Origin of the sequence: Desulfovibrio sp. SGI.133, assembly GCF_050313955.1 — a bacterium.
Classification (GTDB): Bacteria; Desulfobacterota; Desulfovibrionia; order Desulfovibrionales; family Desulfovibrionaceae; genus Desulfovibrio.
Genome location: NZ_JBNPMK010000002.1, coordinates 396,834 through 454,504 on the forward strand (window position 1 = coordinate 396,834; position 57,671 = coordinate 454,504).

General features: G+C 63.5%; 46 protein-coding genes (2 of these 46 cut by a window edge). 32 read left to right on the top strand and 14 right to left on the bottom strand.

From position 1 onward, the window contains the following. Both ACQRBR_RS04515 and ACQRBR_RS04520 read left to right on the top strand, forming a co-directional pair. Window positions 1-10,942 carry the 3' portion of a VCBS domain-containing protein gene (locus tag ACQRBR_RS04515; RefSeq protein ID WP_427812401.1) on the top strand. It extends 737 nt beyond the left edge of the window, so 10,942 of the gene's 11,679 nt are visible here — the last part of the coding sequence; its start codon lies off the left edge, out of view; its stop codon occupies window positions 10,940-10,942. A 68-nt stretch (window positions 10,943-11,010) separates the two neighbouring features. Then, window positions 11,011-12,147 (top strand): hypothetical protein, encoded by a 1,137-nt coding sequence (locus ACQRBR_RS04520; protein WP_427812402.1) that lies wholly within the window; start codon window positions 11,011-11,013, stop codon window positions 12,145-12,147. A 355-nt stretch (window positions 12,148-12,502) separates the two neighbouring features. On the opposite strand, the gene ACQRBR_RS04525 is transcribed toward ACQRBR_RS04520, so the two are convergent. The 3 genes from ACQRBR_RS04525 to ACQRBR_RS04535 all read right to left on the bottom strand — a co-directional run bounded on the left by ACQRBR_RS04525 (window position 12,503) and on the right by ACQRBR_RS04535 (window position 16,496). Beyond that, the gene (locus tag ACQRBR_RS04525; protein ID WP_303880839.1) at window positions 12,503-13,957 is read right to left on the bottom strand and encodes a sodium:solute symporter family protein; all 1,455 of its coding nucleotides are present in this window, start codon (window positions 13,955-13,957) and stop codon (window positions 12,503-12,505) included. A 340-nt stretch (window positions 13,958-14,297) separates the two neighbouring features. After that, on the bottom strand, window positions 14,298-15,353 hold the full coding sequence (locus ACQRBR_RS04530; protein ID WP_303740445.1) for an alcohol dehydrogenase: 1,056 nt from the start codon (window positions 15,351-15,353) through the stop codon (window positions 14,298-14,300). Between the two features lie 126 nt (window positions 15,354-15,479). Further along, window positions 15,480-16,496, bottom strand: coding sequence for an ADP-ribosylglycohydrolase family protein (locus ACQRBR_RS04535; RefSeq protein WP_427812403.1), 1,017 nt, complete (start codon window positions 16,494-16,496; stop codon window positions 15,480-15,482). Window positions 16,497-16,831: 335 nt separating this feature from the next. On the opposite strand from ACQRBR_RS04535, the gene ACQRBR_RS04540 reads away from it, so the two are divergent. Next, window positions 16,832-18,196: an ATP-binding protein gene (locus ACQRBR_RS04540; RefSeq protein WP_427812404.1), complete on the top strand. Its 1,365-nt coding sequence runs from the start codon at window positions 16,832-16,834 to the stop codon at window positions 18,194-18,196. A gap of 110 nt (window positions 18,197-18,306) precedes the next feature. Here ACQRBR_RS04540 and ACQRBR_RS04545 read toward each other — a convergent pair whose 3' ends face one another. Further along, a complete protein-coding gene (locus tag ACQRBR_RS04545) occupies window positions 18,307-20,325 on the bottom strand; it encodes an alkyl/aryl-sulfatase (protein ID WP_427812405.1) in 2,019 nt (672 codons plus the stop codon). Window positions 20,326-20,570: 245 nt separating this feature from the next. Further along, the gene (locus ACQRBR_RS04550; RefSeq protein WP_278900376.1) at window positions 20,571-21,563 is read right to left on the bottom strand and encodes an asparaginase; all 993 of its coding nucleotides are present in this window, start codon (window positions 21,561-21,563) and stop codon (window positions 20,571-20,573) included. Between the two features lie 253 nt (window positions 21,564-21,816). On the opposite strand from ACQRBR_RS04550, the gene ACQRBR_RS04555 reads away from it, so the two are divergent. Next, entirely contained in the window at window positions 21,817-23,913 is a 2,097-nt protein-coding gene (locus tag ACQRBR_RS04555) for a sensor domain-containing phosphodiesterase (RefSeq protein ID WP_427812406.1), read from the top strand. A gap of 177 nt (window positions 23,914-24,090) precedes the next feature. Here ACQRBR_RS04555 and ACQRBR_RS04560 read toward each other — a convergent pair whose 3' ends face one another. From ACQRBR_RS04560 to ACQRBR_RS04595, 8 genes are all read right to left on the bottom strand, one after another. Beyond that, on the bottom strand, window positions 24,091-26,712 hold the full coding sequence (locus ACQRBR_RS04560) for a cobyric acid synthase (protein WP_427812407.1): 2,622 nt from the start codon (window positions 26,710-26,712) through the stop codon (window positions 24,091-24,093). Continuing rightward, window positions 26,702-28,675, bottom strand: coding sequence for a cobyrinate a,c-diamide synthase (locus ACQRBR_RS04565; RefSeq protein ID WP_427812408.1), 1,974 nt, complete (start codon window positions 28,673-28,675; stop codon window positions 26,702-26,704). Before ACQRBR_RS04565 ends, ACQRBR_RS04560 begins: the two co-directional genes overlap by 11 nt. Beyond that, the gene (gene cobM, locus ACQRBR_RS04570) at window positions 28,675-30,705 is read right to left on the bottom strand and encodes a precorrin-4 C(11)-methyltransferase (RefSeq protein WP_427812409.1); all 2,031 of its coding nucleotides are present in this window, start codon (window positions 30,703-30,705) and stop codon (window positions 28,675-28,677) included. The genes ACQRBR_RS04565 and cobM overlap by 1 nt, the downstream gene beginning before the upstream one ends. 45 nt (window positions 30,706-30,750) lie before the next feature. After that, window positions 30,751-31,995, bottom strand: coding sequence for a cobalt-precorrin-5B (C(1))-methyltransferase CbiD (cbiD, locus tag ACQRBR_RS04575; protein ID WP_427812410.1), 1,245 nt, complete (start codon window positions 31,993-31,995; stop codon window positions 30,751-30,753). A 6-nt stretch (window positions 31,996-32,001) separates the two neighbouring features. Then, the gene (locus ACQRBR_RS04580; protein WP_427812411.1) at window positions 32,002-32,646 is read right to left on the bottom strand and encodes a precorrin-8X methylmutase; all 645 of its coding nucleotides are present in this window, start codon (window positions 32,644-32,646) and stop codon (window positions 32,002-32,004) included. Window positions 32,647-33,042: 396 nt separating this feature from the next. Next, the gene (locus ACQRBR_RS04585; protein WP_427812412.1) at window positions 33,043-33,597 is read right to left on the bottom strand and encodes a flavodoxin family protein; all 555 of its coding nucleotides are present in this window, start codon (window positions 33,595-33,597) and stop codon (window positions 33,043-33,045) included. A gap of 344 nt (window positions 33,598-33,941) precedes the next feature. Then, entirely contained in the window at window positions 33,942-34,574 is a 633-nt protein-coding gene (locus ACQRBR_RS04590; protein ID WP_427812413.1) for a TetR/AcrR family transcriptional regulator, read from the bottom strand. Window positions 34,575-34,753: 179 nt separating this feature from the next. Beyond that, entirely contained in the window at window positions 34,754-35,737 is a 984-nt protein-coding gene (locus tag ACQRBR_RS04595) for a DUF1848 domain-containing protein (RefSeq protein ID WP_427812414.1), read from the bottom strand. 580 nt (window positions 35,738-36,317) lie between these two features. On the opposite strand from ACQRBR_RS04595, the gene ACQRBR_RS04600 reads away from it, so the two are divergent. From ACQRBR_RS04600 to ACQRBR_RS04680, 17 genes are all read left to right on the top strand, one after another. Beyond that, entirely contained in the window at window positions 36,318-37,940 is a 1,623-nt protein-coding gene (locus ACQRBR_RS04600; protein ID WP_427812415.1) for a DNA primase family protein, read from the top strand. 231 nt (window positions 37,941-38,171) lie between these two features. Continuing rightward, on the top strand, window positions 38,172-39,827 hold the full coding sequence (locus tag ACQRBR_RS04605) for a primase-helicase zinc-binding domain-containing protein (RefSeq protein WP_427812416.1): 1,656 nt from the start codon (window positions 38,172-38,174) through the stop codon (window positions 39,825-39,827). Continuing rightward, window positions 39,805-40,587 (top strand): ParB N-terminal domain-containing protein, encoded by a 783-nt coding sequence (locus ACQRBR_RS04610; protein WP_427812417.1) that lies wholly within the window; start codon window positions 39,805-39,807, stop codon window positions 40,585-40,587. The genes ACQRBR_RS04605 and ACQRBR_RS04610 overlap by 23 nt, the downstream gene beginning before the upstream one ends. Continuing rightward, window positions 40,580-40,810, top strand: a complete 231-nt coding sequence (locus ACQRBR_RS04615) for a hypothetical protein (protein ID WP_006004839.1) — start codon at window positions 40,580-40,582, stop codon at window positions 40,808-40,810. The genes ACQRBR_RS04610 and ACQRBR_RS04615 overlap by 8 nt, the downstream gene beginning before the upstream one ends. Then, on the top strand, window positions 40,810-42,168 hold the full coding sequence (locus ACQRBR_RS04620; protein WP_427812418.1) for a hypothetical protein: 1,359 nt from the start codon (window positions 40,810-40,812) through the stop codon (window positions 42,166-42,168). The genes ACQRBR_RS04615 and ACQRBR_RS04620 overlap by 1 nt, the downstream gene beginning before the upstream one ends. Window positions 42,169-42,259: 91 nt before the next feature. Beyond that, complete coding sequence (locus tag ACQRBR_RS04625) at window positions 42,260-42,514, top strand: alanyl-tRNA synthetase (RefSeq protein WP_427812419.1); 255 nt, start codon at window positions 42,260-42,262, stop codon at window positions 42,512-42,514. A gap of 112 nt (window positions 42,515-42,626) precedes the next feature. Next, entirely contained in the window at window positions 42,627-43,046 is a 420-nt protein-coding gene (locus ACQRBR_RS04630) for an iron receptor (RefSeq protein WP_427812420.1), read from the top strand. Between the two features lie 9 nt (window positions 43,047-43,055). After that, a complete protein-coding gene (locus ACQRBR_RS04635) occupies window positions 43,056-43,418 on the top strand; it encodes a DUF488 family protein (RefSeq protein WP_304008870.1) in 363 nt (120 codons plus the stop codon). A gap of 182 nt (window positions 43,419-43,600) precedes the next feature. Continuing rightward, entirely contained in the window at window positions 43,601-44,332 is a 732-nt protein-coding gene (locus tag ACQRBR_RS04640) for a hypothetical protein (RefSeq protein WP_427812421.1), read from the top strand. 246 nt (window positions 44,333-44,578) lie between these two features. Further along, window positions 44,579-45,157 carry a hypothetical protein gene (locus ACQRBR_RS04645; RefSeq protein WP_427812422.1) on the top strand — a complete coding sequence of 193 codons (579 nt, stop codon included), beginning with the start codon at window positions 44,579-44,581 and terminating at the stop codon, window positions 45,155-45,157. Between the two features lie 10 nt (window positions 45,158-45,167). Then, the gene (locus ACQRBR_RS04650; RefSeq protein WP_427812423.1) at window positions 45,168-47,216 is read left to right on the top strand and encodes a terminase gpA endonuclease subunit; all 2,049 of its coding nucleotides are present in this window, start codon (window positions 45,168-45,170) and stop codon (window positions 47,214-47,216) included. Window positions 47,217-47,218: 2 nt separating this feature from the next. Further along, a complete protein-coding gene (locus tag ACQRBR_RS04655; RefSeq protein ID WP_427812424.1) occupies window positions 47,219-47,437 on the top strand; it encodes an excisionase family DNA-binding protein in 219 nt (72 codons plus the stop codon). Window positions 47,438-47,518: 81 nt separating this feature from the next. Next, window positions 47,519-47,830, top strand: coding sequence for a hypothetical protein (locus ACQRBR_RS04660; protein ID WP_427812425.1), 312 nt, complete (start codon window positions 47,519-47,521; stop codon window positions 47,828-47,830). Window positions 47,831-48,156: 326 nt separating this feature from the next. Beyond that, window positions 48,157-48,378, top strand: a complete 222-nt coding sequence (locus ACQRBR_RS04665) for a hypothetical protein (RefSeq protein WP_427812426.1) — start codon at window positions 48,157-48,159, stop codon at window positions 48,376-48,378. 10 nt (window positions 48,379-48,388) lie between these two features. Next, window positions 48,389-49,144, top strand: a complete 756-nt coding sequence (locus ACQRBR_RS04670; protein WP_427812427.1) for a BRO family protein — start codon at window positions 48,389-48,391, stop codon at window positions 49,142-49,144. Between the two features lie 183 nt (window positions 49,145-49,327). Further along, window positions 49,328-49,516: a type II toxin-antitoxin system HicA family toxin gene (locus ACQRBR_RS04675; protein ID WP_418503748.1), complete on the top strand. Its 189-nt coding sequence runs from the start codon at window positions 49,328-49,330 to the stop codon at window positions 49,514-49,516. A gap of 78 nt (window positions 49,517-49,594) precedes the next feature. Continuing rightward, window positions 49,595-49,972, top strand: coding sequence for a type II toxin-antitoxin system HicB family antitoxin (locus ACQRBR_RS04680; RefSeq protein ID WP_427812428.1), 378 nt, complete (start codon window positions 49,595-49,597; stop codon window positions 49,970-49,972). 147 nt (window positions 49,973-50,119) lie between these two features. Here the strand turns inward: ACQRBR_RS04680 and ACQRBR_RS04685 are convergent, their stop codons facing one another. After that, complete coding sequence (locus tag ACQRBR_RS04685) at window positions 50,120-50,329, bottom strand: type II toxin-antitoxin system MqsA family antitoxin (RefSeq protein ID WP_427812429.1); 210 nt, start codon at window positions 50,327-50,329, stop codon at window positions 50,120-50,122. Between the two features lie 278 nt (window positions 50,330-50,607). Between ACQRBR_RS04685 and ACQRBR_RS04690 the strand changes: the two genes are divergently transcribed. From ACQRBR_RS04690 to ACQRBR_RS04740, 11 genes are all read left to right on the top strand, one after another. Further along, window positions 50,608-50,829, top strand: coding sequence for a DUF6148 family protein (locus ACQRBR_RS04690; protein ID WP_204626082.1), 222 nt, complete (start codon window positions 50,608-50,610; stop codon window positions 50,827-50,829). 2 nt (window positions 50,830-50,831) lie between these two features. Next, the gene (locus ACQRBR_RS04695; RefSeq protein ID WP_427812430.1) at window positions 50,832-52,427 is read left to right on the top strand and encodes a phage portal protein; all 1,596 of its coding nucleotides are present in this window, start codon (window positions 50,832-50,834) and stop codon (window positions 52,425-52,427) included. Then, window positions 52,414-53,625 carry a S49 family peptidase gene (locus ACQRBR_RS04700; protein ID WP_427812431.1) on the top strand — a complete coding sequence of 404 codons (1,212 nt, stop codon included), beginning with the start codon at window positions 52,414-52,416 and terminating at the stop codon, window positions 53,623-53,625. The genes ACQRBR_RS04695 and ACQRBR_RS04700 overlap by 14 nt, the downstream gene beginning before the upstream one ends. Before the next feature lie 9 nt (window positions 53,626-53,634). Further along, window positions 53,635-54,033, top strand: coding sequence for a head decoration protein (locus ACQRBR_RS04705; RefSeq protein WP_006004864.1), 399 nt, complete (start codon window positions 53,635-53,637; stop codon window positions 54,031-54,033). Continuing rightward, a complete protein-coding gene (locus ACQRBR_RS04710) occupies window positions 54,026-55,033 on the top strand; it encodes a major capsid protein (protein WP_427812432.1) in 1,008 nt (335 codons plus the stop codon). Before ACQRBR_RS04705 ends, ACQRBR_RS04710 begins: the two co-directional genes overlap by 8 nt. A gap of 1 nt (window position 55,034) precedes the next feature. After that, window positions 55,035-55,643 (top strand): glycoside hydrolase family 108 protein, encoded by a 609-nt coding sequence (locus ACQRBR_RS04715; RefSeq protein WP_427812433.1) that lies wholly within the window; start codon window positions 55,035-55,037, stop codon window positions 55,641-55,643. Between the two features lie 10 nt (window positions 55,644-55,653). Next, window positions 55,654-55,968, top strand: coding sequence for a hypothetical protein (locus ACQRBR_RS04720; RefSeq protein WP_427812434.1), 315 nt, complete (start codon window positions 55,654-55,656; stop codon window positions 55,966-55,968). 122 nt (window positions 55,969-56,090) lie between these two features. Further along, a complete protein-coding gene (locus ACQRBR_RS04725; protein WP_418735289.1) occupies window positions 56,091-56,402 on the top strand; it encodes a hypothetical protein in 312 nt (103 codons plus the stop codon). After that, on the top strand, window positions 56,399-56,698 hold the full coding sequence (locus ACQRBR_RS04730; protein WP_239465056.1) for a hypothetical protein: 300 nt from the start codon (window positions 56,399-56,401) through the stop codon (window positions 56,696-56,698). The genes ACQRBR_RS04725 and ACQRBR_RS04730 overlap by 4 nt, the downstream gene beginning before the upstream one ends. A gap of 3 nt (window positions 56,699-56,701) precedes the next feature. Beyond that, on the top strand, window positions 56,702-57,019 hold the full coding sequence (locus ACQRBR_RS04735; RefSeq protein ID WP_279136522.1) for a nitrate reductase: 318 nt from the start codon (window positions 56,702-56,704) through the stop codon (window positions 57,017-57,019). After that, window positions 57,016-57,671 carry the 5' portion of a hypothetical protein gene (locus tag ACQRBR_RS04740; protein ID WP_304040072.1) on the top strand. 40 nt of this gene lie beyond the right edge of the window, so only the first 656 of its 696 coding nucleotides appear in the window; its start codon is at window positions 57,016-57,018; its stop codon lies beyond the right edge, outside the window. Before ACQRBR_RS04735 ends, ACQRBR_RS04740 begins: the two co-directional genes overlap by 4 nt.

A 57,671-nucleotide genomic window follows, 5' to 3' on the forward strand; every position in this document is an offset into this window, starting at 1 on the left:
GGCCCTGGGCGAGACCGTGCGGCAGGATTTCACCGTGCGTGTGGAGGACGGGCAGGGCGGCAAGGCCGAGGCGTCCTTCACCGTGACTATCAAGGGCACCAACGACCAGCCGGAGGTCACGCTGGATGCGGATTCCGAGCTGGGGCTCATCGAGAGCGGCGTGGGGCGTACCGATGACGGTCAGGTGGTGACTGATCCGGGCACGGAGGAAGAAAATCAGGCCTACGACGGTTCGCACGCTGATGACAAGGGCACGCAGCAGCTGGAAGGCAAGGTGACCGGCGCGGACGTGGATGCCGGGCACAAGCTGTGGTTCGGTGCCGTGGCCGGTGACAAGAGCCAGAACGGCAGCTGGGAAGGGGCGCAGAGCCCTGACGCCGACATTTTTCTGGGCAAGGACGCCACGGATGGCGACGTGGAGAGCAGCGAGCCCGTGGAAGGGAACTTCGGCTCCCTGCAGCTGAACAGCGACGGCACCTGGGTCTATACCCTGAAGGGAGAGGGAGAACTCGTGCAGGGGACGGCCAGCCTTGATGGCGAGACCTTCGATATTTCCTCCATCGATGCCCTGCCGGAAGGGGCCACCATCACGGATACCTTCACTATCTATGTGAAGGACGAGCACGGCGCCTGGAACCTGGAGACCGTGACCATCACCATTACGGGCAGCAATGACGCTCCGTCGCTGACCGTGGGCGCCCCGGATGGCCTGCTGTATGAGTCCGGTGTGGGCCGGGATACGACGACGTCCGATCACAGGCCCGTCGATAAGCCCGGACAGCCCGAAGAGAACACCCCCTACGACAATGATGCCGCAGGGACCGCTTCGGTCACGGGCAGCATCAATGCTGCTGACGTGGATCATGGCGACATCCTGCATTTTGCCGTGGCGGGCGGTACCGGCGTGACGACGCCTGAAGATCTGGGGCTGACCACGGGCAGCCAGACCAGCGTCACGGCCCAGGGGCATTACGGCCAGCTGGTCGTGACGGAAACGGCCAACGGCACTGCCTCCTATACCTACACGCTGCACGAGAACAGCGACGATGTCCCGCTGACCTTCCCGGTCACGGTGAACGGGACGACCTACGCCAGCCCGGAAGAACTCAAGCAGGGGCTGGACTGGGACTTCGACGGTCAGCCGACGCTGGACAACCTGCCGGAAGGGGCCACGGTCTCGGAAAGCTTCACCATCTTCGTGCAGGACGACAAGGGCGCCTGGCAGGAGCAGGAGGTCTCGTTCACCATCACCGGTACCAACGACCAGCCGGAGGTCACGCTGGATGCGGATTCCGAGCTGGGGCTCATCGAGAGCGGCGTGGGGCGTACCGATGACGGTCAGGTGGTGACTGATCCGGGCACGGAGGAAGAAAATCAGGCCTACGACGGTTCGCACGCTGATGACAAGGGCACGCAGCAGCTGGAAGGCAAGGTGACTGGCGCGGACGTGGATGCCGGGCACAAGCTGTGGTTCGGTGCCGTGGCCGGTGACAAGAGCCAGAACGGCAGCTGGGAAGGGGCGCAGAGCCCTGACGCCGACATTTTTCTGGGCAAGGACGCCACGGATGGCGACGTGGAGAGCAGCGAGCCCGTGGAAGGGAACTTCGGCTCCCTGCAGCTGAACAGCGACGGCACCTGGGTCTATACCCTGAAGGGAGAGGGAGAACTCGTGCAGGGGACGGCCAGCCTTGACGGCGAGACCTTCGATATTTCCTCCATCGATGCCCTGCCGGAAGGGGCCACCATCACGGATACCTTCACTATCTATGTGAAGGACGAGCACGGCGCCTGGAACCTGGAGACCGTGACCATCACCATTACGGGCAGCAATGACGCTCCGTCGCTGACCGTGGGCGCCCCGGACGGTCTGCTGTATGAGTCCGGTGTGGGCCGGGATACGACGACGTCCGATCACAGGCCCGTCGATAAGCCCGGACAGCCCGAAGAGAACACCCCCTACGACAATGATGCCGCAGGGACCGCTTCGGTCACGGGCAGCATCAATGCTGCTGACGTGGATCATGGCGACATCCTGCATTTTGCCGTGGCGGGCGGTACCGGCGTGACGACGCCTGAAGATCTGGGGCTGACCACGGGCAGCCAGACCAGCGTCACGGCCCAGGGGCATTACGGCCAGCTGGTCGTGACGGAAACGGCCAACGGCACGGCCTCCTATACCTACACGCTGCACGAGAACAGCGACGATGTCCCGCTGACCTTCCCGGTCACGGTGAACGGGACGACCTACGCCAGCCCGGAAGAACTCAAGCAGGGTCTGGACTGGGACTTCGACGGTCAGCCGACGCTGGACAACCTGCCGGAAGGGGCCACGGTCTCGGAAAGCTTCACCATCTTCGTGCAGGATGACAAGGGCGCCTGGCAGGAGCAGGAGGTCTCGTTCACCATCACCGGTACCAACGACCAGCCCGTGCTGTCTCTTGACGATCCCGTGCTGGAACTCACGGAGTCCTCACAGCATTATGGGGAGGAGCCTGATCCGCAGACGGCTACTGCCACCGGGCATGCCTCGGCTACGGATGCCGATGCCGGGCATGAGCTGCGCTACAGCTTTGGGCTTGCGTCGGATGGCAGCCCGCTGTTGGCCATGTATCTGGACGCGGCCAGCGGAGAATGGCAGGCCATGCCTTCGGATCACCTGCCCGGGGACTGGTTCGCCACCATGACCATCGATCCTGAGACGGGCGAGTATACCTTCACCATCAATCAGGCGCACGACGACGTGCAGGCATTGCGGCCTGACGCTCCTTGGCAGGGAGAGGTCACGGTACGCGTTACTGATGACAAGGGCGCCTATGATGAAGAGCAGGTCACGGTCACGATCAAGGGCAGCAATGACCTGCCGACCTTCAGCAATACGGAGATTCATCTTAAGGAAGAAGGTCATTACGCGGGCAACCAGTCTACGACGCCTGGTACGGTGGGCCCGGACGGGCATCTCGGCCAGATGGCCCACGCGACGACCGTAGAGGGCCGGCTGCAGGCCGCTGACATCGAGGATGGAACGGACCTTTCCTACAGCTGCGGTCTGCAGCAGGGACAGAGCCTGCACATGACGCGTGCGGACGGGACGGATGGCAGCCGCGATATACAGGTGACGAGTGTCACCCCCGGTGAGCCCATGACCATCATCACAGAGGTAGGCACCTTCACGATCTACGCTGACGGACGGTATACGTTCATTCTTGCGGGGCAGGAAAACAGTGACGGGTTCCTCAACAGCCTTGCCGATGGCGAACGCTGGGAACTGCAGATCCCCGTTTCCGTTGAGGACAAGAACGGTGGTAAGGATGACGGCACGCTGACCATCTGTATCGAAGGTTCCAATGACAAGCCTTTCCTCACCGGCCATGAAAGCTATGACTATGCCCAGGGCGATCGTACTCCGGTGACGGACAATGATTGGGACATCTCGGCCGCGGAACAGGGCGTTGTGGATGGCGGCAACAAGGCAAGCGAGTATTCCGACATCATCAATGGCCGTTTCCAGGCTGATGACTATGATAACGGTGCCAGCCTGACGTTTTCCGCGACGCTCAACGGGGCCGAAATGAGCCCCGGCCTTGCGGGAGCGGTTGTTGTAGAGGACGACGGCAGCCTTGACGGATATGCGGGGACCGTGCAGGTGATCGAGCCTGTTGATGCCGACTTCGCGGATGCCGTTACCGGGAATGAGTTCCAGATTCCGGCGGGCGAGTATCAGGTCTTCGATCTCAATGTAGGCGAATTCTATCTTGCTGCTGACGGCCGCTATTATTTCGATGTGGATGATGCGAATGCGCTCGTCCAGGGCATGAACCAGGGCGAAGAGATTACGCTCAATTTCACCCTGACCGTGAAAGACGAGCATGGCGCATACGCCGAGCAGGAGTTCAGCATCACCATCAAGGGCACTAATGACAAGCCCGAACTGACCCTGCCCGGTCACACAGCCGATGCCGATGGCAACTTCGTTATTTCCATTACGGACATCCCTGCGTTCAACGGGGTCCCCGGAGTAGTGAAGGGCACTTTTGGGAAGGAAGACGCCGATAGCAAGGACAGCCATACGTTCCATGTGGTGCGAAGCGATACGCCTGTTTCCGGCGGCGATCCTGACCAGTTCGACAGCTATGATCCCGTGGCGATGCAGGGAAACCAGACCGTGGTGGAGGGAAAGTACGGCAAACTGATCCTGAACGCTGACGGGACGTACAGCTACAAGCTGTATGGTCCCAGCGACACGGAACATAAGGATGCCTATGAGGCCATCAAGCGTCTGGATGACGGCAAGTCGCTCCCCGATCCTGACAGTTTCCATGTGGCAGTACAGGACAAGAACGGTGCCTTCGATATCGAGACCATCACCTTCCCCGTCACGGGCGAGGACAACACCCCCCTTGTCAGCAAGGATACGGTCTATGTGAAGGAAGAGGGCGTTTATGCTGCCGATGACCCGGCTACGACGGACAGGAATCCTGATTCGTTCAATAATGTGACCAGTGAGACCGTCGGCCGCGACGAGATCACTGATTCCTCGCAGCATCGCCACGAAGTCTCCGGCAAGCTGACGATTAAGGACTGGGAAGACGACGCCGACCGTTCTGACGGGGAAGAGACGTACTTCAATCTTGGCGGGCTCACATTCTCCGTATCCGGAACAGGTGAAGACGGTGGCACGCCTGCTGCGGTCAGCCAATCGTCCCGTGCCGGGGAGCCGGATTCTGAGCACGGAACCTGCCAGGTTTATGAAACCAACTACGGCACGCTGACCATGTATGCCGACGGCCATTACACCTTTGAGCTGAATGCCGATGCCGTGGACTATCTGGCCAAGGGGCAGGAACTTAAGCTCAGCATCAAGGTGCCCGGCCTGGATTCTGCCGGCCATGTGGCACATGGCACGATCACCGTTGTCGTCCAGGGCAGTAACGACGTGCCGGAGCTGCGTCTGGAAAACGCGCTGTATGCGGGCGACCGTTTTGGTAGCGGCGTGCTGGTGACGGACGGCGATACTTCGGACGGCATCTCCTTCACCGTAGTGGAAAAGGGGAGTGACGGCGAAGGCAGTGATGTCTATACGGGCAAGGTCAGCGGTGCGGATGCCGATAACAACGCCCACCTTTTCTATGGGGTCGCGTTCGGCAAGCACGGTACGGATGAGTCTGCCCCGGATGACCTTGAGGCCCGGCACGAGGCCTTCATGGACAATGTGGCCGAAGGGGAATACGGCAAGCTCATCATCAATGCTGACGGCACCTACCGTTACGAACTCAACGAGAAGGCCAACGATCTTGCCGAAGGCGAGCAGAAGAGCGATACCTTCACCATCTATGTAAAGGACGAGCATGGTGCCTGGACGGCACAGGAAGTGACCTTTACCGTCCAGGGCAGCAATGACCTTGCCCTGGTGGATGCCGGCTCGCATACCATCAGCGTCAATGCCGGTGACCTGGTCTACAATACTGATACAGATCTCACAGATGATGCCCGGGATCCCGTCTATGACAACAATGCCGCGGCAGAATCCGGCAGCATGACCGTGCAGTGGCAGGAAAACTCGCCGGAGACGCAGCATTTCGGTTTTGCTGTGGAGGGCAAGATCCTTGAGCCGGACACCGAAGGCGGCAATACCTATACCTTGAAGGGGCCTGATGGGACCGTCTACGGTACGCTGACCCTGACGGTCTCCGAAGACGGCACGAGCGCCTCCTATACGTTCGAGTTGAACGATGACTGGGGCGACGGACTGGATCCCAACGAGAAGGTCAACGTCAGCGATCTGCTGAAGGGGCTGGAAGTCATCGCCTATGATGATCGGCATCGTGGCCCGGATGGAGAGCTCCAGTACACGGGTCAAAAGCTCAACATCTATGTCACGGGCAACAACAACCGTCCCGATCTGGAGCTGGGGGATGAGGCTGACCGGCATATCGACCTGGGCGAAACGGGCGCGGGGACCCTGCGTCCGTCCGTCAGCGGCCGGCTGGAAGGCTCGGACCAGGATCCTGCCCATCAGGGCGGGACCAGCCTGCGTTACGGTTTTGAGGACAGCGGCCAGGTGCAGGCTGACAGCAAAGGCTATGGCATCCTGCAACTGGATCCTGTTACTGGTAAATATACATATACCGTGACCCATCCTGACAAGCTCATCGGGCTGGCAGACGGTGAAACGAGGACGGTGACCTTCAAGGTGAAGGTCACGGATCCGCTCAAGGGCACTTCGGAATACAAGGACCTGACCTTCACGCTGGAAGGCAAGGGAGATGATGCCGTCATCGTCCAGCCTGACGCCCATGTGACGGAATTCGATGAAAAGCCCGGTGATTATGTGGATCCGGATCGCCCTGATCATATTGAAGGGGACCTGGCCCTGGATACGTCCCGTGCCGACAGTTTCTGGGGGGCGATGCAGGATGGCGGTCAGGTGAACTGGCAGCTCACCAATACGGGAGCTGTCTCCGGTACGGATGAGCAGGGCTCCTACACGGAATACATGGGGACCTACGGGACCCTGAGAGTCTATGAGGATGGCCACTATACCTATAAGCTGCATGAAGGGGCGCAAAAGCTGGCGGAAGGCCAGCAGGTCCAGGATCACTTCTCCGTCAGTGCTTCCGTGACTGATGGCAAGGGCGAGCTGCATACGGTGGATCGCAATATCTCCATGCAGGTCACCGGTACCAATGATGCGCCCACTCTTGCGCCTGATGACGGGACGTTCGAAGAGGGAAAGAACATCATCGTCACCAAAAACGATTTCGACAGCAGTGATGGCGGTATGACGGTGACGGGCCAGGCCAATGGCGATGATGTCGACACGTTGGACAAGTCGAAGCTGACCTATACGCTTGTGGACGATAACGGCAATCCCGTGACCGTACTGCAGACGAAATATGGCAGTGTGACCATCGATCCCACCACCGGCAAGTATACCTACATCCTGAACAACGAGAGCAAGGCGGTGCAGGGGCTCGAAGCAGAGGACATGGCCCAAGACCACTTCACGGTGAGGGTCACGGATCCGTATAGGAAATCTGCCGACAAGACCATTGAGGTGAAAATCAATGGTGCGGATGAGGCAGGAGGTGGTACCGCGCCTGTGCGTGATGACATGGAGATCGACGGCGGGCGTGAAGACCATATCTGGGAAGATGACACGCACAAGCCCGTTTCCGATGACATGGTCTGGGATCCCGTGACCGGTCAGGAGGTCCCGGCTTCTGACAAGGAGGCTTCCGTCAGCGGCGGTGTGGGACCCAACCCCGAAAACCCCGGCCTCAGCCAGGACAGCAACCGGGTGGAAGGTGCGCCCGGCACGGTCGAAGGATCGCAGTTCGGGGCCGCTACCTCGCCTGACGGTCCCCAGTCCCAGGTAGTGGAAGGCGAGTATGGCTATCTGACCATCGACCCTGCCACGGGGGATTATGTCTATACGCTCTATAATGATAATGAGGCCGTCCAGGCCCTTGGGGAAGGAGACTCTCTGAAGGAAGACTTTTACCTGATGTGGAACGGTCAGCTCGTCATGAACCCCGGCGGCGGTGACGACCCGTGCAACATCACGGTCACCATCAAGGGGACCAATGATGCTCCCGTCATCCAGGCGTCGGACACCAGCCTGTCTGTCCAGGAAACGGCGGGCAGCAATGGTGACTATTCGTCGGCCACCGGCGAGCTCACGCTTGTCGATGTGGACGCCGGAGACACAACGGAGCTTACGGATGCCGAAGGCAAGGCCTACCAGGATGGGGACGTCATCGAGACTCCCAAGGGGAAGGTGACGCTGCATCAAAATGATGATGGTAGCTGGTCCTACAGTTATCAGTATACCGGTGACAACCTGGCCGAAGGCGAGACCGGTTCGGATGGCTTCAGCCTGTATGTGAAGGATAACGATGACCTGATGACGAAGCAGGACTTCACTGTCACCATCACGGGCGCGAACGATGCCCCCACGGTCAACCCCGTGCCTGCTCTGGAGCCTGTGGAGGATGGCAGCTCCGTGTCCGGCGCGCTCGTCGGTACGGGGGGGCTCTTTACGGATGACGGCCCGGACGGCAAGCTGTCCTTTGCCGTCTCTGCCGAAGAGGGCGGTGACAAGGGCATGTGGGCACAGGGGCAGTACGGCCGCCTGTTCATCGACCTTTCCGGTCCCGAGCCTGTGTACCGCTACTATCTGGACAATTCCAGTGATGCCGTGCAGGAACTCGGCCCCGACGATATCGTGCAGGATACCTTCTGGATCACGGCTTCTGACGGGCAGGGGGGCGAGACCTCCACGCGGATTACGGTCAACGTTTCTGGCGCGGATGACGTTCCGCAGTTCAGTGTGGGCGATACTATCCTGATAAAGGAAGGTCAGACGAACGAGGAGGGCGGGGATATCTCCGTCACCCGACCGATCGAGACCGTTATCATCGACAGAGATGACAAGGGTACGGAAGAAGATCCCGGCTACAGCTTCGCCTTCAGCAATGATGGCTCGGATCCCCAAAAGGTGGAGACGGCCTACGGGACCTTCACTATCAATGAGGACGGCAGCTTTACCTTTACGCTGGATAACGACGCCGATGCGGTGAAGGAGCTCAAGCTGGGGCAAATCAAGGATATCGAGCAGACGATCTACCTGAAGGATGCGTCCGGCCAGTATCACGAACAGACCATCCACGTGAGCATCACAGGGACCAACTCCGCTCCTGAACTGGAGGCCATGACCGGAAGCGTGACAGAAGACGGTAGCACAAGCATCAATGTGGCTGTGCATGATCCTGACGCCGATGCCGGTGATGTGCTCCGCTACGGCTTTGCGGAATTGACCGAGGCGGAGATCGAAAAGGGCTGGAGCCTTTCGCCGGATGGCAAGACCCTGACCACGCAATACGGGACGGCCATCATCCATGCCGACGGCACCATCACCTATACGGCGAACAGGGATCAGCATCTGGGCGCCGGAGAACAGGACCAAGAAACCTTCCGGGTACAGGCCTCGGACAAGTTCGGAGCTGTTTCGGATCCCGGTAACGTGACCGTGACCATCACCGGCAGCAATGATGCGCCCTCTCTGACAGAAAGGACGGACGGCAGCCTGGTCATCTCGGATCCCGACACGAATGATACGCATACCCTGCATATGTCGGGGGGCCTGTCGCTGGAGACGGAAGACGATATCGTGCTCGAAAGCCTGCCCGCCGAAGGGAAGAGCTTTGCTGTCCTCGATGAAAACGGTAATGTCGTGGGTGAACTGCATGTGGTCTATGATGCGGCTACCGGCAGTTTTTCCTACGAGTTCACGGCAGATGCGGACTACAGCGACTCGCTGGGGCATGGCCAATCCGTCTCGCTGGATTTCAGTCTGCAGGTCAGCGACGGCACGGCCAACAGCAATGCGATCCCGGGCAGTGTCACCATCGAAAGTACCAATCTCCCTCCCGTCATCGGGGAGAAGGGTACTCCCGGCGAAGACACTAACGTCGGCACTGTTGCCATCACCGACAGCAATGCCGACAGCCTGACCGTCTTCGTGCGTGCGGGCGACGAGCTGATCCCCATCGGCGCCGATCCCGTGGATATCGGAGGCGTTCGCTACAGCTATGACGGAACGCTGCATTACGAGATCTTGCCGGACCTGACCGCCGGTATGGAGCCCGGAGCCACAGGAACGCATGAGGTGACCCTGGTGGTGGATGACGGGCACGGTACGGTGGACCAGCAGGTCTCCTTGCCCCTGACCAGCACCAATACGCCGCCGGAAGCGCAGGAACCGGAGTTCGGTCCCTTCGATCTGCTGGCGGGCACGGTTGCCGGTTCGCTGAAGGCCTCGGACAACAGCCCCGAGGGCGTCCGGCTGAATTTCAGCCTTGCTACCGGGGCAGAAGTGGCCATGGCTGCCTTTGGCATAGTGACGGTGCATGAAGATGGCACGTTCAGCTATACGCTGGATCCAGATCGCCGCGGTGAGGCCACGGAGGACAACTTCACCATCCGCGTCAGTGACGGACATGGCGGTGTGACGGACAAGGTGATCACTCTGGATCTGACCCGCTTCGACAGTACGGAAAACGCCGGGGCCGGCAATGATGTCCTTCAGGCCGACGCGGAGCAGAGCCTGTTGCATGGCCTAGCGGGGCAAGACACACTGGTCGGCCATGAGGGGGACGATTCCCTCTATGGTGATGGCGGTGATGATGTCCTGTATGGCGGCCTGGGCCAGGACCTGCTGGAAGGCGGTGAAGGGCATGATCTGCTGTTCGGTGATGGCGACCGGAACAGTCTGGGTGTCCTGGCAGGCAGTCTGGAGACAGATGCTTCGGCGGATGGCATGACAGCGGCACTGGAAGGCCTTGATGCCGATGGACTGACTGAGTTCGCCGACCATCTGGAAAAGACCCTGGAATCCCCGCAGGATGGTGACGACAGACTCGTGGGCGGCGCTGGCGACGATTTCCTCTTTGCCGGCGGCGGTGATGACTTTCTTGACGGCGGCAGCGGCCGCGACAGCCTGTTCGCGGGATCCGGTAACGACATCATCGTCTACGACCAGCAGGATTATCTGGTCAGCGGCGGCAGCGGCATCGACTTCATGGTCTCTGACGATACGAGCCTGACGCTGGACGGATTGCTGAGCAATACCGGCAGCGACAAGCCTCTCGTCAGCGGCATCGAGGTACTGCTGAAGGGCGAGAATGCCCTGAGCCTGACCAGCATCAAGGATCTGGCCGACAGGTACGGCATCACGCTGGGGGTCAACGAGGCCGGAGAAGAGACACTCCACCTGGATGACCGCTGGATGAAGCAGGATGATGGCAGCTATGATTTCAACGGCGGGGCCGAAGCCGATGGCGGCCTGACGCTGGAAACCAATCTGACACCGGTGGAGACCAGCGACCCGGCCAGCGAGGCCGTACAGCAGCAGGTCTTTACCCTGGAACACAGCAACGGTTAACCTTTATATACACGGCGGGGCGGTCTTGAAGGCCGTCCCGCCTTTTGGCAGCATCCGCGGGAGCTCCCATGCGCATCCTGTTCGTCAACCATACCTTCCCGGGGGATCTGGGCCCGTTGCTGGCAGCTTTTGCCGCGCAGCCGGGGCATGAGATCCTTTTTGCCTCCTGCCGGGGCAGACGGGATTTCAGTGTGCCCGGGGTGCGGCATGTGGTCCTTTCCCCCTCCCGCTCCCGGCGTCTTGCGGGGGACGGGGCGGGCACGTCTCTGGACAGGGCCGTGGAGATGGGACGGCAGGCTCTGCAGGCTTTCGGTCTGCTGCGGCAAAGCGGTTTTGTGCCGGATATGGTGCTGCTGTCTTCCGCACTGGAGCAGGGACTGTTCCTCAGGGATGCCTTTCGTGATGCCTTTGTGGCCTGCTTTGCGGAAAGTTTGCCGTCCGACGGGCTTGCCGGGGACGGCAAAGGGCTTGTCCGTCACTTGCTGCAATGCCGCCAGATGCAGCAGAGCGATCTGGTCATCAGGCTGACGGCAGAAGCGGAAAACCGCGATCAGGAACCGCGGGGCGTCGTAAGCTTGCCGTATCCTGTAGATACGGACTATTTTTCTCCTCTCACTCCAAACGGGGCATCCGGCCCGCAAGCCGGAACCCGGATTCTGTGCGCTGCCCGGGACGCGGCGGATGTCTGGCAGATGCTGCGCCTGGCGGAAGCCCTGCTGGCACAGTGCCCGGGCTGTCGTCTGGTGCTGCTGTGTGAAAGCGCGGCAGGGCGGGAATCGCTGGCGGAGCTTGGCCTTTCCCTGCCGACGGGGATCGAGGTGCCGGAGCGCCTCTCCCTGCAGGCCTATCGGGATCTGCTCCGCACGGCGACCGTCATCACGGCCCCGGCGGCAGCGTGCCTTTCCGCGCCGGTGCTGCTGGAAGCCATGAGCTGCGGTGTGGTGCCGGTGCTGGCGGGCGATGCCGCACGTTGGCCCCTGTTGCAGGAGGGCGGGGGAGGCCTTTGGTGCGGGGCGGCGGATCTGGTCCCCACACTGGCGGGGATACTGGCGCAACCGCACCAGCTGGCGGAGCTGTCCCTTGCCGCCCGCCGGACCGTGGAGCGGCATTTCCGACGGCAGGATGTCATCCCCGGGCAGCTGGCCTTGCTGCATCAGGCACGGGCCGCGTGGCTGCGAAAAAAACAGGGCGGTGCGACGGCCTGAGGCGGCGACGCGCATGGCGGACGACCGGCAGGAGCTTGGCACGCATTCTTGCCACTTTTGCCCGCAGGGACGGTAAGTGCAGATACGATCATCACGGATCATGACAGATATAAAAAGACCGGCGGCCCAGCTGAGGCCACCGGTCTTTTTCGCGTTTTCAGGGGCAGGCCATCATGCGGAGGGCCTGCCTTTTAGGGCGTTTTTTTAGGAGGGCTGTCCGTCTCCCATGCCTTGGGGGGCGATTCCGGAAAAGATTCTTGCTGGTGCCTGTCCGGCAGGGGCTTGCCCGCCCCGTCATATCCGTTCCGGCTCCTTTTCAGCAGTCGCCGTGGGCCCCTCCCCCGTGTTTCAAGAATTACATCCCGGGCTTCATGCCCGCGGGCCAGAATGAGGAGTTCCGGCGGCCTTCGCCGTCCAGGGCCCAGCCGATCCCCCAGCCGGCCAGCGAAAAGGCAAAACCCACGAAGAAGGGCGGCAGCGCGGCCAGCGAAGGCCAGGGCATGGGCAGGATGGCGAATTGCGGGTGCGTCATGAGGTACCAGAGCATGCAGCTCACGAAGCCCGCAACGCAGCTGCACCAGGCGGCCAGGCTGCTGCGCTTGCCGAAGCGCACCAGAGCCACATAGGCCACCAGTACCGTGGAGCCCACGATGCTCCAGCTGGTGGTGCAGAGCATGGCGATGATCTGACCCTTGATCTGGGCACAGCCGCCGCTGAGCAGCACACAGAAGACGATGCCCGCGAACCACATGCCGCGCGAGGTCTTGCGGCCCGGCAGGTCTTCGGCGATGGCCGCCACGGCGATGTGGAAGATGGCCGTGGCCGTGGACAGGGAAGCCGAGACGATGGCCAGCACGAAGAGCTGCAAACCGATGTCGGGCAGCAGCATCTTGACCAGGGCGGGCATGACGTCATCGGGCGAGGCCACTTCGGGCATGAACAGGCGGGCCAGGCTGGCCACATAGTAGGCACCGCCCACCAGCACGGTCAGCACCAGCATGGCCAGCGGCGTGATGCGGTTGACCTGCCGGGCGGAGTTGAGGGCAAAATGGCGCTGGATCATTTGGGGTTGGGCCCAGACCGCCACGGACGTGACGATGACCAGCGAGATGATGAACCATCCCTGTCCGCCGTCGGCCAGCGAGACGAAGCCCGTGTTGGCCGTGGCGGTGGGCGCCAGTTCCGCCAGCCGGGCCATGCCTTCCACCGGGCCGCCAACTTTGTCGAACACGGCCACGGTGAGCATGCAGATGCCCACCAGCATGACAAAGCCCTGCATGGCTTCGGTATAGAGCACGCCGCGCAGGCCGCCCATATAGATGGCCGCGGCCACCAGCAGGGCCACGATCCAGACCAGCAGCCAGACGGGCACAGGCATGATCTGGGCCAGCAGCAGGGCCGCCCCCTTGATGACGGCCGATGCATAGACGCCCAGGAACACGGCAAAGATCAGGGCCAGACAGCGGCCCAGCAGGGGGCTGCGGTGGCCGTTGGCCAGCAGCTGCACCGGGGTGCGGGCCTGCAGGTTGCGCTGGCACAGGCGGGTGGGCCAGGCCAGATAGCGATAGACGATCCAGGTCCCCAGCCAGACATTACCGGCGGCCACCAGCAGCATCTGCATGCCGTAGGCATAGGCCAGACCGCCAAAGCCCACCAGGGCCACGGCGGAGATATAGGTGGCCACATAGGCAAAGGCCTGGATGCCGAAACCCACGCGGCCCGAAACCATGACATCATGCCCGCTGCCCTTGCGGGACAGCCAGATGAACAGGGCGATGTAGCCGCCCCAGATGAGGACATCGGCCAGCATCTAGCGCCCCCTTCCCTGACGGATCAGGCTGAAGAGGGAAAGCACCAGCGCGGCCAGCAGCGAAAGCACCGCCAGCAGCACCGGGGCGTCCGCCAGCCCCAGAACGGAAAACAGTTCCATACGCAACTCCGGTTACGGTCTGACGGGAACGGCAGGGAGCCGCCTCCCGAATATAAACAGCGTAGACAGAAGTGCTGTCCCGAGGCAAGTCCATTTTCCGTTTTTCGGCGGAAAGAAGAGGCTGTCCGGCGTTGGACAGCAAGGCGGGCAGAAGGATCAGCCGCCGGACGCCATAAAAAAAGGGCCCCGCAGGGCCCTTGGGTACGGAAGTCGGATGCGATCAGCGCTTCCAGGGCGTGATGGCGCACTTGATGCAGTCGTCCTGCCGCTGTTCGAAGATGCGGTAGCCTTCCAGGATCTTGTTCAGGGGCAGGCTGTGGGTGATGAGCGGGTTGGTGTCGATGCGGCCGCGCTCGATAAGGCGGATCAGCTCCGCGCTGTGGGTGGCGTCCACACCGCCGGTACGGAAGGTCAGGTTCTTGCCGTACATCAGGTGCAGGGGCAGGCTCTGCGCTTCTTCATACATGGCTACTACAGCCACGGTGGCATTGGGACGGGCCACTTTCCAGGCGGTCTGGAAGGTATCGTGCCCGCCCGCGCATTCGATGACCGCATCGGCGCCCAGACCGCCGGTGGCGTCGAGGATGCGCGCTTCCACGTCATCCGCGGCGGCGTCGATGGTCAGGTCGGCATAACCGCGTTCCTGCGCCAGCTGCAGGCGGCTGGGCAGGATGTCCACGGCGATGACCTGCGCGGGGCCGAACAGGCGCGCGCACTGCATGGCGCACAAGCCCACAGGCCCGGCCCCCAGCACGGCTACGCTGTCGCCGGGGCGGATGGCGGCCAGTTCCGCACCAAAGTAGCCGCTGGCCAGCACGTCGCCCACCAGCAGCACATCCTGATAGGACAGGGAATCGGGGATGGGGTCGAGGCCGTTGTCCGCAAAGGGCACGCGCACATACTCGGTCTGGCAGCCGTCGATGCGGCAGCCCAGCTCCCAGCCGCCGTGGCGGCAGTTGTTGACGTAGCCCTGGCGACAGAACCAGCAGGTACCGCAAAAGGTTTCCACATTGGCGGCCACACGCTGGCCGGGGCGCACTTTGCGCACCTCGCTGCCCGTTGCCACCACCTCGCCCACGAATTCGTGCCCCAGCACCGTGCCGGGCAGGGCACGCGGTACCGCGCCGTTGCGGATATGCAGGTCGCTGGCGCAGATGCTGGAAAGTTCCACTTTGACGATGGCGTCGCGCGGATCCTGTATCTGCGGCAGGGGACGTTCCTCCAGCCGCAGGTCGTTGGTACCGTGATAGACCAGTGCATGCATGGTTTCAGCCATAAGCCCCTCCTTGTGCGGACATGCAGCCGTCATATCCGTCCACTATGGCGGGCTTTGGACAGTGTGTAAAGCGTTCCCGTCCGGCCTGTCCGGCCGGGGCTTCATGGAACGGGCCGTCCCGCGGCATCAGGACTTGCGGATGAGCGTGGGCAGGTCGTCTTCCGTGGAGCAGAAGCGTTCCCAGCGGAAATCGCGGCGGTCTTCCAGCAGGCGGGGGATAAGGTCCAGCACATCGGCGGGCCAGAAGCAGTCAGGACGGGGATGGTGCACGCCCGGTCGTCCGGCCTGCGGACGGCAGGCAAGGATGGCTTGTTGCCATTGCGCCGGGATAGCCTCCAGACCGTACACGGCCCCCAGCAGGGCCCCGCAGATGGCGGCGTTGGTGTCCGTATCACCGCCGCGCCGCACGGTATCCACCACACCTTCCTCCAGCGTGGGCGCATGCAGCAGCTGCCACAGGGCATTGTGCAGGGCGATGCGGACCCAGCCCATCTTGTGTACATAATCCGCAGGCGCTTCGTGCTGCGCCAGCTCCAGGATCTCGTACAGACAGGGCTCAAGCCGCTGCCGCCGGGCAAGCCTGAGCAGCCAGGCATACAGGTCCTGGGGAGAATCGCCGCTGCGGATGGCCTGCGAGATGAGGCAGGCATACAGAGCATTGGCCTGCTGACAGACCGGATGGGCATGGGTCAGGGCCGCATCCTGCTGCGCCCAGCGGGCCACGTCGTGCCAGTGGCGGGTGGCGCCGAAGATGCCCAGCGGGCTCACACGCATGAGAGCACCGTTGGCCTGGCTGTTCGGGTCGGGATGCCCGCGCAGGCCCAGGGCGATGGTCCGGCCCATGTCGAAGGGGCGGCTCTCCAGCCAGAAAAGATAACGGCGGCGGGCTTCTTCGGCATCGTATTCCACGGCTTCGGCCAGCAGACGAGCCAGCATGAGGGCCATTTCCGAGTCGTCCGTGGGTTGCCCGGCCAGGATGTTCCAGGTACCGCCGTCTTCCAGCAGACGGGGACCATCGGGATAGCGTTCGCGGATGGTGGCCGGGGAGCAGAATTCCACCAGACCGCCCAGGGAATCCCCGGCGATCTGGCCCATGAGACAACCGGCGGCACGGTCGAACAGGGGATCGGTATGGCTGGGCATGGAACCTCCTTTCTTTCAGATGACAGATGGTGGGGAAAGGCCTGCGGGAGAGCATGTCCTTCTCTACTTCGAATGGAGATACCAGACCATCGTTCCATTTTGCGGAATGGAGCATGCCGTTCGCTGCTGTGCGAGGTATTTTATCATCATCTTTCACCCAGATATTTTTTCTGAAAAGCAGATTGTACGCGCTCATGTGGCTGCGGGCACAGCCTGGAGGCGGGCGCTGTGGCAAGATAGACCAGCTCATGCTGATGCGAGCATTGAGGACGGACAGCGGGTGGGCAACAGGCAGGCCGTCTTCGTGGCAGGCGGCAAACAGGCAGGAGGGTAGGATGGACAGCAGCATGCAGATGGAGGCCGCGCCCCTGGCGTGTCTCCGGCCGGGGAGATGGAAGGGCCGCGCGGCTCTGGTGGGGGCCTCGCTGGCCTTTGTGCTGGGGGCAGCCCATTTTTTCCGCAGCGGGCAGCATGGCCTTGCTTGCGTTTGTCTGGTCTGGGCCGGGCTGCTCTGGCGGCCGGTGGCCTGGCTGCGGCGCAGTGCCGCGGTCTTTTTGCTGGGGCTGACTGCGGAGTGGGGCATGACGACGCTGGCCCTGGCCCGCTGGCGTCTGCAACTGGGGCAGGACTGGTTAAGGATGGTCTGCATACTGGGCGCGGTGGCCGCGCTGACCCTGCTGGCGGCCGCAGCCCTGCGCAGTCGCGCCTGCCGCAGGGGCGAGGTCTCCGGTCCCCGTGCCCAGGCGCTCGCCTGTCTGCTTGTCTCGGGTCTGCTGTTGCTGCTGGACGGGCTGCGGCCTGATCTTTTACTGCTGCACCGGCTCGTACCGGGCTGGGGAGCGGTACAGGCCCTGCTGGCCGGTCTGTGGGCGGGCCTCGTCTACGGCTGGCTTGCGGACAGACGGCGGGCCCCCGTATGGCGGCGGCGCATCTGGTTACTGTTTTCCTGCGTGTTTTTCGGTCAGCTGCTGGCGGGGCTTTTCCTGCACAGCCTGTTCCTTTTGCAGGGGGTGCCGCACCTGCCCGTGCCGGGACTCATCCTCTCCGGCCCGCTGTACCGGGGCGGGGGCCCGCTCTTCATGCCCGGGCTGTTCGCGGTCTCGCTGTTGCTGGCGGGCAGCGCCTGGTGCAGCCATCTGTGCTATCTGGGCGTCTGGGATGCCCGGGCGGCGGATGCCGGGCCCCGCAGCGGCCGGGGCGTGCCCGCGCTCTGGCGCAAGATGCGCTGGGGCCTGCTGGCCGTGAGCCTGCTCCTGCCCCTGGGCCTGCGCCTTGCCGGGCTGCCGTGGCCCTGGGCCCTGGTCTTCGCGTTGGCGTTGGGGCTGGCCCTGCTGCCTTGTGCCCTCTGGCTGAGCCGGAAGCTGGGCCTCCCGGTGTATTGTTGCGGCATCTGCCCGCTGGGGCTGACGGCCAACCTGCTGGCGCGCCTGTCCCCGTGGCGTCTGCGCCGGAACGAGCACTGCACGGGATGCGGGGCCTGTGCGCGGGTCTGCCGATACGGTGCCCTGCGGCTGGACGGGGACGTCAAGGTAGCTGGCCCGGACTGGCGCTGCACCCTGTGCCGGGACTGCATGTCCGTCTGCCGTCATAGGGCCCTGGAGATCCGTTGCTGCGGACAGGGCGGGGCGTGGGTGGAGCAGGCGTTGCTCTGTTCGCTGAGCGTCCTGCATACGCTCTTTCTCTTCATGGGACGTGTCTGATGCCCGAGGGGCTTGGCAGATCCCGAGACGTTCCCTGTGCCGGTCCCCGTGTAGAAAAAAGGAGGACGACCGCTGTGGCCGTCCTCCCGTGTGGCGTCAGCAGGGATGGGTTACGGCAGTACCAGCTGAAAATCGGGACGGAAGCTGTCCAGCAGGGAAAGCAGTTCCTTCACCGGTGCGGCGTTCTGGAGCAGGCCCTGCTGCACGGCCTGTTCAGGTGTCAGGCAACCTTCGAACAGGGCCATCATCTGCAGGCGGGTGCAGGTGAGCAGGGGGGCACGACGGTCACGATCCGCTCTGTGCGCCGTGAGCACGCTGTTAGCCAGATGCAGTTCCCAGCCTTCCTGCGTATCTGTCAGGCGGATGAGCAGATCCAGCGTCTTGCCCTGGGCCCGGACCCCATCCAGACGCACGCCCAGATAGTCGAAGTACAGGGCCGCGGGCATGGCCCGAGCCTGGGTGTTGACGGGGGCGGCGGCATTGGCGGGCACGGCGGGCGGCAGGCCCCGCAGGTCGCGGGCGCCGCTCAGGTAAAAGTTGCGCCAGGGGGCGCTCTCGGCCTGATAGCCCAGCTGTTCCAGGGCATCGGCGGCCAGCTCGCGGGCTGCCTTGTTGTCCGGCTCGGCAAAGATCACGTGGTCGAGCACCTGGGCTACCCAGCGGTACTGGCCGGCCTCAAAGTCCTTGCGGGCCCGCGTCAGGACGGCATCGGCACCGCCCATGTATTCCACATATTTGCGGGCGGCCTCCACCGGGGCCAGCATGTGCAGGTGCGCGGGATTGCCGTCGAACCAGCCCAGATAATAGTTGTACACGGCCTTGGCATTGTGGTTGAGGCTGCCGTAATAGCCGCGCAGGCTGAAGACCCGCTGCAGTTCGGGAGGAAGACGCAGGGTCTCCGCGATCTCCAGCATGGTCTGGCCCTTGTTGGCCAGATGCAGAGTCTGGTCATTGATGTAGCGGTACAGGTCCCGCATCAGGCCCAGCTCGGTACGCACCCGTTCCGCTCCCCAGACGGGCCAGTGATGCATGCTGTACAGAACCTCCGCCTCGCCGCCCCAGCGCTGCAGGCTCTCGTCCACGGCACGGCTCCAGCACAGGGGATCGCGCGCCTTGGCTCCGCGCAGGGTGTAGAGGTTGTGCATGGTATGGGTGCAGTTCTCGGCGGCGGTCAGGGCCTTGAGCTCGGGGATGTACCAGTGCATCTCCGCCGGGGCCTCGGTGTTGGGGGCCATCTGGAAGATGAAGGTCAGGCCGTCCAGCTGCAGGGTCTCGCCATCCTTTGCGATGAGGCGGGTGGGCTCCAGCAGGCCCGACGTGCCGCGGGAGGTGGCCAGCCCCAGCCCGGCGCCCACATGCCCGCGCGGCGAAGGGGGCAGCAGGGAGCCGTACATGTACTGGGCCCGGCGGCTCATGGCATTGCCGGCCAGCACGTTCTCGGCCACGGCCGCTTCCATGAAGCCCTTGGGTGCGATGATCTGCACCTTGCCTGCGGCCACGTCCTTTTCGTCCACCACGCCGTGCACGCCGCCGTAATGGTCCACATGGCTGTGGGAATAGATGACGGCCACCACCGGCTTGTGCGGCCGGTGGGCGTAATAGAGCTTGAGGGCCGCCGCGGCGTTTTCGGCGGAGATGAGCGGATCGACCACGATGATGCCGCTGTCGCCCTCGATGATGGTCATGTTGGAAAGGTCGGCATTGCGTATCTGGTAGAGGCGGTCCACGACCTTGTAGAGGCCGTCGCGCAGCACCAATTGGCTTTGCCGCCACAGGGAAGGATTGACCGTATCCGGCGCCTGGGTGGGCATGATGACCGACGGCGGGAAGTCGCGGCTCATGGCCGGGGCCAGAAAATCATAGGGGGCCAGGTTCCAGGTCTCGCGACCGCCGGCGTTGAGGATGCGGCCCCCGTCCGGCAGGGGAGCCAGAAAGCCGCGCTGGGCATCCTGAAAATCCTGGCGGTCGGCAAAGTCCACTTCTTTGCTCATGGCCGCGTGGGCGGCATGGGTGTGCTCCGTGGCCGGTTTGCTCATGTCCGCGGCATCGGGGGCAGGAGCCGCCCAGGCAACACCGGGGCCGCAGGACAGCAGGGCGGCGCACAGGGCCGAAGTCAGCAAGCTACGCATATGTTCCCTCCATCGGGGTATGCTCGGGAAGAGGCTGCCACGGAAAGGCGGGCCGTTGGAGAAATCCCGGCACGGGGCGGGGCGCCGGTGCCGGATTTTTTGCCAGTATCGCGCCCGGTCCGGCTGAATGCAAGCGGATTCCGGGCCTGGGCATGAGGCCGGGACATACAGGGTGGAAATGAAAAAGGCCGGAGAGGCTCCGGCCATTGGATATGTTTTTAAGGGCGGGGCTGCCCGCCGCGGGATCACATGCTGTGTTCGAAGTAACGGGCCACTTCCGCAGGATCGGGACGACCGTCGGGGCCGTACTGGCTGAGGATGAGCATGAGCTTAAGGCGGGCCTTGGCGGCGCTCAGCTCCCCGGCCATGATGACGCCCATCTTGTGCTGTTGCAGCATGCCGCCCTCATAGCCGTATTCGTCCAGCACGCGGCCGCCTGTGCGGGTGGCGTTGACCACGATGATCCCTTTTTCCAGGGCGCGCGCGATACCGGGGATCACATAGGGCGGCACGTTGCCGCGGCCGAAGCTTTCCACCACGATGCCGTCCACACCGCGTGAGACGGCAAAGTCCAGATAGGCGGCATCGGAGCCGGTGACCAGTTTGATGAGGTCGACCTTTTTGCAGAGGCTGTGGGGCAAAAAGGTCTGGCGGCCCAGCTGGGCCCTGCGGAAGATGACCCTGTCGCCGTCCACCACACCCAGGGGGCCCCACCAGGGGGACTGGAAGGTGGCCACGTTGGCGGCGTGGGTCTTGGTGACTTCGCGGGCGGCGTGGATCTGCTCGTTCATGACCACAAGGCTGCCCATGTTGCGGGCCGAGCGTGAGGCCGCCACGCGCACGGCCGCCAGGATGTTGCGCGGCCCGTCGGGGCTGAGCTCGTCACCGGAGCGCATGGCTGCCGTGAAACAGACAGGCTTGTGGCCTTCCAGGGAAAGATCGAGGAAATAGGCGCTTTCTTCCAAGCTGTCCGTGCCGTGGGTGATGACGACGCCGCTCACGTCGTCCATGGCCAGATACTGCCGGACCATGGCCGCTAGGCGGAACATGTGGTCAGGCGTGATGGCCGGGCTCGGCAGGTTGTCGAACTCGCGTACTTCCAGATCGCAGACGCTGCCCAGGCCGGGGATGGCCCGGACAAGGTCCGCACCGCTGACAGCGGGCACGGCCGCGCCGGTCACGCTGTCATGCTGCATGGCGATGGTGCCGCCGGTAGTAATGATGACGACTTTTGACATGGGGGGTTCCGTATGTCTTGCATAAAAAAAGGAAAAACAGCCGGCGTGCCGCCCTAGACGGCGGCAACGGGAGACTTGTAACCGACTTGTGAAGATTGCTCAAGGATATGGCGGGGAAAGGATATTTTTGTCCGGCAGCGGCTTTGGGGGTGTTTCCTTTCTTTACGCTGCATCTGTCCCGTGCTATTAAAACTCATTTACATGGTTTCGCCGCCGATCCCGTATTTTTTCAGTCCTTCTTTCGGGTAGCATCATGAACATGCATGAAAAGATTCTGGATAACCTGCAGGAGCTGGTCTACATCGCCGACATGGAGACTTACGAGCTGCTCTACTACAACAGGGCCCTGGCAGAAGAGTTCCACATCCCCCAGGGCCTGCAGGGCAAATGCTACGAGATCCTGCAGGGACGGCAGGCCCCCTGTCCTTTTTGCACCAACAGCAGGCTTTCCCAGGACGGCTGCTATGTCTGGAAATTCTACAACAAGCTTGTCGGACGCCATTTCTTGTTGAGCGACAGCATCTGCGAGTTCAACGGTAGGCAGGTCAGGACGGAGATCGCCTCGGACATCACGGAGCACATGCTTCTGCAGGAACAGCTGGACAAGAATCTTTCCCTGCAGAACTTCATCAACCACTGCGCCCGCAAGCTGTACCGGCAGGACGCCGACCTGCCTTTCCTGATCGACGACGTGCTGGCCGCCATCGGCGAATATCTGCAGGCGGACAGAGCCTATATCTTTGAGTTCTCTGACGATGTCGTCCGCAATACCTTTGAATGGTGCCGTGAGGGCGTCGTGCCGCAAAAGGAATTCCTGGCCAATGTCCCTGTGGGGGTCATTGCTCGCTGGATGCCCAATTTTTATGCCCACCAGCCCATCCTGATCACGGATCTGGAAAGCCTGCGTGTGACCAGCCCGGAAGAATACGCCGTGCTCAAACGCCAGGACATCCACTCCCTGCTGGTGTTCCCGCTCTGGAACGGCAAGAGCCTGCGCGGTTTCGTGGGCGTGGACAATCTGGACCCCGAGCGTATCGATTCTTCCCGTGTGCTGCTGTCGTCCATGAAATTTTTCCTCAGCTCCTCCCTGTGGCGGCGGGACTCGCTGAGTGAGCTGAATTTCCTCAGTTATCATGACCAGCTGACCGGGGTGTTCAACCGCAACGCCTTCCAGCGCGACGTTCAGAAGCGGGACGCCGACATCGGCGTCATCTTCCTGGATATCAACGGCCTCAAGGATATCAACGACGGCGACGGCTACAGCGGCGGAGACGCTGTCCTGGCAGCGGTGAGCCGTTCCGTCCATGAGCTCCTGCCGGATACGGCCGTGTACCGCATGGGCGGTGACGAATTTGTCCTGCTGTGGCAGGGAGGGAATGAAGGGGAGTTCCGCAGGGATGTGGAGCGGGTGCGTTCCCTGTTTGCCGGGACGTTGGGCTTTACCGCCTCTGTGGGGTGTGCCTGGGTTCGCCGCGGGGATGACATCGGCGAGGGCCTGATCGCCGCCGATGCCCGGATGTTTGCTGCTAAGCGGGATTTTTACCGTTCGTCGCCTCAGAGCGGCCGTTACCGGAGCGGGCTGGACGACGTCCTCGACTTGGCCCGGCCCGGCCGTCTGGACGAGCTGCTGGCCTCGGACAGCTTTACCCTGTATTGCCAGCCCCAGTTCCGGGTGGCGGATGGAGCGGTGGTCGGCGGCGAGATCCTGCTGCGTCTGATAAGTGAGGGCAAGGTCATCCCGCCCACGCAATTTATCCCGCTGCTGGAATCTCTGTACACCATGCCGCAGGTGGACCTGTATGTGTTCGGCAAGGTCTGCGCCTGCCTGAAACGCTGGCAGGATGAAGGTCGGCCGCTGGTGCCCATGGCTGTGAATTTCTCCCGCACGACGCTGGCCTTTCCTGAAGTGGCTGACAGGCTGGAGGAGATCAGGCAACAGTTCGATATCCCGGCCGATCTGTTGCAGGTGGAGGTCACGGAAACGGCCAGCACGGAAGATTACCGTACGTTCCAGAAAGCTGTGGACAGCATCCGGGACAAGGGCTTCCGGGTGGCCATCGACGATTTCGGTGTGGCGTATGCCAACCTCATGACTCTGGCGCGTCTGGGCTTCGATGAACTCAAGCTGGACAAAAGCCTGATGGATGACCTGTGCGGCAGCGACAAACGGCAGCGCCTGCTGCGTCTGGTCATCGAGGCCGCGGGCGACATGGGCATCCGCACCGTTGCCGAGGGGGTAGAGACCGAGGAACAACTGGATATCCTGCGCGAATTGGGGTGCCCCAGGGCCCAGGGCTATCTGCTTAGCCGACCGCTTCCTGTGGAGCAGTTCGCCTCCCTGCTGTCCTGACCGGGATCGCCAAAAAGCCGCCTGTAGAGGGCGGCTTTTTTATGGTCTCCAGCCCGTTACAGCGGGGCGTACCATGGAAAACCACCTAGTTACGGGTGGTTTTATTTGTTGATGGCGATAGTGCGCCCGTATGTGCCGGCATCGTTGTTTCGGTAGCGGGCCTGACGGTGGCCTTTCTTACAGCCCCAGACGCTTGTAAATGGCCTTCATGTCCACATTCTGGCGCACCACGTCGGCCAGGCGGTCCAGCGAGGCTTCCAGATCGCAGCGTACCAGCTGGCGGCCCTGCGGCTTCAGGCCCACGTCCTGCCGCACATGATCGAGCCAGGCTCGGCGGAAGGTATCGTCATCGAACAGGCCGTGCAGATAGGTGGCCCAGCGGCGTCCGCTCACATAACCGCAGGCACGTTCTTCCGGGGCGCCTTGGCCCTCGCGCACGAAAAGAGGCTGGGCCGACGGGCCGTGGCTGGTATGGCCGTGATGTATCTCGTAACCGCCGGTCATGACCGGCAGCGGCGTGGCGGCCCGGCGCACGCTGACCAGCGTCTTGTCCGCCGCAAAGGTGGATTCCAGATCCATGAGCCCGAGGCCGGGCACGGAAGGCGCGGAAGACTCCAGCCCCAGCGGATCGAGGATGGCGCGTCCCAGCATCTGGAGCCCGCCGCAGATGCCCAGCAGCCAGCCGTCCCGGGCGGCATGTCGGCAGATGAGATCGGCCAGGCCATCGGCCCGCAGCGCGGCCAGGTCGGCGGCTACGCTCTTGGTACCGGGCAGGATGACCACATGGGGCTGACCCCAGTCTTCGGCCCGCCGCACGGCCCGCAGGCGCACGTCCGGTTCGGCGGCCAGGGGCGTCATGTCCGTAAAGTTGGACACATGCCGGGGCATGACCACAGCAATGTCGAGGATGCCGGGCGGGGGCGGTGTGGTGTCCGCCGCCTGCGACCAGGGGAAGCCCGCCATGTCTTCATCCGGGATGTTGATATTGCGCAGCCAGGGGATGACGCCCAGCACCGGGATGCCGGTGGCCTGCCGTATATAGGCGTGGGCCGGTTCCAGAAAGGAAGCGTCCCCCCGGAACTTGTTGACGAGCCAGCCCGCCAGCAGGGAGCGCTCCTGTTGTTCCAGGGTCATCCAGGTGCCCAGCAACGAGGCATAGACCCCGCCGCGGTCGATGTCGCCCACCAGCAGCACCGAGGCCTGCGCGTGGGCGGCCATGCGCATGTTGACGATGTCGTGCTGCTTGAGGTTCACCTCGCCGGGGCTGCCTGCCCCTTCCAGAACCATGACTTCGTGCCGGTCGGCCAGCGTGTCGTAGGCATCGCGCACGGTCTGCCAGAGCCCGGCCTTGTAGCGGAAATACTCGCGGGCCTGCATGTGTCCCACGGGTTTGCCCAGGACGATGACCTGTGACCCGGTCTCCGAATGCGGCTTGAGCAGCACGGGGTTCATGAGGGCCTCGGGATCGATGCGGGCCGCCTGGGCCTGGACGATCTGGGCGCGCCCCATCTCTTCGCCAAGGGCGGTCACCCCGGAGTTGAGGGACATGTTCTGGGCCTTGAACGGAGCCACGTCGTAGCCGTCCTGACGCAGGATGCGGCAGAAGGCGGCGGCCAGGATGCTTTTGCCCGCATCGGAGGACGTGCCCTGCAGCATAAGGGCAGGACGCCGAGAGCGCGGGCGCGGCAGCACGGACACGGACGGGTGCAGGATGCCGCGCAGGGCGTCGGCCAGCCGCTGATGGTCTTCTTCCAGCCGTACGGCGGCCCGGAACCAGCTGCCGTCTTCCATGCCGCGATAATTGGAGCAGTCGCGCACGGCGATGCCGTATTCCCGCAGCAGGCGGGCATACAGGTCCGCCGGGGCCTGTGCACAGCGGAACAGCACATAGTTGGCCAGCGAGGGGAAGACCGTGATGCCGGGCACGTCGCGCAGGCAGGCGCACAGATGCTCGCGGCGGCGGTTGTTCTCGTCCCGTGTCCGCTCGGCAAAGTCCGAAGTATCCTCCAGCACGGCCTGTGCGGCGGCCAGGGCAAAGGCGTTGACGCTCCAGGCGGGCAGCCGTCCGCGCCATCGGCGTGCCCGTTCCTCCTGCGTGACCATGTAGCCCAGGCGTACGCCGGGCACGGCATGGAACTTGGTCAGGGAGCGCAGCAGCACGGCATTGTCCGGCAACTGCGGGATGATGGAAGAGACGTCGTCGGGGCCCGCATAGGCGGCAAAGGCTTCGTCGATGATCCAGAGCAGATCGGGGCGGGCCTCCAGCAGACGGCGGCAGGACGCGGGCGGCAGGAAGGAGCCGGAAGGATTGCCCGGATTGGCCAGCCAGACGGCCGCGCGGGGCGGGACGTCCGCCAGCAGGGAGAGCAGCTGCCGAAGCATGTCCTCATCGCTGTCCCCGTCGCGGCGCACGCCGCAGTCCAGATGGCGTACCTCCAGCCCGGCCAGCCCGCAGGCCAGGGCGTATTCACTGAAGGCCGGTTCGATCACGGCCGCGCAGGGGACGCCGTCCTCCTTGAGGACGCGGGCCAGCAGGTGGATGAGTTCGTTGGTGCCGTTGCCGAACACGAAACAGTCCGCAGGCAGGCCGTAGACGCGGGCGGCGGCCTCCATGGCCTCTTCCGCATGGGGAGAAGGATAGGCCGAGATATGGTCCAGAGCGCGACAAAGCGCCAGACGCAGGAATTCCGGTGCGCCTTCGGGACGGACGTTGACGCTGAAATCCAGCAAACTGTCAGGGGCGCGCCCGGCCAGTGCGGCCATGCGCAGCCGGTCGCCGCCGTGTGCCTCAGGCTTCATGGGGATCCTCCTCAAGGGGCGGTGACGGCATGGCCTTGCCGTGAAGGCCAAGGGCGGAAAGGATGCGGGCCGCGCAGTGTTCCGGGCTGGTGCGGCTGGTATCCACATGCAGCTCACCGGGCAGGGGCGTGTGGATGTCCCGTGCCTGCCGGGCGGCATGGGGCCAGTCCGGCGTGCGGTCGGTACGGTTCTTTTCCCGGCGTTCCAGCTCGGCCAGTTCGCAGCAGACCTGCACGGGCAGGACGGGGACGCCCCGCAGACGCTGCCACAGGTCGGCTATCCAGTCCGGGCGCTCTCCCAGCACATGATCCACGATGACCCATGCCCCGGCATGCGCGGCTTCGGCCGTGGCCGCGTGCAGGATGGCGGTCAGGGGCAGGCCCGTGGCGGCCAGGCCCTGCAGCAGGGCCCCCGGACGGCCGGGACAGGCTCGCAGCAGATCGTCCATGGACAGGACGATGCTGTGGCGGCCGTGGTCGGCCAGCAGCTTTTCCTGCAGGGCGCGGGCCAGGGTGCTCTTGCCTGCGCTGGAGGGGCCGTTGAGCAAGATCACTTGCCCGGCAGGACTGTGGGGGGCAGGAGCCGTTCCCATATCCATATCCCCGCCAGCGGCGGTATCGGCCAGACCGCCCCAGTAAAGATGCACATAGCCCGCTCGTACATTGCCGTGATGCACGCCTTCGGGACGGGTGCCCGCACGGTCCGTGACGTCATAGAGAGGCGCGTAAGGCCGGTGCAGCTCGATGTGCGACCAGTGGAACTCGTGGCCTCGGCAGGTCTCCAGAGGCAGGCCCAGGGGAGCACCCCCCGTGAAGCGGACATCGCGGTAACCCAGCGAACGCAGGCCCTGTCCCATGCGGGCCGTGGCTTCCAGCACGCCGCACATGGGCCAGATACGGCGCTCCCCGTCCAGACCGTGACCCTCGGCGGCGGCTTCCAGTCCGGCACACAGATACATGTAGCCGCCGCACTCGGCGTAGATCTCGCCGCCCTCGGCGACGAAGTCCCTGATGGCGCTACGCATGGCCGTATTGGCGGACAGCCGGGCGGCAAAGGCTTCCGGGTAGCCGCCGCCCAGATACAGGGCGTCCGGCTGCGGCGGCAAGGCCGTATCCCGCAGGGGCGAGAAGGGGACGATCTCCCAGCCGCGGGCGCGCAGGGCGTCCTCGTTGGCGCGGTAATAAAAGCAAAACGCCTCGTCCCGGGCTACAGCCAGACGACGGAGCCGCCGGCCGGGAGCGGGCAGGGGCTGCGCCAGAGGCTGGAGCTGGCGTGTCAGGGCAAGCAGGCGGTCCAGATTCACATGATTTTCCGCCAGTTCCGCCAGATGGTCCGTCCACGCCGTATCGCAGTCGCTTTCAGCCGCGGGCAGCAGGCCCAGCTGCCGTTCGGGGATGCGGCAGGCCTCGTGGCGGGGCAGAGCGCCCAGCAGGGGCGGCAGCCCGGCCTTTTCCAGCGCCTGACGCAAAATGTCCGCATGGCGCGGGCTCCCGGCATTGTTGGCGATGACGCCTGCCAGCCGGACACCATGACGTGCCGCCTGCTGCTGGAACCCTTCCACCAGCGCCGTCAGCGAGGCGGCCATGCCCCGCACGTTGACCACCAGCAGCACGGGCAGGTGTAACACACGGGCGCAATCCAGCGTGCTGCCGGAAAGGTCGTCAGGGGCGCGGCCGTCCAGCAGGCCCATGACGCCCTCGCAAACAGCGGCGTCGGCTCCCTGCACGGCGGCCCGCCACTGGGCGCGCACACCGGCCTCGCCCATCATCCAGGTATCCAGATTGCAGGCCGGGCGGCCGGTGGCCAGCGTATGGAAGGTGGGGTCGATGTAATCCGGCCCGCATTTGCAACCCTGCACGGCAAGGCCCCGGCGGACAAGGGCCCGCATCAGGGCCACGGCCACGGCGGTCTTGCCCTCGCCGGAGCGGGGAGCGGCCAGACAAAAGGCGTGGAAGTCCCGCATCAGCGACCGTCCACGGCGGACGCAGGGGCGTCCTTGTCCAGATATTTTTCCGCATAGCCGCGGGCTTCGAACAGCGCACCCTGATCCGTGACCGTGCGTGCGCTGCCGATGAGCACCAGCGTGGACATGTCCACGTCATCGGCGGGCAGGTCGGCCAGACGGCCGATCCAGCGCGTCTCTTCCGGGCGGCCGGCATGGCGCACGAAGGCGCAGAGGATGTCACCGCCGCGCGCTTCGCGGAAGATGTCCAGGGCCTCGGCCAGCAGCCGGCGGCGCTTGCGCCCGGCAGGATTGTACAGGGTCACGGGCAGGGCCGACTGCGCCACGGCCCGCAGGTTGCGGCGCACTTCGTCAGCGGGCACCAGCAGGTCGGAAAGGCTGACCAGCGAAAAACCGTTCTGCAGGGGGGCCCCCAGCGCTGCGGCGGCCGTGCTGGCAGCCGTGATGCCGGGCAGCACCCGGATAGGCAGGTCGCGGAAGGCCTGTTCGCGGGCGCGCAGCTCGAACAGCAGCCCGGCCATGGCCAGGATGCCCGGGTCACCGGAGCAGACCATGCAGACCGTGGCCCCGGCAGCGGCAGCGGCCAGGGCGTCGCGGCAGCGTTCCACCTCGCCCTTCATGCCGGTCTCGATGAGGCGCTTGCCGTGGATGCGGTCGCGGATGAAATCTACATATTTGCTGTACCCGGCCACAGTATCGCAGCGGCGCAGGGCCGCATCCACTTCGGGCGTGAGCTGGGCGGGATCGCCGGAGCCCAGGCCCACCACCAGCACCTCGCCGTGCGGGGACGAGGGGACCGTGGATGCCGTGGCAGCTGCCGAAGAGACCGCAGCAGGCGTGTCGTTTTCTTTCTCCGCTTCAGTCGGGCCGGTGATGGCCAGCCCGCCGGTGATGCGGGCCACACGCCGGGTCAGCCGGTCACCGGCATGATCCGGGCCGTCCAGCAGGCAGACGGCATGGCGGCCGCTCTCGGCGCAGCAGATGACGGCAGCGTCCCCGGTGGCGGCGGGCAGCAGGGGCAGGGCCTGACGGGGCGTGCCCAGGATGATGTGGGCATCGAAGCGAGGCAGGGCATCAGCCAGAGCAGCGGCCATGTCGGCCACAGGCTGCGGGGCAGGCTGCTGGTCATCGGCCGGGCAGGCGGCGAAGATCACGGGAGCGGGGGCGTCGCCCTGCGCCAGTGCGGCGGCCAGTGTACGCGCCTGGGCCAGTCCCGTCGGGCTGGCGGCATAGAGCGCGCAGGTGCCGTGGAAGGCCTCGTCGGGCAGGCTGTTGCGGTAGCCGTGGGAAAAAGATCCGTCGTACAGGCGGGAGGCCGCCGTGGAAGCAGCCAGGGCACGGCCCACCAGAATCAGGGATTGCCGCCGGAAGCCTGCTTCTTCCACCTTGCGGGCCAGATCGGCCACCGTGCCGCGCACGACCTGTTCGTCAGACCAGGAGGCGCGGTAGACGGCCGCGGCGGGCGTATCCGGCGCAAGACCGCCCGCATCCTGCAATTCCTGCATCAGCTCGGCCACTTTGCCCGTGCTGAGGAAAAAGGCCAGCGTGGCCCCGGTGCGGGCAAAAGCGGCGGCCTGCTCGCCAGCGGGCATAGGCGTGCGGCCGGGCGTGCGGGTCAGGACGACGCTCTGGGCCGTTTCCGGGCCGGTCAGCTCGCAGCCCAGGGCCGCGGCAGCGGCGAACACGCTGCTCACACCGGGGGTGATGCGCACGGTGATGCCCCGTTCGGCCAGCCCCCGGATCTGTTCGTCGATGGCGCCGTAAAGGGCGGGATCACCGGTATGCAGACGCACCACACGCTTGCCCGCCAGCGCGGCCTCGCTCATGACGGCCACCTGTTCCGCCAGATCCATGGAGGCACTGTCTCGGCAAAGGCAGTCCGGGCGGCAGTGGCGCAGCAGGGCAGGGGCCACCAGCGAACCGGCATAGACCACCAGATCGGCTTGCTGCAGGGCCCGCAGGCCGCGCACGGTGATGAGGTCTTCCGCACCGGGACCGGCACCGACGATTTCCACAAAGGGCATGTTCATGGGCAAACTCACAGGGAGAGGTAAGGGGCTCCGGCCGCAGGGCGGTCAGGGCCTGTCGATGAAATAGCGCAGGCCGATGTCCGGGGCCTGTCCATCAGAAGAAGTGTCTTCCGGGCTGTCGGTCGTGCCGTCGTCCGGGGACGGCAGAGGGATCGCCACCGTGCCGGGAGCGCGCCGCAGGCTTTCCTTGAACAGGAAAGTGCCGTCAAAATCGAAGACCAGCAGATGCAGGGACGGCACGCCGGGAGCCCGGCGGGAAAAGTGTTCCAGGGCCGCCCGGGCCAGGCCATGCAGCACAGGCAGGCGCCCGGCTTCGGGGATGGAGAGCAGGGCCTCGCGCACGGACGCACTGTGATGCAGGGCCTCGTGCAGGGCGGTCTCTCCGGGCAGGCAGGCCTGCACTTGACGGCGCAGCAGGGCCATGTCCTGTTCCACCTGATGGGCGTGGGTGTTGGCGAAGCCCGCGGCATACTTGCAGAGTTTGCCCGCCATGCAGGCCACGACCACCTCCTGCATCCGGTGACGGGCGGCGATGCCCAGACTGTCGGCGATGAAATCCCCGATGCAGACGAAAGCGCTTTCCGGCCAGTGGGACAGCTGGCGGCGGGCTCCCGCCTGGGTGCGGCCGCCGGTACAGAAGACCATCTCGCGGCCGCCGCTACGTTGCCGGGCCCGTACGCACAGGCGCACGGTCTCCACATAGGCGGCGTGGCTGTAAGGCCGCACCAGACCCGTGCTGCCCAGGATGGAGATGCCGCCTTCCACGCCCAGCCGGGGATTGAGGGTGTGGCGGGCCAGCTCCGCTCCGTTCTCCACGCCCAGTTCCAGCAGCCAGCAGCCGTCGGTCATACCCGCGCGGGCCAGGTTCTCGGCCAGCAGGCGACGCGGACCGCCGGTGACGGCCCATTTGCCGGGCGGGCAGTCCAGGCCCTGTCGGGTGCAGCGGCCGATACCTTCCACGGCACGCAGGATGAGCACCGCTGCGCCTATATCGAGGCGATGGTCCTCAGGTCGGGCATCTTCGGGCGCACAGGCGGAGAGTCGGGCAAAGAGCACCGCACCATGCGTGCAGTCGGGATCGTCGCCGCCGTCCTTGACCATCTCGGCCATACGGCCCGGAGCGGGCGGCCGCAAGGGCAGAAGGCGCTCCTTGCCGTCGCCGAACAGCACGGGCACCACGACCGGTGGCGTGCCCGTCCGCAGAGACTGCCAGCAGGCCACGGTCAGCGCGGCGGCACAGGCGCCGGTGGAATAGCCCCAGCGCAGGGACGTGTGGTCTTTGCGGCCCATGGCGGTCTAGGCACTCTCCATGACTGCGTGCAGGGTGGTGACGGCCAGGGCGCTGCCGCCACGACGGCCTTCCAGCACGATCTGGGGCACAGGGCAGCGGGCCAGGAGCTCCTTGGATTCCACCACGTTGACGAAGCCCACGGGCATGCCCACCACCAGGGCCGGGCGGACGCCTTCTTCAAGGATATAGCGGGCGATGCGGGCCAGGGCCAAGGGCGCGTTGCCGATGAGCACGATGCCGCCATCCAGCAGGGGACGGGCTTTTTCGGCGCTGCACAGGGCGCGGGTATGGCCTTCGGCGCGGGCCCGTTCCACCACATCGGGATCCGTGATGTAACAGTGCAGGTCTTCAGGCCCGTAGCCCGGATGAAGCGTGCGCAGTTTGGGCAGGGACAGGCCGGAGCGCAGCATCTGCGAATCACAGAAGATGGGTGCCTTGCGGCGCAGGGCGGCCAGTCCGGCGGACACCGGATCATGGCGGAAGACAAGGGTATCCGCGATGTGCATGTCCGCCGTGGTGTGGATAAGGCGGCGTGCCACGCGCCAGTGCGGGGCGGACAGGGTGCGGTGCAGGTCGCATTCGGCTTCGATGCGGCGGAAGCTCTCCTGCTCGATCTCTGCGGGGCTCATGTTCCAGCGAATCGTTTCCATGGGATATCCTGCTGAACAGCAGTCAGAAAGGTCGGGAAAATCGCGACAAGAATGCAGAAAATCGGCGTGCTGTGCAAGAGGAGAAGTAGGGGCGGGGCGGCGCCACCAGTAGCACAAGAGATGCTCGGGAAGGAGAGGCCTGTCTGATGGAGACAGGCAGGCGTGCTGGCGCCAGCCTTTGGCAGACGGGCAAGAAGATATACGGCAGTGTACCGTTATTCTATGGAAGAGGGCGGGAAAGCTCTGCGATGATGCTCCCAGATTGGTGCACCGGATGGCCAGCATGGATCGGGACGTCATACCGGGCAGGCGCGTGGTACGCATGTGCGTGATAAATGGCCGTGACGCCGCAGCGGGTACGGCGTCACGGGGAAAACGGATGTATCTGGCTCCTGTCTACAGCGAAGCCCCGAAGCGGAACGCCTGATCCAGAACAGGCTGTCCGGCCACGGCACCGGCTTCGAACACACCGCCGGCCAGGACCTGCCCGCGATCTTGCCAGCCAAGGAAGCCCAGCAGCGCGTGATAGTAATCCAGCACCGGTTTCCAGTTGTCAGCGCTGTTGCCTTCGGCCGCCATGATGAGCGCGCACTCTTTGTGCGGGTTGGCATAGCCGGGGAAGCATTCGGCCACGGCAAAAAGGCGGTCAAAAGCCGTTTTCAGCTGGCCGGAAAAGCCCCAGTAATACATGGGCGATGCCAGTACGACGGTATCGGCTTCCCGGTAAGCGGGGTAGATGAGCCCCATATCATCCTTTTGCACGCAGGGGCTTGCGGGGTCCTTACCGCCCTTCACACAGCCCAGACAACCGTGGATATCCAGCTTGTGCAGGTCGAACCGGGTCACCTGATGGCCCGCGCTCCGGGCACCGGCGCTCAAAGCATCGCACAGCATGGCCGTATTGCCCTTGCTGCGGGGACTTCCGTTGAGAATGAGGATCTTCTTGCTCATGGCGTTTCCTCCTGTGCCGTCATATGCGGCACTATGGTTTGCTGGATGGTGGCATGGCTCTGCGCGTATCCTGCCGGGGCAGGCCGGAGCGTGCTTTGGGCGTCTGCCGTGGCTGGAGTCGCTGTCCGGGCTTGCTGGCGAGGAAGAGCGGTCATGCCTTTTGTTTCTTTCGGCGGACGGATGATAGCTGTCGTGTCCGTATGGATATTTTTGTAATAATCACTAAGAAAATGTCAATAGCCTTATCACACCTGATGCCCAGGGACAGGCAACGGGAAAAGCGGCAACAGGGCTAAGACGTACGGACAGCGGGAGAGCGAGGAGAATGAGCAGGCCGGGCGGGCCTATGGGAGGCGTGGCGGCAGCATGCGGACAGCGTGGGCCGCGATGGCTTTGAGCTCGGACTGGAAGATCCCGTCCCGGGCCTGCAGGGACAGGCCTTCGAGCAGGGTGTTCAGCGCACCGGCCAGGGCCGGGACATCGGTATCCGGGGGGATCTGCTTGTCGTGTATGGCCCGGCGGAGCCTTTCGGCAAACATTTGCTTGGTGGCCAATCGAAGCTGGCGGACGGTCTCGATGATCTTTTTCTCGTCCGCCGCGATGTTGACGGCCGCCAAGACCACCATGCAGCCGCAGGGCGTTTCCGGCGAAAGCAGGATCTGCGCGGCTTCCTGGAAAAAATCCTCGACCGCCGCATAGATGTCGGGGGCGGCCAGAAAGCGTTGGGCCGGGGCCTCCCAGTAGGTCTGCTCGTAATGGCGCAGGGCTTCCAGAAAGAGCGTGGCCTTGTTGCCGAACGTGGCGTAGAGGCTGGGGGGATTGATCTTCATGGCCTTGCACAGGGATGCCACAGAGGCCGGGGCGTAGCCCTGCTGCCAAAAGACCTCCAGCGCACGGTGCAGGGCCAGGCCCCGGTCGAAGGCACGCGGGCGGCCTTTGCCGCGTGCTGCGGCATCAGAGGTACGGTTCGTCGGCATGGGCATTCCTTTGCTTGGTTGTCTGGGATGATGTGTAGGCCAGGGGGCAAAAAAATTCAAATGCTCTTTGCGGACACGACAAGTGCGGGAAAAGTTTTTTATAGTTTACGCTAAATAAATGCCCCGTAAAATCGTTCATGATAAATGGATGCCCCTGCGGGCTCACGGAGCACACCACGCTACGGCAGCAGACATTCCCGTATTTCGGGCTGCTGCTGGCGGCAGCGTTGAAGGTTGGCGCGCACCGCCTGCTCCGAACGGTTGGCATAGCAATAGACGCAGAAGTGCGGGCAGCTGTCATAGGCACCGATGTCCTTGCTGGGGATGCAGCCACAGGCCGTGCGCTGGCCCGCATCCTTGGGGGCGTTGGCGGCAGCCTTCCGGCCGGGTAGCAGGGAAAGCTGTTGGCGGGGCGCCAGCTCCGCCTGTACCAGGGCATCCTGCGGGCACAGGCGGCGGATGAGGGCATCGTCGATACATTTGTTTTTATGGATGCCCAGGGCGCTCAGGTCGATGCCTTCGGCGCAGGTGGCCAGCTCCAGCCGGTGCGGCCAGCCGGCGTTCAGGGCCGCGATGCCCCGGGCCAGTTCCCGCATCTCGTCCGCCGTGGGCGCGCGGTAGGCCGGATCGAGCCTGCGCAGGGCAGCGGCGGTCTTGCGGTACATGTCCACGAAGCTGAAGACGAGTTTTTCCGTGTAGGGAGAAAGCTCCCGCCCCAGCCGGTCGAGGCGGTCCAGCAGGGCAGCCGTGTTCAGGCGGCCGCCCACGATGAGGGGATCGCAACGCCAGATGACTCGCTGCGGGCCGATGCTGTCCGCCAGCCGCTTGAATGTCTCCAGGCGGCGGCACAGGGAGGGCAGGCCGGGCTCCAGCCCCTCGTCCTCATAGGCATTGAGGGTGTACTGGAAGTAAAATTGCCGCCCTGTGGCCGCGATCTCCGCCAGATGCGGCAGGAAGGGCGCGGGATGCTTGCTCCAGAAGACGAAGACGTGCGTGCGCGCAAAGGAGATGAGGCTTTCCTGCCGGCTGTTGAAGGGATTGCGCCGACGGCAAAAGCCCGCCCGCAGCCGGGCCATGAACCATTCCCCGTGGAAGGCCGGGATGTCCGTGGCACGGCTGGCGGAGATGACGAGAGGGGAGTGGGAGGAGATGGCGGGCGGCATAACAATGTTCAGCGCAGTGTTGCGTCCGTAATGAAGGTATGCGGCCTGCACGCTGAGGAAGCTGGCCTGGCCGTAGATCGTTCCAGATACGAAAAAAGCCCTTACGATCTCTCGTAAGGGCATGATTTCGTTGGCGTCCCCAAGGGGATTTGAACCCCTGTCGACGGCGTGAAAGGCCAACCGGCAGCGTTTGCCGCCATTGAATTTCCTGCGTTTCATGAGCGTACCGGAGCAGCAAAATGCACCGTTATGCACACCAATTTGTAAACGCATCTTGTAAACATCCCTTGGGCGTCTCTGCCCAACCATCCCCCCATCTGACAGCAGGGGCGAGTGCCTTCCCCCTGTTCCCCCATCGGCATGAACGGCCGGGCCAGAAATGTCCTTCTGCGCCCTTCGTCGCTCTGCGTCTTCACCTTGCCTGCGGGTCCTTCTGGGCCTCCCTTTCGGGCAAGGGACTGTGTACTTCGGCCCTCGGCCGCGATTTGTGGAACGGAAAGCGTGGAAAAAAGGAATAGCCATTTTTCCTCACCTTTTCCGTTTTTTCTTTTTTCGCTCATAAATTCAGATGGTTATATAAATGGCGAGAAAAAGCGCAGAGATGAAGGCCAAGGTCGAAGCACGCCGTAAGCAAGAGGCTGCGGCGAGGGCCGAGAAGGGCAGGAAGCCCGTGGAGGTCTCCAAGATCGAGATCACGAACGACGACCTGCTGGCCTACTTCAATGAGAACCGCGTGGGCGATGCCAAGCTGTACAGCCGCCTCCATCGCGGCACGGTGATCTACGTCAAGTATTGGGATCGCTTCCTGATATGGGGCGGGCACCATTGGATCGAGGATGATTTCGACATGGCCGCCCAGCGCATCGAGGACGTCTGTGAGCTGTACCTGCGGCTGGCTGAAAGCAAGCAGGCCGAAGCGGATGAGGAGACCGACAAGGATATACGGTCGAAGCTCGAAGGTCTGGCCTCGGCGGTTTTCCGTCGGGTGAGCCAGCTCCGCGACACGCCGGGGCAGGACAAACTGCTCCAGATGCTGCGCCGCATCCGCGACCCGCTGGTGGTGCTGCCCAAGCAGATCGACCAGCAGCACTACGTCAAAGCCTGCCCCAACGGGGTGATCGACCTCCGCACCGGAGAGCTGCGTCCGGGGAGGCCTGACGAGTATATCCTAAACGCCATCGTGACCGAGTACGACCCGGAGCTGTTGCGGAAGGATGACCCCTGCCCGGAGACCAACCGCTTCCTGCTGTCGTCCATGGACGGGGATCAGGAGCTGGTGGACTTCATCTGGCGCCTCCTTGGCTACGGCCTCATCACGGAGCGCCGCGACCACATTTTCACCATCATGTGGGGCGAACACGGGCGCAACGGCAAGGACACGCTCATCAAGCTGGTGACGCATGTGCTGGGCCAGACGCTCTCCGGCGACGTGCCCGTGGAGATGTTCCTCCAGATGCAGCAGACGCGGAACTCCTCGGCTCCGTCCCCGGACGTGCTGGCCCTGCGCGGCATGTGCGTGGCGTGGATCAACGAAGCGGAGGAGGGGCAGCGCTTTGCCTTGGCCAAGCTCAAAAAGCTGACCGGCGGTGGCTACATCACGGCGCGCGGCCTCCAGGACAAGCTCCAGACTACATGGCTCCAGACCCACCTGCCGATCATGACCACCAACGAGCTGCCCAAGGCCAAGGCTGACGACGCGGCCTTCTGGTCGCGAGCCATCCTCATTAAGTGGCCGCTTTCCTTCGTGGAGCGTCCGGAGCAGCCCTACGAGCGCCCTGCGGACAAAGACCTGACCGAGAAGGTAGGGGCCGAGGCCAAGGGGGTGCTGGCCCGCATGGTACGCGGAAGCATGGAGTACCTGCGGGACGGCCTCAAGATCCCGGACAAGGTGCGGGAATGGACGCGGGAGCAGCGGGCCAGCTGGGACGACGTGGGCCTGTTCCTTTCGGAATGGTGCATCTCGGAATCCCATCAGGCCAACCCCGCCAACTACACCCTGAAGGTCAACGCCACGGATCTGCATGAGGCATTCTGCATCTGGTATGCCCGTTACCGGGACAGGCGCTATTCCATCTCCGCCAAGAAGTTCGCCGAAGCCCTGAACAAGAAGGACATCGCCTACAAGAGGTCCAACGGCTCATGGCGTCTTGGCATCGACCTGACCGCCGAGGCCAAAACAGAGCTGGACAGCCACCGTGCCTAGAGATGACCTGTCCGCACCTGTCCGCAGGTGCGATAATGTAACCACTCTTGATTGTTGGCAAAAAACTAAAATGGACAGATGGACAGGACAAATACCTATTTCCACACGCATCCCGCATGGGCGCACACTTGCGCATAACATGTCCCATGTATCTGTCCATCTGTCCAGATAAGAAAAAAGCATAATAAAGTAGGTAGTTAATGAAATGAAGCAACGGACAGGTGCGGACAGATGACTTTGCTTGATTACTACAAGAGCCGCTTTGGCGAGGCTGTGAAGCGGCAGGGCGGCGCATGGAACGGCCCCTGCCCCCTGTGCGGTGGTGAACCGGGGAAGTCCGACCGTTTCATGATCTGGCCGGACAGGGCCGAAAACCTGGGCGAAGTCTGTGCCCAGAACGGGCTCAAGGGGATCTGGTCGTGCCGTCAGTGTGGTGCCAGTGGGGATACCATCGCTTACCTGACCAAGGTGGAGGGCATGGATTTCAAGGCGGCGCTGGCGGAGCTGGGGATCGAGGGCAGGCGTTCTTCCTTCCGGCGGCGCCGGGCTCCGGCAGAGCCCCGCCGGGAAAGCTCCCGCTGGGAGCCCCAGCAGTGGCCGGAACCTACCGAGCCGTGGTGCGAGTATGCCGGGAAGCTGCTGGCCGAAGCCGAGGCGGTGATCTGGGAGGAGCCGACCGCGCTGGCATGGCTGGCCAAGCGGGGCATCAGCGAGGAGGCCGTCCGGGCGTACCGGATCGGCTACCTCCAGGCGGAGAGCGGGCGCTTTCCGGGGCGGTTCCGGGCTCGTGCGGCCCTGGGGCTGCCCCCGCGCAAGGGGGATGACGGCAGGGAGCATACCCGCATCTTCATCCCGCGCGGCATCGTGATCCCGACGCTGGGGGCCGACGGGCGGGTGATGAACCTGCGGATCAGGCGGCACAAGCAGGATCTGCGCGAGCGTTCGCCCAAATACCTTGAGCTGGAAGGCTCCTGCAAGGCCCCCCTGCTGCTCTCCAGTTCACGCCCGGCCCCGCTGGCGGCCTACTTCGTGACCGAGGCGGAGCTGGACGCCATCCTGATCCACTACGCCACGGGCGGCGTGGTGGGGGCTCTGGCCGTCCGCACCAACCGGGGCAAGCCCGATGCCCATGCCCATGAGCGTCTGCGGCAGGCCGTTAGGATCGGGATCGCTCTGGATTACGACGGCCCCGGAGCTGACGGGGTGGAGTTCTGGGAGCGGCATTACCCGGCCAGCCTGCGCTGGCCGACGCCGGAGGGCAAAGACCCAGGCGATGCCTTCCGCCTGGGTGTGGACATCCGGGAGTGGGTCGGCTCCTGCCTGCCTGACAGCATTGCCCTGCCTGACAGCAGGGAGCCCCACAGGAGCAGCATAGCACAGGATGGCGACCTTGAACAGCATGATGAGGATGATGGGCAGGTGGACACTTCTGTCGCTGGCAAGATGGATGTGGGGGGCGGGGTGGCCCAGGAATTTTGCCCTGAGCCTGAAGGAAAAGGCCCATCGCAGCGTGCCAGGGGGGGATGCGTCGAGGGCTTCACGGATTTCATCTGGGCCGATGCGAGCATGTTTTCCGCGGCTGTCCTGCGCCAGCTCCGGGCCGCCCTGCCTCCGGGGATGGAACTCGAATTGGTGCCCGCCGCCGTATGCCGCTGCTGGCTCCAGTGGCGGCGGCTCCCGGTAGTCTATGCCCGCTACAGGCGCAAATGGTTGTGGGATGGCGCGTTCCGGCTGGCGAATCCGGGCGTGTGTGATGATTTTGAGGGCAAGGTGGCGTCCTCTCCAGAGATCATGCAGTGGCTGCATGACCACTGGGCTGAGGAAGTCACGACCGAAAACCTTTTTGACCTCTGGGGGATCACGAATGGATCTGACGCAACGGAATGAAGAGCTGGCTGCCATCAGCCGGGAGATGTTCGGGGAAGGGATGCTGCTGCAGGCGGTGGAACCCGCCAAGCTGTGCCTGCTCAAGGACAATGCCCGCTTTTTCAAGCGGGAGACCTTCCGGCAGCTGCGGGACAACATCGCATCGGACAAGCGCCTGTCCAGCGTACCTCTGTGCTACCGGCATGAGGATGGCCGGCTGGAGGTGCTGTCCGGCAATCACCGGGTCAAGGCCAGTATCGAGGCCAAGATCCCCGTGATCCTCGTGCTGGTCATCACGGAGACCCTGGACCAGAGCCGCCGCATCGCCATCCAGCTCTCGCATAACGCGCTGGTGGGAGAGGATGACCAGAGCATCCTGGCCAACCTTTGGTCGCAAATAGAGACCATTGAGGACAGGCTCTACAGCGGTCTCGACAGCGAGGTGACGAAGGAGCTGGGCGAGGTGGAGCTGGTGAATTTCTCCACGCCGCAGGTCCCGGCCCACATGGTCACGTTCATGTTCACGGATGGGGAAAAGGAACAGCTGTCGGAGATCCTGGATATGCTGTCCGATGCGGCCAAAAAATCGTCCGCCGTGTATGTTTTCCCCGGGACGCAGTATGAGGCGTTCACCAAGCTGCTCGCAGACGTGAAGGACGCCGAGAAGATCCGCGATAGCTCACTGGCCATGCTGCTCCTGCTGAAGCTCGGCGCGGAGTATCTTGAGCAGGAGGCCCTTGCCGCTGCTGACCAGGAGGTGGAGGAGGCGCGTCATGGATAGCGCAGGCAAAGCGGCCATTCGGCCCCGGACATCAGCGGCGGAACTCTGTTTTCTGGGCAGGGAGGCGGACTGGCTGGCGGACAAGCTGGTCTACCAGAAGCCCAACGGCAAATATGTCGGCGCTCCTTGCGCGGATGATTTCGGCTACCGCCAGTTCCCGACGCGGGAAGAAGCCGTGGCCTCATGGCGGGAGGCCGCCAGAAAAGCAGTGAGGTGGGAATAATGAGCTTTCTCGGTTCCATCGCCGGGCCGTTGCGCCGGGTACTGGCCTCCTATGCGGATGAGGTCACCGTCCCCGTGCTGCTGCCCTGTGCGGGCAATTTCACGGTGGGCGCGGCCCTGCGTTCCGGCGGCTACATGGGGCGGATAACCGGCTGTGACATCACGCTCTACACGTCGGCCCTTGGTGCCTACCTCGCCGGGGAAAGGCTGCCCGTGGTCGAGCGCGAGGATTGCCCGGAGCATCTGCGCGGCCTTCTGGACTGCAGCGATCCCGCCCGTCTGGCGGCGTCGGTAGCCATCATGCTCGACCTGCGTCAGGTCTGGAAGGCCCAGAACATCTGGCACCGGCGGGTACTGGCCAACTGGCGCCGGAACTGGCCTACGCTCATGGACAAGACGCTGGCCAAGCTGGAGGCCTACCGCGCCCACCTCACGCAGGGGGAGGGCTTCGGCTACGTCCCGCAGGACGCCGTGGCCTTTCTGCGGGATCATGGCCCGGATCATGCGGTCTTCATCGCACCGCCCACCTTCGGCAGCCGCGACTACATCAACCAGGAGCGTATGCTGGCGGCCTCGGCCTCGTGGCCCTCCCCGGAGTATGAAGAGATCAGCTTCAGGGACGTGCCCATCTATGAGCAGATCACGTCCTTCCGCGAGTGGATGATCATAATGGAGCGCCCCCTGCCGGAGATCGAGAAGATCCTGGGTGAACCTGTGGCGGTCGTCCACAAGGGGCGCAAAAGCATCACCTACGCCTACGCGGGACACAGCCGGCGCCGCATCGTGACCCGCGGCTACCTGCCGTCGCGCTCCCCAGGCCCGATCTTTCCCGGCGACCGCGTCCTGACCGGTACGGAAAAGCCCGGCCTCGTGCTGCTGGACAAGAAGCAGACCGTGCGGATGAACGAGCTGTTCATGTCCGCACGGGTGGACTACTTCCTCGCCGACGTGGCCCTGTCCATCGGCCTCTGTCTGGACGGCAGGATCATCGGCAAGCTGGATTTCAACCTGACCAAACACGAATGGGCGCTGCCGGAGCCGGGCCACCAGATCTACCAGCGCTCGGATCTGGCCGTGCCCAGCGTGGAAACGCGGCTGGCCAAGCTGGTGCTGATGATGTGCCAGTCGCATGAGGTCAAACAGCTCATCGACGCCACGTTCAAGGATGACGTGCGCTATGCCGTGACCACGGCCTTCTCCAGGCATCCGGTCAGCATGAAATACCGGGGCGTCTACAAGCTCCACAAGCGTCTTGAGGGGGAGAAGGGCGAGGGCTTCCGGCTCAATTACTACGGGGAGCTGGGCCTGTGGAGCCTCGATGAGGCCTATGCCCTCTGGTGGAAAAAATTCCACAAATAGCCGTTTTTGCAGGCTTTTTACTTGCGCCGGGGTGTCAATATGGTATTGTTTAAGTATGCGAAATACTTATCAAAATACACTGGAGACCGCCATGAAGACATCCCGTCGTGCGTTCCTTGCCCGCCTCATGCGCGAAGCGTGGGCCCTAGCCAGACTGGGGGCCAGCCGCTTCGGAGGGAGTGCCGTGCTGTATTTTGCCATAGCCCTGCGCCTCGTCTGGCGGGACAGCCGTCCCCGTACTGTCTGGCACAAGGGGATAGGCAACCGCTTCCTGCTCCCCGGCATGCCCGTGCCGGAAGGGCTGGGAAAGGCAGGGCAGCTCTTGCTGCCCGGTATCGCAAAATAAAAAAGGGCGGCAATGCCACTTGCCGCCCCCGATAGTAGCGGAGCCTTCTCAGCCACCATCATGCACAAAGGACAGGTTGGCAGGCCCGCTGGCAAAAGTCAAGGAGCCTGCCATGAAGACTGCCCAAAAGGGCATTCGCGCCATCAAGAAAGCCTGCCGGGAAATGGCGCACGAGATGATGCTGCTGGAATACCAGAAGTATGACGACATCTGGTGGAACCGCATCCGCATCACGCCGGAGCTGATCCGGCAGGGGGGCAAGGAGATCGTGCAGGAGATCAACCTCAAGATGCCCAACCTGCTCTCCCGCAGCCCTCTGGTCGATACGGTGGATCTGGTGGCCGAAAAGTTCGGCTTCGAGAGCATCAGCGACCTGCTGGATTACCTGCTGGACTACAAGCCCAGAGGCCCGGTGGAGGAACGCTGCTACGAACAATTTCTGGCCGAAGCGCTGGAGGGTGGGGCAGCTGTGGCTGCCTCGCAGGAAGAACCTGTCCCCCCGATGATCGAGGTGGACGAAGTCCCGTTCTAGGAGAGAACGATGATCTGTACCTCTTATTTTTCGAGCAGGGCCCCGCGTGAGCGCAAGGTGTGCATCGCCAAGTGGCCACCACGATACTGGAGTGGCCCGCGTGCCCGCCTGTTCGCGCCGGAAGACCCCAGGGCGGTCAACTGGCGGGCGGCGTACCGCAAGAACCTTGAGAGCCGCTTCCCCACGCCGGAAAGCCTTGAACGCTATCTGGGCAGCGTCCTTGCGCTGACCCCGGAGCCCATCCTGTGCTGCTACGAGGCCGACGCCTCGCAGTGCCACCGGCGAATCCTGGCCGCCTACCTCAAGGAGATGCTGGGCCTGGATGTGCCCGAATGGAGGGAGACCTCGCTGGAGCAGGGGAGCCTGCTCTAAAAAAAGTGGGGATGACAGGTGGCCGCCTGTCATCCCCTGGCTTGGAGGGGATAGGGCCCCGACCAAGAACACCTGAAGCCTATCCCCTCCGTTTGCAAAAATCAAACGGAGGCAGCCGTGGCTCATCACGGACGGGAATGAAGCCCCGCGATCCGGTACGGACGCGGGCATGTGGAGACAGTATGCCGAACGATGTGGAGGAATTGCTCGCCCGAAGCGCCAGTACAGACATCCAGGTCCTGCTGACCGCCAAGGAGAGCGCCAAGCGGGCCGCGCTTGATGAACCTTCACAGGCGAACCTCGCCGCACTGGATCGCGCCTCCAAAATGCTGGAGAGTGCGATGGAGGCAACCAAAAACCTCAAGAACTGGCAGGCAGTGCTGGATCATGTGGCCGATAACGGCCGCAAACTCAGCAAGACCAAGCTGTACAGCGACATCAACCGGGGCCTTTTGCGCAGGCAGCCCGACGGCACGTTCCGCCTGCGCGACGTGCAGCGCTACATGGCCAGCCTGCCTATGGCCGGGACGCCGGATGCCCTTGTCCGCAAGGCTGCTGACAGGCAGCGCCGCAAGGAGGAAGCGGACATCCGCAAGGCAGAGGCCGCGGCCGAGCGGGAAGAGTTCGACCTGCAGGTCAAAAAAGGCCGCTACATCCGCCGGGATCAGGTCTATGCGGAGCTGGCCGCCCGGGCGGTGACGCTCTCTTCCGGGCTCAAGACGGCCTTTGAAGCCCGGAACCTCGATCTGGTGGCGCTGGTGGACGGCAATCCCAAAAAGGCCGTCACGCTGGTGGAGGCCCTGGAGCGCATCTGTGATGACGCGCTCAATGAGTACAGCCGGGAGATGGAGTTTGAAGTGGTGCTTGAAGATCTGGAGCAGGCTGCCGAGGAGGTGACAGATGAACAGGAGTAGGAAGGAGGGTACGCCCCGGGGAGGGGCCCGCTGCCCGTACTGCAAGACGTTCTACAGGCATGGCTCGATGGCCCGTGCCTGCCAGAAGACGTTCTGGTGCCGGTATCATAACGCCCCTGGAGGGCTGCGCAAAGAGTTCATGGATGCCCAGCTGAAAACGAGCATCTGTGTCTGGTTTCTCCTGACCCCGCTGAAGGAAAATCCCCAACGTCGCCTGCGGCCCGCGCCATGTCGCTGGATGCCTGCATGGAGCCGCTCTACAGGGATCTGCGGCGCTTCTTTGCCTACAGCAACTCTTCCTTTGACGCGGCCACCAAGCCGACCATGCGTCTGCTCTACAGTCTGTGGGCTCCAGATGTTCCTGTGGACATCACGCATGTAGCGGCGGTGTTCAGCTCGCTCGTCAGCGATCTGCGGTTCCGGCTTGGCCCCTTCTGGGCGAAATGCCCCCCGGAGATGCGGGCGCCGCGTCTTTGGGCCGGTATCGAGCGCCAGTTGGACGGCATTTACGACTACTGTGACCCTGACGGGACTGAGGATTATCCTCATGTGGATGAGGTGCAGCCCCTCTATGACAGGATTCATGCCGCCATCTGGCCGTCGAGGCCTGTCCCGGAGATGCGTCTGTATCTCTCCGGGGAGCGGTTCTGGATCTCCGCCCAGACCAAGGCCGAGGCCCGCGAGATCCTGCGTGTTGAGACGGGCCTCGTGGGCCTGCCGGTGAAGGGCATCGCCCTGGGCGAACGGCTGTCCGATGGACGCACTGCCGGCGAGCTGCTTTCTCTGGCCGGTGGCAAGCCGGGCATCATCGCTCTGGCCCAGTGACGGGGGTGTAATGAAAGGCCAGCTTGAGCTGATGCCTCTGCCGCAGCCGGAGCCGGTGCGGCGGGTACGTCTGACGACGGCCCTGCCGCACTGGCTCCCTCCCGCCGTGGCCCATGCTGCCGCCGACTATCTGCGGCAGCATGGCGGCAGCATCAGCATCCGTTTCTCCAAGGGCGAAAAGAAGGTCCTGCGCCGTCGCCGTCCCATTCCTGTCAGCCAGTGGGCGGAGCGCCATCGTGTGGTGGAGATGTCCAGCATCCCCGGCAAATGGAAGAACATTTTTACTCCGTATCTTGTGGGCATCATGGACGCCGCCGGGACGCCGGGGGTGGAGACGGTCATCATCTGCAAGAGCCCGCAGACGGGCGGCTCGGAATCCGGCCACAATCTGGTGGGCTGGTGCATCGACCGCAGCCCCGGGCCGGTGATGTATGTGTTTCCCGACGAGATCACGGCCCGCGAGAATGCCAAAGACCGCATCATCCCCATGATCGAGACCTCGCCGCGTCTGCGCGAGTACATGACCGGCTACGGGGACGATGCCTCAAGCCTGCGGATCAATCTGGCGCACATGCCCATCTATCTGGGCTGGTCTGGCTCGGTGTCGCGTCTGGGCAACAAACCCATCCGCACCCTGATCCTGGACGAACTGGACAAGTACAAAAACCCCAAGAACGAGGCCTCGTCGGAATCGCTGGCCGAGAAACGCACCACCACATGGCGGCGGCGCGGGCGCTGCCATATCCTCAAGATCTCCACCCCCACCACGGAGGACGGCCCCATCTGGGTGGCTTTTACCCGCGAGGCCGGGGCGCGTTTCGACTTCTGGGTGCGCTGCCCGCACTGCGGCCTCTATCAGCTCATGGCCTTCGACCGCATCAGCTGGCCGGACAAGGACACGGATCGGGAGCCGACCGCCGAGGACGTGCTGGCCCGGCGGCTGGCCACCTACCCCTGCGAGCATTGCGGGACTGTCTGGGATGACGGCGACCGTGACCGGGCCGTGCGCCGGGGGGAATGGCGCGAGCGGACCAGCGGCCTTGGGCTGTCGGCCCATCTGGCCGCCCACCGGCCCACCAAGCTGGGCTTTCATATCCCGGCGTGGCTGTCCTATTTCGTGAGCTTGTCCGAAGTGGCCGCTGCGGCCCTCAAGTACAAGGAGAGCGGCAAACTGGACGACCTCAAGAACCTCCAGAACCAGTACAAGGCCGAGCCGTGGAAAGAGGAACATGTGGATCGCTCCGAGGACGCCATCCTTGCCCTGTGCGACGACAGGCCTCGCGGCGCGGTGCCCGGCCCGGTGGACGGCAGGGATCGTGTCTGCGTCCTGCTGGCCGGGGTGGATACCCAGGGCGGCAGCGCGGAGAAGGGGTATTTCCGCTATGTGATCCGTGCCATCGGCTACGGCGAGGATGAGGAATCGTGGCTGGTGCAGGCGGGCACGGCCCCCACCTTCTCGGCGCTCAACGACCTGCTGTGGGGCTCCGTCTACCGTGACCCGCAGGGCCGGGAGTACAGCGTCCGGGCCTGCATGATCGACGCCATGGGCGGCCGCACCAAGGAGGTCTATGCCTGGGCCATCAGGCACCGGGGGCGCGTGTTCCCGTGGCAGGGCGTGCGCAGCATGACCCAGCCCTACACGCCCGCGCCGCAGGAATATTTTCCGGACGTGCGCGGCAACAAGGTCAAGATCCCCGGCGGCCTCATGCTCTGGCGCTGCGACACGACGTTCTACAAGTCCGACCTGAGCCACAAGCTGGGCATCGCTCCGGACGACCCAGGAGCTTTCCACCTGCACAGCGGGGAGGGGGGCATCCTGGAGCAGTACGCCCGCGAGATGTGCGCTGAGGTCTGGGACGATGAAAAAATGGCCTGGCTCAATCCGCACCACAGGCCCAACCACTTCTGGGACTGCGAGACCATGATCCAGGCGCTGGCGCATATCCTCAACGTGCGCCAGCTCAAGCGCCCGGAGGAAAAAAGAGAGACCCGCTCCGTACCGGTGCGGCAGGTGGAGAAGCTGCGCGGCTCACGACTGGCCGGCAGGTTCGGGAGGTAGCGATGAAGGAAAGGCTGAACTGGCGTGAGGCCTGCGAGGTTTTGGGATGCAGCCGCAGCACGTTCTTTCGCATGGTAGCGGCGGGGCATATCCAGGCGCATGGCCTGTGTACGACGCGCCGCTGGTATTCGCGCAGCGAGTGTGAAAAGGTAGCGGCGCAAGGGCGATTTGCCCCGCGCGGCACACACAACTTGGCGGAACAACAGCGGATGGATGTCTGAACAAAGAGGTTCTTGGCAAGGCGCTTGTGCTATAAGGCTTTTCATGTATATCCTTGTAGATATTAGGGCAAGGAGGATACCATGAAAAGTGTGTTTGGAGCGTTGGCATTGGTCATATGCATGGCAGGGCCTGCACTGGCGGCAGATATTCCCGCATACGATATCAAGGAAACATGCAGGGAAATCGCGGCTGCAGGTGGCGGCAGCAAAATGATTGAACTTCAGTGCCGCAAGGATGAAGCCGCCTCGCAAAAGAGATTGCAAAAAGCCTCGGTCCCTGCGGATACTATGAGGACGTGTGACCAGATTTCCCAAACGCTGGGTGCCGGTTCCTACATGATTCTTGAGCAGTGCATCAAGGATGAACTGGATGCGGCGGCACAGTTGCAGTAGACCGGAATTAGATGCAAAGACTCCGGCGGTGCGCTGGCACTGCCGGAGTCGCGTATCCTGATACCCCTCCCTTGACATCCCGGCCCGCTTCGGGCACCCTGAAATCCCCTAAATAACCACAGGCGTCACCGTCGCCTTTGCCGTGCCCCACGCGGCAAGAAGTGCGGTCTTTTTTGTTCTTGCCACCAGAGCACCTCTGAAGGGTGCGGGTACATATTGGCAAGGCGACGTCCGGGTGTCCGTGAGGCCCCGGCGGCTGTGGTTAGCCGGGGAGCGTCGCCTTGCCTTTTTTGTTTTCCGTCCCCTTAATAACCACGAGGTGCCTTATGTTTCCCGCCTTCCCCAAAGACTTTTCCGAAGATCTCATCATCGACATCCTGACGCCGCTCATGGAATACGCGGACACGTTGGCCGGTTCCGGTGAGCACAGGGCACAGGGCCTTTTGCTTCTCGTCCTCATTGCCGACATACAGCAGCGGCTGGGGACCTGCTTCAATATGGCTTGCCGCGCCTACAAGGCCGCACAGGGCTCTGTCCACGCCCAGTAAGGAGGCCACGATGAACGAGATCATGCCCTTTATGTTTGGTGAGAACGTCGTCCGGGTCATTACGGACGGGAACGGTGAACCCTGGTTCGTGGCCAAGGATGTGGCGAAGGCTTTGGGCTACCGGTGGAATGGTGCGGTATGCATCGCCCATGTCCCGGAAGAATGGAGGGGGGTCAGAACGGTTCTGACCCCCTCCGCAGCACAGCGGATGCTCACCTTGTCGGAGCAGGGCCTTTACTTTTTCGTGGCCCGCAGCGACAAGCCTGCGGCCCTTCCTTTCCAGAAGTGGCTGGCCGGGGAAGTCCTGCCCGCTCTGCGCAAGACCGGCCGTTATGAGGTCTCCGGGCGGCAGCCTGTGCTGGAGCCGCCGGCGTCCTTCCCGCCCGAGGCGCTGCGCCTGCGTCCGGCCATGCGGCAGAAGTTGTGGCGGGATGCTTTGAACACGGCGCGTCTGGATGACGGCGGTACGCCCGCCGCGCTGCGCTGGTTCGCCTACTTGTGCGGGATGGTGGCGGCCATGCCGCCCGCGCCCACACCGGCCCGTGACAAGGTACGCGCCTTTTTCTGGCAGTGCTGCGAACAGGCCCAGGATTATCGCGTGGCGGCCGGAACGCTGTACGGGGCCTTCTGCCGCTGGTGCAAGGAGACCGGACAGGGGGATGTGCCCAGCATGAAGGCGTTCGGTATCCTGATGCAGGAATTCGCCCAGCGTTGCCGCTCCAACGGTTCGTTCTATGACGGCGTGCGCCTCAAGCCCGCCGCCTGACCATAGTTCGGGCTTCGGCCCGCGCACGGTCAGGGATCGACAGACGTACAGACGCTGGATGGGATAGGGCCGCCCTGACCGTTTTGCCCGTCCACGGCAGTGGCCGCTGCCGTGGACGGGATTTTTATATATTTTACATAATAAAGACTTGACAAATTGGTATATACTTTATATAAAAAAGTCATGAAACGGGGCGAACTGATACGAAAGTTGACCAAGGCAGGGTTCAAGCTGGTAAAAGGGCGAAAAAATGCCGGGCATGACCTGTACGTCCACCCGGACGGACGCATGACATCGGTCTCGCGCAGTACGTCGGATATCCCGACGGGGACCCTTAAGGAAATCAGGAAACAGACCCAAATAGACCTCTAAACACAGGGGAGGTGCCCCTCCCCTGTAAAGAAGACGTTTGGCGCTATATCCAATAACAATCAGGGCAGGAAGGAAAAAATGAGATTCCCGGTCGTTATCCATACGGACAACAATGTTGATTTTGGTATTTTTCTACCGGATATTCCCGGTGTGTTTTCCGGCGGGCACTCCATCGAGGAATGCCTGACCAATGTACAGGAAGCTGTGGAGATGGTGTGTGAGGCGAAGGGACTGAAGGAGCTGCCTGAACCCAGCCCGCTGGCGGAAGTTCTGGCCTCGGATGGTGCAAAGGATGGCTGGGTCATGATGGCGGATATTGATACGGGCTTTTTGAACAACCGTGTGGTGCGTATCAGCCTTTCCGTACCTGAATACCTGCTTCCCCGGATCGACAAGCGGGCCCACCAGGCCGGTATGACCCGCTCCGCCTATATGGTGCACGCGGCTCTGGCGTAGCCTTCTTGCCAAGGTAGGGGCAAACAGCCAAGAAAGAAAAAAGGCGGCAGGTGCTGCTAACACCTGCCGCCGGTAGGCAATGCCCCCCGAGTTTTGAGTTACTCGCTAGACGCCCTCGAAGGAATGCCCTCCTTCGGGGGCATTTTGTTATGGTTGTGATTCCTTATTGATGGAACGCTCAACGGCCTCCATCAGCGCGTCCAGCCTGTCACATTCCGGCTTGGCCAGAACGATCTCACCGCACGCCGGGCACTTGTCGCCTTCAAGCTGGAAAGAAGTTGTGCGTCCCTTGTAGGTGTAGGGTATGGCATGGATACCGTGGACAAGTTCCGCTGCACCGCATACAGGACAAAACATAGTTACAGCTCCTTGAATAAGACGGCAGACGTGTCGTCACGAGGTTAATCTGTCAGGCCTTGCCCGGGCAAGGCGAAAAAGGATATAACAAATCGGCGGTCAGTGCTGGTAACGCTTGCCGCAGCCAATGGCCCTCCGGGTCTGGTTACTCGAATTGCGCCCCTGCAGGAATGGCCCTTCCTGTGGGGGCTTTCTGTTTTTGGGGCTGCTGCAAATTTTCATTCTCCCGATTCCCAAACACGCGGACATGCTAATGCGGGGATGATAATAGCAATCCCATGTCTGCTTGGACCCGTGAAGAACTCCTCTCCCTGCTTGCCGACTGGAAGGCCGCCTACAAGGCGGCCTCCACAGGCAAGTCGTACACCATCGGCAGCCGCACCCTGACCCGTTACGATCTAGCGGAGATACGCGACCAGATCGACTGGATCAGCTCGGAGCTGGCCGCGCTCTCGCGTGGTCGTGGGCCTGTGCGTGTCGCCGCCCGGATCGTGAGGTAGCCATGCTGTACGATGCCCAGGGCAGACCGCTTTCCACGTCCCGGCGTATGCCGGAAGCCTCTCGTGACGCGGGGGCCTTCCGCGGCTCCCTGTCCCACTGGCGCGGGCCGCAGATCCAGAGCCGTGACGGGACTTCCCGCGAGCGCGAGGTCATCCAGCGCCGGGCGGCTGACCTCATGGCTAACGACTGGTCGGCCAATGCCACGGTGGACACCATCACCAGCAACGCGGTGGGCACGGGCCTGCTGCCCAAGGCCAGCATCCCGGCTGCCCGTCTGGGTATCGCGCCGGAGCAGGCCAGGGCTGTGGGCGAGGACATGGAATGGGCCTTCGACCGCTGGATGCGTGAGGCCGACGTGCGCGGCCAGAACCATTTTTTCGATCTGCAGGCATTGGGCCTGCGCTCCATCCTCTGCAAGGGCGAGTTGCTGCATCTGGCCGTCATGCTCCCGGAAAAGGAGCGTGTCGGCCAGCAGCGCCGCTTTTCGCTGGCCATCCAGGCTGTCACGCCGGAGCGGCTCCAGACCCCGACGGACATGACGACAGATCCCGACGTGCGCGACGGCATCCGCTATACGGCATACGGCAGGCCGGAGGGCTACTACATCGCCTGCCCGCCGCCCTCCGTGCTGGACAGCTGGCTGCGTGGTGGGGGGCTGCTTGCCGATGATTTTCGCTATGTGCGTGCCCGGCTGGGCCACCGCCAGCAGGTCTTCCACCTGTACCGCATGGAGGCGGACGAACAGGAGCGCGGCTGCTCCACCTTCGCCAAGAGTATCGCCCTGTTCCGCAACCTGTCCGATACCATAAACTTCGAGCTGTTCGCCCAGGTGATGGCGGCGCAGTTCCCGATCTTCATCGCCACCGAAGGCGGCGAGCTTCCCGGCTATGTGCAGGAGCAGCAAGACCTGGCCGAGAAAGAGGGAGCAGGGCCGACCTACTTCCAAAGCATCGAGGAAGGCCAGGTCTGGTACGGCAAGGAAAACGAAAAGCCCTATGTGCTGGAATCCAAGCGCCCGTCCTCCAACTTCGCCGCCTTCGTGCGGATCGTGCAGCGGGCGATGGCGGCGGCCCAGGGCATCCCCTACGAGAGCCTGACCAAGGATTTTTCCGAGACCAACTACAGCTCCATGCGGGCCGCGCTCAACGAGGCGTGGAAGGTCTACAGCTACTACCGCCGCTGGCTGGCGCGGGCGTACTGCCAGCCCATCTACGAGATGGTCATGGAAGAGGCGTGGTTGCGCGGCGAGCTTACGCTGCCAGCCGGAGCGCCTGATTTTTATGAGGCCCGCGACCTCTGGTGCAATGCGGACTGGATCGGCCCGGCCCGTGGCTTCATCGACCCGGTGAAGGAGATCTCGGCCACGATCCTGGCCCTGGAGAACCGCCTCATGACGTACAGCGAGGCGTGGGCGCAGCATGGCGGTGACTTCGAGGAGGGGATGGAAAAGCTCCTTCTGGAAGCCCCCCTGCTGCAAAAAGTGCGGCAGGCCCTTCCTGTGTCGGGGACGACCTCGCAGGCAGCGGCCTCCACGCCCGGACGCCGCACCGACGGCAATGACATGAACACCAAGGAGACGACTGATGACGACGCCTGATGGCCTGTGGGCTCTGGCCCCCCAATTCGCCGAGCAGGTGCTGTGCGACATCCAGACCCGCATGACCTCCGGGAGGATGTCCGTTCCTGCCGGGCAGGAGCCCCGGCGTTACCGCCTGCGGCATGGTGTGGCCGTCATCAGCATCACCGGCGTGATCTCCCGCAAGGAGAGCTTGTGGGCTGATGTGGGGCAGGACGGCATCCGGCAGGCCCTGGATGAGGCCCGTCAGGATGAGCGCGTCCGGGGCATCCTGCTCTCCTTCAACTCTCCGGGCGGCGTGGCCGCCGGGGTCAAGGAGCTGGCGGACTACATCGCCAGCATCGACGACAAGCCTGTGGCGGCCTATGCCGACGGGCTGACCGCTTCCGCCGCCTACTGGCTGGCCTCGGCCACAGGCCGTGTCTACGCCCCGGCCATGGCCCAGGTGGGCAGTGTGGGCGTCATCTCCGAGGTGCGGAACATCAGCGGCTTTCTCGACAAGATGGGGGTCTCCATCACCTACATCGCCAGCGGCAAGTGGAAAACGGCGGGCAACCCCGTGGAGAAGCTGACCCCGGAACAGACGGCCTATTTCCAGGAGCGCGTGGACGCCCTGCATTCCGTTTTTAAGGCTGATGTGGCCCAACACATGGGCATCAGCCAGGACCCCGCGTGGACAGAGGCACAGATCCTGTTCGCCCAGTCCGCGCAGCAGCTTGGCCTCGTGACCGCCATTGTCCGGGACGAGGATCAGGCCATCAACCGGCTTTTGGAGGTAACGATGCCCGATAACAGTCCTGATGCCCCCGCGCAGGCCATGACGCGCGACCGTCTGGCCGCCGAGGCCCCTGAATTGCTTAAAGCACTGCTTGAAGAAGGCCGGGATTCGGCCAGCAACGATGGCGTTGAGTATGCCCTGAACGCCATGGAAACGGTGTGCGGCAAGGAAAAGGCCGAAGCCGTGCGCGCGTTCGTGGCCCAGGCGAAAGAGCTGGGCCTGTCCGCAAAGCAGCTGGCCGGTCTCGGCAAGCTCATGCCGCAGGCCCCAGCCGTCCAGCAGGCCCCTGCGGAACCGCAGAACAGCAAGTCCGCCATCCTCAACGCCCTGCAGGAGCAGAGCGCACAGGCGCTTCCTGCCGCTCCGGAAGCGCCCTCCACCAAGAGCAAGAGCAAATTGGTGGAGGATGCTGAACGGCGTCGCGCCGAAGTTTCCAAGTAGGAGGGACCCATGAGCAAAGTTACTGCCCATAGTTATGAGTTCGGTCTCCGTTTTTCCGAGCTCGTCATCCATGAAATAGACACCCGTTACAGCCGCGAGAAGGTCATGCTGGCCGCTTCGTGCGGTGATCTGGGCTTCGGGACGGTACTGACCCGTGATGCGGACGGCAATTATACCGCCCTCAAGGAAGCTGATGGCACCCTGGGCGATGCCAAGGCCGTGCTGATCCAGACCGCCCCCAATGCCGATGCCCCCCAGGAAGTGACCGTGCTGCGCGGCTACGCCATCATCAACAAGAACAAGCTGCTTTTCGACAGCAGCGTGGTCAAAAAGGATGAAGCCGTGCAGGCCCTGCATGACCTGGGCTTTGCCATCCGCGCCATCGAGGAGGTGGAAGACGATGTTTAACTGGCCGGATACGTTTTCCGTGGTCGAGATGACCGATGCCGTCAACAAGCTGCCCCTGATGCCCCTGCGTTTCAGCGGCATGTTCGAGACATACGGTCTGCCGACCACGCACATGGCCTTCGACTGCAAGCGCGGCCGCATCATCCTGATTTCTGATTCTCCGCGTAACGCCGATCCTGAGTATGTGACCGGACAGACCGAAAAGCGTGAAACCAAAATCCTGAGCTGCACGCACCTGTCCCAGGCCGACACATTGGCCCCTGAAGACCTGCAGGACGTGCGGGCCTTTGGCTCCACGGAGCCTGTGACGGTGGAAAGTATCATCAACGACAAGCTCTCCGCCCTCAAGCGCAATCTGGATATGACGCTGGAGTTTCACCGCCTGGGTGCCATCAAGGGCATCGTGCTGGACGCTGACGGCAGCACCGTACTGCACAACATTTTCGACACCTTCGGCGTGACCCAGAAAAAGCAGAATCTGAGCTTCCCCGCCGCTGTGGAAGCGGACAAGAACCCCATCCTGAGCGGCATCATGGCCGCCAAGCGCAAGATCGAGACGGCCATGGGCGGCAATCCGTTCACCGGCATCAGCGCCGTCATCGGCTCCAATGCCTATGACATGCTGACCAGCCACGCCCTCGTGCGTGATGCTTACAACCTCTGGGCCGCCAACCAGAGCAGCTTTGGCGATAACGATTACCGCCGTCGCGGCTTTCCCTATGGCGGCATCCTCTGGATCGAGGCCTCGGACGTGGTGGGCGGCCGCAAGCTGGTGGATGACGACAAGGGGCATCTGTACCCCACCGGTCCCGGCATCTGGAAAATGTATCATGCCCCCGCCAACTGGGTCGAGACGGTCAATACCCGTGGGCTTCCGTTTTACGCCCGCATGGACGAGCGAGGGCGCGGCCGTGGCTACGATCTCGAAGTCCAGAGCAACCCGCTCACCATCTGCATGTTCCCCGAAGCCCTCGTGGAACTGACCTTCAAGGCGGCGTAAAATGGCCGATTTCAGCATTGCCTACGCACCGCTGGCCGGCTTTGAAGGCGGCTGGTGCAACGTTCAGGGGGACAGCGGCGGCGAGACCTACGCGGGCATCGCCCGCCGCTACTGGCCGGACTGGCCCGGCTGGAAGCTCATCGACGGCGAGAAAGGCCACAGCTCGTTCGCCTCCGGGGCCAGCGCGTTCACGCGCCATCTGGCCAAGGTGCCCGGCCTCTCCGAGCTGGTGTCGAGCTGGTATCGCAGCGAGTGGTGGGATCGCCTCGGGCTCGCAGCCCTGCCGCAAGACCTCGCCAACGAGATCTTCGAGCAGTCGGTGAACCTGGGCAAGGGCGGCTCCGGCAAAAAGGTGCAGCTTGTCTGCAACGCTTTCAACCGTGCGAAGGCCGGAAACTCCCTGTTCGCCGACCTCAACGTTGACGGGGTCATCGGCCCCCGCACGCTTGATGCCCTGGCGGCCCTGCTGGCCAGGCGCACCGATGAAAAGGCCCTTGTGCATGCCCTCAACTGCATGCAGGGGGCGCACTACATCGAGGTCGCGGCCCGTAATCCCAGCCAGCGCAAGTTTGTGGATGGCTGGATGAAACGCACCCATTGTCCCGACTAGGAGGGATGCCATGAAAAAAAATCTCCTGACCCTGCTGCTCTGCCTCTGTTGCCTCTTTCCCTGCCTCGCTCTGGCAGCGGAGGCGGACACCGCTGTCCCCGGTGCCGACATCGTGGCCACCATCATCGGCTGGCTGCCGGAAAGCTGGGGCCAGTGGATCACGTTCGTGGTGACCATCTGCGCGGCCATTTCGGCCGTGTGGCCGCGCCCGGCTGACGACGCCAACGTGGTGGTGCGCTTCCTCTACACCGTGGTGAACGCCCTGGGCTTCAACGCGGGCAAGGCGCAGAACGCGGACGACGCGGCGGCCAGCCGCAGGCTGTGATGCCATGCCGGTCTGGGCACAGGCGCTCCTGCGGCTGGTGGTGGCGGTGGTGGCTTTTTTCCGCCGGGAGCGCGCGCGGTCTCGCACGGATGCTTCAGCCGTTGCGACGCAGGAAGCTACGGATGAAGACAGCAATGCGTTACGCGGCAAAACAGCCCATGAAAGCGCTGTCGCTATCCGTAAGCCCGGCAAGCGGGCTAACGGCTACCGCGCTGTGCGCGCTGACCCTGGTGGTGAGTGGATGCGCAAATTCGGGGGCAGCGACAAGCGCGCTTCCCCCGGTGCCGATGACGCCGGGAGCCGTAGTAACGAATGAGTGGTGGTATGCGGAGGACGGCGGATTGACGCAGGTGGATGGCCAGTGGCTGCATCTGCCCGCGGATGAAGCTGGAGAACTGCTGCTCTGGATCGAGTGGGTGGAGGACAACCAATGACCACCTTGCCAGCGACAGGAGTGTCCACCGAGGTACTACTAGGGACGGCCAATGCATTGCTGTACGGCCTGGCCCTGTGGATGGGGCATGAGTGGTGGAAAGACCATAAGGCCCAGCACAAGCAGCTGGACGAGAGCATCACGCGCCTGTCCGAAGTGTATGCATCGAAAACCTCCGTGCATCGGGCACACAAGCGTCTGGATGATCTGGATGCCGTCACGGCGGATCATGCCGAGCGCCTGGCCCGGCTGGAGGCGATGCAGGAAATCAAAAGGGACTGCTCCTGCGAGAGGTAGGGCATGAGCTTTAAAGAGCAACTTGAAGAAGATCTGCACACGGTCTTTTTCAACCCCGCCGAGTTCGGCGAGCAGGTGGAGCTTGCCGGGCATGAGGGCGTCCCGTGTGTCTACGAGCCGCTGGAACTTACCCCCAGCGAAGGGCACGACCGCCCCGCCGTCAGCTATGAGGGCGTGACCATCTATGTCGCTGCCGCCGATGTGCCGGACGAACTGCGCCCGCACCGCGAGACGACCTTCCGGGGACAGCGCTGGTTCGTGCTGGAATCCTCCTCCGGGGAGACCATGCGCACCATCAGGCTTTATCGAGAGAGGACATGACCATGGTGATGAGCAACTGGATTGAAAAGGAGAACAAATTCTTCTCGATCAGTACCCCTGGTCTGGATCAGGCCGTGAAGCGGGCCATGAACGCCCTGATCGGCATGGAGCAGGTCCACAAGTCGCACGCGCTGCGGCGGGCGCTGGAAAAGTCCGTGAATGTCGCCAAACAGGATGCACGGAATGTTGCCCAAAAGACATACACGGCTACTCCCAAAAAGCTCTTTGAGAACATGGACATCGGCTACCACAGCGATGACGACGGTCAGGAAGGCGTGCTGGAGTTTACCGGTTCCTGGGGCCTGCATCTGTACCATTTCGAGCCGCTTCCGGCCATCCCCGGCAGGCGTCCGCGCGGCGGCGTGACCACCAAGGTGCATCAGAGCGGCAGGCGTTACGCGAAACGTCTGGACGGCTTCGATGCCCCCTTCATCATGCGGCGCAAACAGGGGGATTACGGCCTGTTCGCCCATGTGACAGGTACAGGCTGGGGCAGCGTACGGGGAGCAGCCCGGGACGAACCGAAAAACCTCTGGAAGAACAGCGTGACGATGCTCTGGGGGCCGTCTCCCATCCAGGCACTTATGCCGGAAAAGACCCAGCAGCGCATCATCGACCACGCATCCGGGGTTTTTACCAAAAATCTGCGCCG

Bases quoted from the DNA above. Each gene is read 5' to 3' on its own strand.
- ACQRBR_RS04645 (WP_427812422.1), top strand. From the start codon at position 44,579: ATGGAGCCGCTCTACAGGGATCTGCGGCGCTTCTTTGCCTACAGCAAC.
- ACQRBR_RS04590 (WP_427812413.1), bottom strand. From the start codon at position 34,574: ATGCCGACGAACCGTACCTCTGATGCCGCAGCACGCGGCAAAGGCCGC.
- ACQRBR_RS04625 (WP_427812419.1), top strand. From the start codon at position 42,260: ATGAAGACATCCCGTCGTGCGTTCCTTGCCCGCCTCATGCGCGAAGCG.
- ACQRBR_RS04605 (WP_427812416.1), top strand. From the start codon at position 38,172: ATGACTTTGCTTGATTACTACAAGAGCCGCTTTGGCGAGGCTGTGAAG.
- cobM (WP_427812409.1), bottom strand. From the start codon at position 30,705: ATGAACATGCCCTTTGTGGAAATCGTCGGTGCCGGTCCCGGTGCGGAA.
- ACQRBR_RS04520 (WP_427812402.1), top strand. From the start codon at position 11,011: ATGCGCATCCTGTTCGTCAACCATACCTTCCCGGGGGATCTGGGCCCG.
- ACQRBR_RS04710 (WP_427812432.1), top strand. From the start codon at position 54,026: ATGTTTAACTGGCCGGATACGTTTTCCGTGGTCGAGATGACCGATGCC.
- ACQRBR_RS04600 (WP_427812415.1), top strand. From the start codon at position 36,318: ATGGCGAGAAAAAGCGCAGAGATGAAGGCCAAGGTCGAAGCACGCCGT.
- ACQRBR_RS04530 (WP_303740445.1), bottom strand. From the start codon at position 15,353: ATGGCTGAAACCATGCATGCACTGGTCTATCACGGTACCAACGACCTG.
- ACQRBR_RS04550 (WP_278900376.1), bottom strand. From the start codon at position 21,563: ATGTCAAAAGTCGTCATCATTACTACCGGCGGCACCATCGCCATGCAG.
- cbiD (WP_427812410.1), bottom strand. From the start codon at position 31,995: ATGGGCCGCAAAGACCACACGTCCCTGCGCTGGGGCTATTCCACCGGC.
- ACQRBR_RS04525 (WP_303880839.1), bottom strand. From the start codon at position 13,957: ATGCTGGCCGATGTCCTCATCTGGGGCGGCTACATCGCCCTGTTCATC.
- ACQRBR_RS04715 (WP_427812433.1), top strand. From the start codon at position 55,035: ATGGCCGATTTCAGCATTGCCTACGCACCGCTGGCCGGCTTTGAAGGC.
- ACQRBR_RS04610 (WP_427812417.1), top strand. From the start codon at position 39,805: ATGGATCTGACGCAACGGAATGAAGAGCTGGCTGCCATCAGCCGGGAG.
- ACQRBR_RS04725 (WP_418735289.1), top strand. From the start codon at position 56,091: ATGAAGACAGCAATGCGTTACGCGGCAAAACAGCCCATGAAAGCGCTG.
- ACQRBR_RS04620 (WP_427812418.1), top strand. From the start codon at position 40,810: ATGAGCTTTCTCGGTTCCATCGCCGGGCCGTTGCGCCGGGTACTGGCC.
- ACQRBR_RS04535 (WP_427812403.1), bottom strand. From the start codon at position 16,496: ATGCCCAGCCATACCGATCCCCTGTTCGACCGTGCCGCCGGTTGTCTC.
- ACQRBR_RS04685 (WP_427812429.1), bottom strand. From the start codon at position 50,329: ATGTTTTGTCCTGTATGCGGTGCAGCGGAACTTGTCCACGGTATCCAT.
- ACQRBR_RS04585 (WP_427812412.1), bottom strand. From the start codon at position 33,597: ATGAGCAAGAAGATCCTCATTCTCAACGGAAGTCCCCGCAGCAAGGGC.
- ACQRBR_RS04540 (WP_427812404.1), top strand. From the start codon at position 16,832: ATGGACAGCAGCATGCAGATGGAGGCCGCGCCCCTGGCGTGTCTCCGG.
- ACQRBR_RS04735 (WP_279136522.1), top strand. From the start codon at position 56,702: ATGAGCTTTAAAGAGCAACTTGAAGAAGATCTGCACACGGTCTTTTTC.
- ACQRBR_RS04720 (WP_427812434.1), top strand. From the start codon at position 55,654: ATGAAAAAAAATCTCCTGACCCTGCTGCTCTGCCTCTGTTGCCTCTTT.
- ACQRBR_RS04555 (WP_427812406.1), top strand. From the start codon at position 21,817: ATGAACATGCATGAAAAGATTCTGGATAACCTGCAGGAGCTGGTCTAC.
- ACQRBR_RS04700 (WP_427812431.1), top strand. From the start codon at position 52,414: ATGACGACGCCTGATGGCCTGTGGGCTCTGGCCCCCCAATTCGCCGAG.
- ACQRBR_RS04635 (WP_304008870.1), top strand. From the start codon at position 43,056: ATGATCTGTACCTCTTATTTTTCGAGCAGGGCCCCGCGTGAGCGCAAG.
- ACQRBR_RS04560 (WP_427812407.1), bottom strand. From the start codon at position 26,712: ATGAAGCCTGAGGCACACGGCGGCGACCGGCTGCGCATGGCCGCACTG.
- ACQRBR_RS04680 (WP_427812428.1), top strand. From the start codon at position 49,595: ATGAGATTCCCGGTCGTTATCCATACGGACAACAATGTTGATTTTGGT.
- ACQRBR_RS04690 (WP_204626082.1), top strand. From the start codon at position 50,608: ATGTCTGCTTGGACCCGTGAAGAACTCCTCTCCCTGCTTGCCGACTGG.
- ACQRBR_RS04565 (WP_427812408.1), bottom strand. From the start codon at position 28,675: ATGCGGGACTTCCACGCCTTTTGTCTGGCCGCTCCCCGCTCCGGCGAG.
- ACQRBR_RS04665 (WP_427812426.1), top strand. From the start codon at position 48,157: ATGTTTCCCGCCTTCCCCAAAGACTTTTCCGAAGATCTCATCATCGAC.
- ACQRBR_RS04670 (WP_427812427.1), top strand. From the start codon at position 48,389: ATGAACGAGATCATGCCCTTTATGTTTGGTGAGAACGTCGTCCGGGTC.
- ACQRBR_RS04695 (WP_427812430.1), top strand. From the start codon at position 50,832: ATGCTGTACGATGCCCAGGGCAGACCGCTTTCCACGTCCCGGCGTATG.
- ACQRBR_RS04595 (WP_427812414.1), bottom strand. From the start codon at position 35,737: ATGCCGCCCGCCATCTCCTCCCACTCCCCTCTCGTCATCTCCGCCAGC.
- ACQRBR_RS04660 (WP_427812425.1), top strand. From the start codon at position 47,519: ATGAAAAGTGTGTTTGGAGCGTTGGCATTGGTCATATGCATGGCAGGG.
- ACQRBR_RS04615 (WP_006004839.1), top strand. From the start codon at position 40,580: ATGGATAGCGCAGGCAAAGCGGCCATTCGGCCCCGGACATCAGCGGCG.
- ACQRBR_RS04655 (WP_427812424.1), top strand. From the start codon at position 47,219: ATGAAGGAAAGGCTGAACTGGCGTGAGGCCTGCGAGGTTTTGGGATGC.
- ACQRBR_RS04650 (WP_427812423.1), top strand. From the start codon at position 45,168: ATGAAAGGCCAGCTTGAGCTGATGCCTCTGCCGCAGCCGGAGCCGGTG.
- ACQRBR_RS04705 (WP_006004864.1), top strand. From the start codon at position 53,635: ATGAGCAAAGTTACTGCCCATAGTTATGAGTTCGGTCTCCGTTTTTCC.
- ACQRBR_RS04580 (WP_427812411.1), bottom strand. From the start codon at position 32,646: ATGGAAACGATTCGCTGGAACATGAGCCCCGCAGAGATCGAGCAGGAG.
- ACQRBR_RS04730 (WP_239465056.1), top strand. From the start codon at position 56,399: ATGACCACCTTGCCAGCGACAGGAGTGTCCACCGAGGTACTACTAGGG.
- ACQRBR_RS04630 (WP_427812420.1), top strand. From the start codon at position 42,627: ATGAAGACTGCCCAAAAGGGCATTCGCGCCATCAAGAAAGCCTGCCGG.
- ACQRBR_RS04675 (WP_418503748.1), top strand. From the start codon at position 49,328: ATGAAACGGGGCGAACTGATACGAAAGTTGACCAAGGCAGGGTTCAAG.
- ACQRBR_RS04545 (WP_427812405.1), bottom strand. From the start codon at position 20,325: ATGCGTAGCTTGCTGACTTCGGCCCTGTGCGCCGCCCTGCTGTCCTGC.
- ACQRBR_RS04640 (WP_427812421.1), top strand. From the start codon at position 43,601: ATGCCGAACGATGTGGAGGAATTGCTCGCCCGAAGCGCCAGTACAGAC.